Raw genomic sequence first — 57,671 nt, forward strand, 5'->3', positions numbered from 1 at the left:
CAGGCAATCTGGAATGAATTTTGGCTATGTTACTGAGAACGGAGTGAACAGTAACATATATTTTTGAGGAAAGAGGCTATTCAGACTTTTTACTTGCGTAACTCTGGCGGGAAACGTATAATAGGAAAAAGCAATACTCGAGGGTGAGGAAAAGAGGATGAAGATAACAGAAGAACTGTTAAATGAGATGAAAATTAAGGATGAGAACTTTTCTGACGGTCTGATCAAGCCGGACGGCGATTACGTAAGAATACCCAGAGGACATCTTCATGGAATGATGGAATTGCTTCCATGGACAGAGAACGAAATCTGGAAAATGATCCCGGATGATGATTCTCCGCTGTTCTGGCTGATTGAGAAAACAGGATGCGTTCTTACGGATTATAATAATTCTATTGGCATGAAGATGACACCTGCTCAGCAGACTGTGTTTGATATGATGCGAAAACATGGGGTTCTTACAGATGATTATTACGATCTGACGAAACAGAGGGAGAAAGTAAGAGAAGCCAGAGAACAAAAAGAGAACAGGAAACAATAGTTAAGTGTATATGAATATATGGGAGTGCAGCGATGGAAAAGCATGCTCATTAAAGTCATCCGATGCAGAAAAAACAATATACGATATTAAAAAGCAGCATATCAGAGTTATGGATCATAACCTGATATGCTGCTTTTAACGTGTCTGAAGAAAAATGAAATGTCAATCATAAAAACAAAACAAAAACAACCAGAACGGAAGAAAAAACAAATAAAAAACAACATAAAAGCTCAGGATATATGTGTTGATTTATGTTGACTTCGCGATAGCCATAAGGTATAATGAATCTATATGAAAACATGGAGGATATTGCTGTCAGAATGATACCGGAATGTATTGGGGTCTGGTATGGGTGCAGCTTTTATTCATGAGAAAGGAGTAACATGGAAAAATTTCAAACATCAGATATTCCCAAGTCTCCCAGAATTCAGAAACTGGTAGATGCATTGTATGAACATATGCCGGTGATCGAATCAGCCAGAGCAAAGCTGATCACAGAATCTTATAAGGAAACAGAAGGAGAACCGATCATCACACGCAGAGCAAAGGCTTTTGCGCATATTCTTCATAATATTCCGATCATTATCCGTGACAATGAACTGATTGTCGGAAGCAGTACGATTGCGCCGAGGGGATGTCAGACATTTCCGGAGTTCTCTTATGAGTGGCTGGAAGCTGAACTGGATACAGTTGCGACCAGAACTGCGGATCCTTTTGAGATTGCTGAGGAGACCAAAGCCGAACTTAAGGAGGCAGATAAGTACTGGAAAGGGAAAACAACCAGTGAACTTGCAACTTCCTATATGGCACCGGAAGCAATCAAGGCAATTGAACACAATATTTTTACACCTGGAAATTATTTTTACAATGGTGTAGGACATGTAACAGTTAAATACTGGGAAGTACTGGAAATCGGTTTTGAGGGAATCATGGAGAAGGCTCAGAAAGAGCTGGATGGATGCAGTGTCGGTGACGGTAATTATGCAAGAAAGTCTCACTTCCTTGAGGCAGTGATTTTAAGCTGTAAGGCGGTGATCGATTATGCAGGCAGATATGCAAAACTTGCGCAGGAAATGGCGGCACAGACAAGTGATCCGGTAAGAAAACAGGAACTTTTTGTTATCGCAGAGAACTGCAGCAGGGTACCGGCAAAGGGTGCACAGAATTTCTATGAGGCATGTCAGTCATTCTGGTTTGTACAGCAGCTTCTTCAGATGGAATCCAGTGGACATTCTATTTCACCGGGGCGCTTTGATCAGTATATGTATCCATATTATAAGAAGGATATGGAAGCAGGAACTATTACCCGAGAGTTCGCACAGGAATTGATGGATTGCATCTGGGTTAAATTAAATGACCTGAATAAATGTCGTGATGCGGCTTCAGCGGAAGGATTTGCAGGATACAGCCTTTTCCAGAATCTGATCGCGGGTGGTCAGAATAAAGAGGGAGAGGATGTAACTAACGATCTTTCTGTTATGTGTATTCAGGCATCCATGCATGTGCATCTTCCGGCTCCATCACTTTCTGTGAGAGTATGGAATGGTTCTCCGCATGAATTCCTGATAAAGGCAGCCGAGCTTACGAGAACAGGAATCGGACTTCCTGCATATTACAATGATGAGGTGATTATTCCGGCACTGCAGAACAGAGGCTTATCTCTGGAGGATGCCAGAGAGTACAATATCATCGGATGTGTGGAACCGCAGAAAGCCGGTAAGACAGAAGGGTGGCATGATGCCGCATTCTTTAATATGTGCAGACCTCTGGAACTTGTTTTTTCGAATGGTATGGATAAAGGTGAGATGGTGGGAATCCCTACCGGCGATGTCACTCAGATGAAGACCTTTGATGAATTCTTTGACGCATATAAGAAACAGATGGAATACTGCATTTCCCTGCTGGTGAATGCAGATAATGCTATTGATGTAGCTCATGCGGAACGCTGTCCGTTACCATTCCTTTCCTGTATGATAGATGACTGTCTGAAAGAAGGCAAGTCTGTCCAAGAAGGTGGAGCTGTTTACAACTTTACAGGTCCTCAGGGATTTGGAATCGCCAATATGGCAGATGGACTTTTTGCAATCCGCAAACTGGTCTATGAGGATAAGAAAGTATCTATGAAAGAACTTAAGGAAGCTCTTGCATGGAACTATGATAAAGGACTGGATGCGCAGTCCGCCGGTGATATGACAGAGATGATCATGAAGGCAATGCAGAAAGCAGGCAGAAATGTGGATGCTTCCACTGCAGAAGGACTTCTGAAAACTTTCATGGGAATGAAACCGGGTGAACAGAAGACACAGAGATTCAAAGAAATCCACGATATGATCGATGAAGTTCCGAAATTTGGAAATGATATTCCGGAAGTTGATTATTTTGCAAGAGAAGTTGCCTATACATATTCCAAACCGCTTCAGAAGTATAACAATCCAAGAGGCGGAAAGTTCCAGGCAGGTTTGTATCCTGTATCTGCAAATGTACCGCTGGGCGGACAGACAGGAGCGACGCCGGATGGAAGATATGCACACACACCTGTTGCAGACGGCGTTTCGCCATCTGCGGGCAAGGATGTAAAGGGACCTACGGCAGCGGCAACTTCCGTATCCAGACTGGATCATTTTATTGTATCCAACGGAACACTTTTTAATCAGAAATTTCACCCATCCGCACTTTCAGGAAGAGAGGGACTGGAGAAATTCGTTGCACTGATCCGCGGATACTTTGACCAGAAGGGAATGCACATGCAGTTTAATGTAGTTGACAGGCAGACACTGCTGGATGCACAGGAACATCCTGAGAAATATAAACATCTGGTAGTACGCGTGGCAGGCTACAGTGCACTGTTTACGACACTTTCCCGTTCCCTTCAGGATGATATCATCCGTCGTACAGAACAGGGCTTCTGATTCAGACGTTTTTTGCAGGAAGTAAAAGTGACAGGCAGAGGATGTATGGATAACAGAATAAGAAAGGAAAAGCATGGACTATTTGGATACAAAGGGCAGAGTGTTTGATGTCCAGAAATATTCTATTCATGATGGACCGGGTATAAGGACGATCGTATTTCTGAAAGGTTGTGTCCTGCGGTGCAAATGGTGCTGCAATCCGGAATCTCAGGAATATAAGATCCAGACAATGAAAGTGCAGGGAGAAGACAAGGTCATCGGACGTGATGTGACAGTCAGGGAGATGATTGAAGAAGTTGAGAAAGACAGGGTATACTATTACCGCTCGGGCGGAGGTATGACTCTTTCCGGCGGAGAATGTCTCTGTCAGCCGGAATTTGCAGGAGCACTTCTGAGAGCTGCCAAAGAGAGAGGGATTTCTACTGCGATCGAGAGTATGGCATGTGCAAAATGGGAGACGATTGAGACAATCTTACCGTATCTGGATACTTATTTAATGGATATTAAACATACAAATCCTGCGAAACATAAAGAATTTACAGGACGTTCTAATGAACTGATGATGGAAAATGCCAGAAAAGTGGCGCTTTCCGGTAAAACCAGGCTGGTAATCCGTGTACCGGTGATACCCACATTTAATGATACAGTGGAGGAAATCCAGGGGATTGCAAGGTTTGCAGACACACTTCCCGGAGTGGACAAGATTCATCTTCTTCCGTATCACAGACTTGGACAGGATAAATATGAGGGACTTGGCAGACCATATCTGATGGGAAATGTGGAACCACCGTCCAAAGAACATATGGAAACATTAAAAAAGGCAGTACATGCGGTCTGCGGTCTGGACTGTCAGATCGGTGGATGAGGTATTTTTTGCATCTGATACGATTATTGGAATAAAAAAAGAAAAAAACAAACAAAAACAACACGATAAAACCCGTAAAAACAACATAAAACAACGGAAATGTATTGACTTTTTATGACCGATAGTGTAAAATCACAGGTAGAAACGTCAAAAACTATATCAATGCCTTAAGGAGGAAAATGAGCATGGTAAACGAATATGAAATCAAAAAACAGATCTGCGACATCGGAAGAAGAATCTACAGCCGCAACATGGTAGCTGCAAACGATGGTAACATCTCTGTAAAACTGAACGACAACGAATTTCTTTGCACACCTACAGGTGTATCCAAAGGTTTTATGACACCGGAGTATATCTGTAAAGTAGACAGAGAAGGAAATGTGATCCAGGCTAACCCGGGATTCAAACCATCCTCTGAAATCAAAATGCATATGAGAGTTTATGAGAAGAGACCGGACGTAGGTTCTGTTGTGCATGCTCATCCGATTTATGCAACATCTTTTGCAATTGCAGGTATTCCGCTGACACAGCCGATCATGCCTGAAGCAGTTATCTCACTTGGATGCGTTCCGATCGCTGAATACGGTACACCATCTACAATGGAGATTCCGGATAATCTTGAGAAATACCTTCCATATTTCGATGCAGTTCTTCTTGAGAACCATGGAGCACTGACATGGAGCACAGACTTAAACGCAGCTTACATGAAGATGGAATCTGTTGAGTTCTACGCACAGCTTCTGTATCAGTCAAAAGTTCTTGGCGGACCTAAGGAATTTGATGAGAAGAACATTGAGAAACTTTATGAAATTCGTCGTAAATTCGGTATGGCTGGTAAACATCCGGCAAACCTCTGCCTGAACAAAGACGGCAAGAACTGTCATAACTGCGGTGGAGCATGTCAGGACGGAGAATTCAAGAAATTCCCTGGATATCAGTATGATTTCGTAGGTGGAGATTCAAAACCGGCAGAGAATAATGCTGCATCTGATGCACAGTTAGTTGCTGAGATTACAAAACAAGTAATGGCTCAGTTAGGAATGAAATAAGAGCATAGATAATCAAGGAGGACAGTCTCATGCCAATTAATGAGAATATGGTACAGGAAATTGTACAGGAAGTTATGGCAAAAATGCAGATAGCAGACGCTCCGACTGGCAAACATGGCATTTTTAAAGAAATGAATGATGCAATTGAAGCTGCCAAGAAATCACAGCTTATTGTAAAGAAAATGTCCATGGATCAGAGAGAAAAAATTATTACCTGCATTCGTAAGAAAATAAAAGAAAATGCAGAAGTAATGGCACGCATGGGTGTGGAAGAGACCGGTATGGGAAATGTAGGAGATAAGATTCTCAAACATCATCTCGTAGCTGATAAGACACCGGGAACAGAAGTTATTACAACAACTGCATGGTCAGGAGACAGAGGATTAACTCTTATTGAAATGGGACCTTTCGGTGTGATCGGTGCGATTACTCCATGTACCAATCCAAGTGAAACAATTTTATGTAATACAATGGGAATGCTTGCAGGAGGAAATACAGTTGTATTTAATCCTCATCCGGCAGCAATCAAGACTTCCATTTATGCGATCAATCTTCTGAATGAAGCATCATTAGAGTCCGGCGGACCGGATAATATTGCGGTTACTGTAGAGAAACCTACTCTTGAAACCAGCAATGTAATGATGAAACATAAAGACATCCCGCTTATTGCAGCAACCGGGGGACCTGGAGTTGTAACTGCAGTTCTTTCTTCCGGCAAACGTGGCATTGGTGCAGGTGCAGGAAACCCTCCGGCACTTGTTGATGAAACAGCTGACATCCGTAAAGCGGCAACAGACATTGTAAACGGATGTACATTTGATAACAATCTTCCATGTATCGCAGAGAAAGAGATCGTAGCAGTTTCTTCTATCGTAGATGAGTTGATGCATTATCTTGTAACTGAGAATGATTGTTATCTTGCATCTAAAGAAGAACAGGATAAACTTACAGAAGTAGTTCTGGCAGGCGGAAAACTGAACCGTAAATGTGTCGGACGTGACGCAAGAACACTTCTTTCCATGATCGGTGTCAATGCACCGGCAAATATCCGCTGTATCGTATTTGAAGGACCGAAGGAACATCCGCTGATCACAACAGAGCTTATGATGCCGATCCTTGGTGTAGTAAGAGCAAGAGATTTTGATGATGCAGTGGAACAGGCAGTATGGTTAGAACACGGAAATCGCCATTCTGCACATATTCATTCAAAGAATATTGATAATATTACAAAATATGCGAAAGCAATTGATACAGCAATCCTTGTAAAGAATGCACCATCCTATGCTGCATTAGGATTTGGCGGTGAAGGCTATTGTACATTTACAATCGCAAGCCGTACAGGTGAAGGTCTTACCTGCGCAAGTACATTTACCAAGAGAAGACGCTGCGTAATGGCAGACAGCCTTTGCATTCGTTAAAGATGATGAGTTAAGGAGAGAAAGAACATGGACATGAATAATGTAAATATAGAAGAAATCGTGAAACAGGTTCTCTCCGGCATGACAGGAAATGCACCGGCAGCAGCAACAGTTTCTGCACCGGCAGCAACAACTGGAATCCCGAAGACAGCCAGAGTAGCTGTATTAACTGAAAAGGAACATTTCGAACTGAAAGAATATCCGATTCCTCCGATTGGAGATGACGATATCCTGGTTAAAGTTGAAGGATGCGGTGTGTGTGGTACAGATGCACATGAATTTAAAAGAGATCCATTTGGCCTGATCCCGGTAGCACTTGGACATGAAGGTACAGGTGAAATCGTGGCTATGGGTAAGAATGTTAAAGTAGATACTGCAGGAAAACCTGTAAAGGTTGGCGATAAAGTCGTTACCTGTATGATCTTTAAAGATGATCCGGAAATCACAATGTTCGACCTGAACAAGAAGAACGTAGGTGGAGCTGACGTATATGGACTTCTTCCGGATGATGATGTACATCTTAACGGATGGTTCTCCGATTACATCTTCTTAAGAGGTGGAAATTTCGGAACTACATTCTTTAATGTAAGTGATCTGGATCTAGATTCCCGAATCCTCATCGAGCCATGTGCAGTACTTGTACATGCAGTTGAGAGAGCAAAAACAACCGGAATCCTTCGTTTCAACAGCAGAGTTGTAGTTCAGGGCTGCGGACCAATCGGTCTGATCTGCATTGCAGTACTTCGTACTATGGGCGTAGAACATATCTGCGCAGTAGACGGAAATGAGAAACGTCTTGAATTTGCGAAGAGAATGGGAGCAGATACAAGCGTTAACTTCATGAACTTCAAAGGAATCGAAGCACTGACAGAGGCTGTAAAAGAAGCACAGGGTGGACACCTTGCAGATTTTGCATTCCAGTGTACAGGAAATCCAAAAGCTCATGCAAATATTTATAAATTTATCCGTAACGGCGGCGGCCTTTGCGAACTTGGTTTCTTCATCAATGGTGGAGATGCTACAATTAACCCGCACTTTGATCTTTGCTCCAAAGAAATCAATCTGGTTGGTTCCTGGGTTTACACTCTCAGAGATTATGTTACAACATTTGATTTCCTTAAGAGAGCAAATGCAATCGGTCTTCCAATGTCTGAGTTAATTACAGACAAATTCCCGTTAGAGCAGATCAATGAAGCTCTTCAGACAAACCTGGCAATGACAGGACTTAAGATCGCAGTTGTAAACAAATAGTTACTGTTCACAGGTAATATCCCGCAAAGAGTATTGCTGTGAACGGAGTGAACAGTAGCAACAAATAATAAGCCTGGCAATAGAGGAGAAAAGAAATGGCAGAAGCTGTAGGAATTTTAGAGGTATTCGGGTTGGCGACAGCCTTTGTAGCAGGCGATGCCGGATGTAAGGCAGCAAATGTCCGCCTGGAGGTTTTTGATAAAAACAAACCAGCCAATGCTGACAGCCTGCCGGTACCGCTCCTTGTCTGCATTAAATTCAGAGGAAGTGTAACTGATGTTACAGCGGCTGTGGAAGCAGGCATGGAAGTTGCAAACAGAATGACTGGTGTGGTACAGCATTATGTGATCCCGAACCCGGAAGAGGGAACGGAAAAAATGCTGAAGATCAGTGCCCTGGATAAGGATTAGCAGTTGCATATCCATTGGGCATCAGTTAAAATATAATCAGATATTTATTTGTAGATTCAGGAGGAAGCAGAAATGGCACAGGAAGCATTAGGAATGGTAGAAACCAGAGGACTTACAGCAGCAATTGAAGCAGCTGATGCAATGACAAAAGCAGCTGAAGTAGCATTAGTAGGAACAGAGAAGATTGGATCCGGACTTGTAACAGTTATGGTACGCGGAGACGTAGGAGCTGTTAAGGCAGCAGTAGAAAGCGGAAGCGCAGCAGCATCCAGACTTGGCGAATTAGTTGCTACTCATGTAATTCCGAGACCTCATACAGACGTAGAGAAAATCCTTCCAAGCATCTGACCAGCAGATTGAGAAGTGTAAAAAAGGAGTTCGCTCATGAGTAAATCATATGGATTTATAGAAATCACTGGTGTCGTTGCAGCAATCGATGCACTGGACATCATGTGCAAAACTGCAGACGTTGAGCTGGCGTCATGGGAACGTAAGCTGGGCGGACGACTGGTTACTATTATAGTTGAAGGCGATGTATCTGCCGTTACAGAAGCAGTAAATGCAGCAGCGACAGGTGCGATCAAGAAACCGGTAAGTTATGCAGTAATTGCACGTCCCCACGAAGAAATCGTCAGAATGGTGGAATTAAGTGCAAGTCGCTGGAAGAACAATCAGGGGGATGAATAATGGCTGAAGAGAAGAAACCGGAAGCAGATAAAAATGCCCCTAAAAAGGCAGCCGCTCCAAGAAGAACGAAAGCAAAAACTTCTTCAAAACCGGAAGTAAAAGCTCAGACGGCAGATACGGCGGCAGAAACAGCAAATAAAACAGAATCCCAGAAAGAACAGATAAAGGAAACAGTATCTCATAAGGAGGAGAAAGTTATGACACAGGAAGCATTAGGAATGGTAGAAACCAGAGGACTTACAGCAGCAATCGAAGCAGCAGACCAGATGTGCAAGGCTGCTAACGTAGCATTAGTAGGAACAGAGAAGATCGGATCCGGACTTGTAACAGTTATGGTACGTGGAGATGTAGGAGCTGTTAAATCAGCAGTAGAAAGCGGAAGCGCAGCAGCATCCAGACTTGGTGAATTAGTTGCTACACACGTAATCCCAAGACCACATACAGATGTAGAGAAAATCCTGCCTGTATTAAAATAGTAATCCATCGTAACTGTCCGGTATCTGCACAGCAGACTGCCGGATGGTTATAATCCGTCATATTTGACAGAAAGCAGGTGTATTCTTGGAATCTAATAATATTGAACTGATTACCAGAATGGTCATTCAGGCAATCAATCAGAATGAAAAAAAAGGCGATGGATTCATGGTTCCCATCGGGGTTTCCGCAAGACACATTCACCTGACACAGGAACATGTAGAAGCATTGTTCGGACCCGGATATCAGCTTACGAAGAAGAAAGAGCTGATGGGAGGTCAGTTTGCTTCTAATGAAACAGTTACCATTGTGGGACTGAAACTTCGTGCCATTGAGAATGTAAGAATCCTTGGACCGGTGCGTAAAGCTTCACAGGTTGAGGTATCTGCGACAGATGCCATTAAGCTTGGAATGAATGTTCCGGTTCGCGAATCCGGAGACGTTGCAGGAAGTGCACCAATCGCAATCGTAGGTCCAAAAGGAGCCGTTTATCTGAAAGAGGGATGTATCGTGGCAATGCGCCATATACATATGTCTCCGAAAGATGCACAGGCTGCAGGTGTGAAGGACGGCGATATCGTATCAGTAAAGGCAGATAATGAGAGAGGAACCATCTTCAATCAGGTCAAGATCCGTGTAGACGACAGCTTTACACTGGAAATGCATATTGATACAGATGAAGCAAATGCAGCAAAGATTGCTACAGGCACTACCGTAACAATAATTAAATAATATCGGGGGCCAAAGGTCAAAAAGCCGTTCGTGCCTGCACGATAAGGTTTTTGAACAGAAACCCTTAAGCGTTAATTGGGGGCAGAAGTATTTGCCCCCAATATTATTATCAGAAACAATTTGGAGGCTCATATGATCGTAGGCAAAGTTGTAGGAAGTGTGGTATCCACACGAAAGAGTGAGAAGCTGATTGGAAGTAAATTTATGATTATCGAGCCTGTGCATCATATGAAAGGCGACCTGAGCCAGCTGGTTGCGATCGATATGATCGGAGCCGGAGTTGGTGAATATGTATTGGTGGCACAGGGAAGCGCAGCAAGAATAGGCTGCGGCGTAGAAACAGCACCGGTAGATGCCGCAATTGTCGGTATTATTGATGACGGTGCAGGATTGGAGTAACGCCATGGAAATCAAAGAATTACAGGATATTATACAGCAGAATGGTGTGGTAGGTGCCGGCGGAGCCGGATTCCCTACTTATATGAAGCTTACAGACAAGGCCAATACCATTCTTATGAACTGTGCAGAGTGTGAACCATTACTGAAATTACACAGACAGTTATTGGAAAAACACGCATATGAAATTATGAAAACATTCCATATGATCCAGGAGACGGTTGGTGCTTCTGAAGCAATTATTGGAATTAAGAAGTCTTATGTACAGACAATTCATGCATTAAATCAGCATATTGAAGAATTTCCTGGCATGAGGCTGCATCTTCTGGACGAAGTTTATCCGATGGGAGATGAGGTTGTACTTATTTATGAGGCAACCGGAAGAGTAGTACGGCCGGGAGGACTGCCAATCGAGCAGGGAGTAGCCGTATTTAACGTTGAAACTGTATACAATGTATATCGTGCTGTGGAAGAGAAGCAGCCGGTTACAGACAAATATGTATCTGTTGTTGCAGAAGTAAGTGATCCTGTTACAGTGAGAGTTCCCCTGGGATGTACGCTGGAGGAAGTGGTAGCACAGGCAGGCAGCACAACCGTGAAGGATCCTGTCTATTTCGTAGGCGGCCCGATGATGGGGCGTATCGGAAATGGTTCAGATCCGGTGACAAAGACAACAAATGCGATTTTGGTCCTTCCAAAAGACCATCTTATTGTAGCGAAGAAGCAGCGGACTTCTTCCATAGATTTAAAACGTGCAGCATCTATCTGCTGCCAGTGCAATACCTGTACAGATTTATGTCCGAGACATAATCTGGGACATCCGATCGATCCGGCGAAATTTATGAGGGCTGCATCAAATAATGATTTCAGAGACCTGAATCCATATATAGATGCTTCCTTCTGCAGTTCCTGCGGTGTATGTGAGATGTACTCATGTCCGCAGAGTCTTGCACCGAGAAGTCTTCTCGCAGATATGAAGGGCGGTCTGAGAAAAGCAGGTATCCGTCCTCCGCAGGGTGTACAGCCGAAACCGGTACAGGAATCCAGAGAATACCGTAAGGTTCCGGAAGAACGTCTGATGGCGCGACTTGGTCTTACGAGATATGACAAGGATGCTCCTCTGAAAGAAGAACTTGTACAGGTTAAGAAAGTAAGGATATTATTGAGCCAGCACATCGGAGCACCTGCACAGGCAGTGGTCAAAGCCGGTGATGAGGTAACAAGAGGGCAGATGATCGCACAGCCGGCACAGGGCTTAAGCGTTGGTATTCATGCTTCTGTCAGCGGTAAAGTAACAGAAGTAACAGACCGTTACATTATTATTGCAGTAAAGTAGAAAGGACGTGCACAAAATGAGTAAAGCAATCGGAATGATTGAATTTAAAACCACATCTACAGGCGTTACTGCAGCAGATGCTATGGTAAAAACATCTGAGGTAGAGATCGTCGAGGCACAGACCGTATGTCCTGGTAAATATATTGCAATTATTACCGGTGACTTAAGTGCGGTAAAGGCCGCCGTTGATACGGCAGTAACTACATATGAGGATAAATGCATTGACAGCTTTGTGCTGGGCAATCCGCATGAATCCATTTTCCCGGCAATTTACGGAACTACTCAGGTAGAAGATATCAGTGCGCTGGGAATTCTTGAAACTTATGATGCAGCTTCCATTATCGAAGCAGCAGACCAGGCAGCTAAGACTGCGATCGTAGATTTGATAGAACTTCGTATTGCCAAAGGTATGTGCGGAAAATCATATATGATGATCACCGGTGAAGTTTCTGCGGTAGAGGCTTCCATTGACAGGGCAAAAGAACTTGTAGCTGCCAAGGGTATGTACCTGGATTCTTCCGTTATCGCACATCCTGACAGAAGAATGATCGACAGTATTTTATAATATCCGGGGTAAGAAGTTTCTGACCCTGACACTCATAAAAAATTTCTCAAAAAAAGGGGGCAAAGATATGCTTGCACTGGAGAGAAGAAATCTGATTCTCGAAAAATTACAGGCAGAAAAGCGGGTGGTGGTCAGCGAGCTGAGCCAGCTTTATGATGTCTCTGAAGAGACCATACGCCGTGATCTGGATAAACTTGAAAAGGAAGGACTTGCGATAAAAAGTTATGGCGGTGCTGTGATCAATGAGGATGTAAGCATTGATTTGCCTTTTAATGTACGTAAGAACCAGAATGTTACAGGAAAGCAGAAAATGGCTGAACTTGCAGCTTCCCTTGTGAAAGACGGAGATCATATTTTCCTGGATGCGAGTACTACGGCAGTTTTTGTGGCGAAAGCATTAAAGGAAAAAGAACGTCTTACCGTAATTACCAATTCCATGGAAATACTTCTGGAGTTAGCTGATGTATCCGGGTGGAACATTATCTCCACCGGAGGCGTAATGAAAGAAGGATATCTGGCTTTTCTTGGATCAAAGACAGACGAATCCATACGTTCTTATTATGTAGATAAGGTTATCTTTTCGTGTAAGGCGCTGGATCTGGAATGGGGGATTATGGAATCGCAGGAAGCTTTTGGTTCTACCAAGAGAGCGATGATCGGTTCCGGACGAAAGAGAATTCTGGTTGTTGACAGTTCTAAATTTGATCAGACAGCGTTTTCCGTAGCTGGAAGCATGAAAGAAGTAGATATTATAGTGACGGACAAAGAACCGACAGAACGCTGGAAGAAGCACTTTGAGAAATTTAATGTAAAATGCCTATATCCTGTCTGACAAAGAAAATAGGAGTATGATACAATGAATACTTTTGAGATGAAAACCGCGATCCATTTTGGGGATAACGCATTAGACAGATTAAAAGAGATCCCGTATAAAAGGGTTCTCATTATAACAGATCCATTTGTGGTACAAAGTAAAATGATCAATCTGATCACTGCCCCTTTAAACAGTGCAGGTATTGAATACGATATTTTCCATGACGTTGTGCCGGATGCACCTGTGGACAAGATTGCAGAAGGGGTAAAGAAGTTCCTGGAATATCAGCCGGAAGCAGTTGTTGCAGTCGGTGGTGGTTCTGCGATTGATTCTTCCAAGGCAATCAGAGAATTTGCACTGAAGATCAACAATTATGGAAAAGTAGGTCTGATCGCAATTCCGACTACAAGTGGTACCGGATCAGAAGTTACTTCTTTTGCAGTAGTAAACGATACTGCAGCACATGTAAAATATCCGCTGATCTCAGAGAGCCTTACAGCAGATGAAGCAATTCTGGATGCAGAACTTGTAAGGAGTGTTCCGCCGGCCATCACAGCGGATACTGGTATGGACGTGTTTACACATGCGCTGGAATCATACGTAAGTACTGCACATAATGAATTCTCTTCTGCACTTGCGGAGAAAGCCATTGAAATTTGCGGAGTATTCCTGCTGAGAGCATATCTGGATGGCAGTGATATGCATGCGCGTAAAAAAATGCATGTAGCTTCCTGTCTGGCTGGTTTATCCTTTAATACAGCAGGTCTTGGAATCACTCACAGCATGGCTCATCAGCTGGGAGCAATGTTCCATATTCCGCATGGAAGGGCAAATGCTATGCTGCTTCCGCATATCGTAGAATTTAATTCTGATATCAATAAGCACAGTAAGAGCCAGAAAGAGTATCTTCCGGCTGTAAAGAGATACGCCAATGTTGCGCACATTCTCGGACTGAGCAATTATAATAAAGTAATGACGGTCCGTTCTCTGGTAAACTGGATTCAGTTTATGCAGAAAGAGATGAATATTCCGCTGACGATTCAGGAACTGGGAACAATTGCACCGGAAGAATATTTTGCAGCAATTGACAAGATGGCAGACGCAGCACTTGCAGATGCCTGCACAGTGAATAATCCGAGAGTTCCGACTAAAGAAGATATTATAAAGATTTATACGAAATTATGGTCATTCTGAAAATGAAGACAATAATTTCCGGCAGATGCTGACTGCCGCTGAAATCAGATACAGGAGATGGAGAAGAGATGAGTATTTATACAAAAAGAGGAGACAGAGGAATTACAGATATGGCTCATGCTGGTAATATTTCCAAATCTGATGACCGTATCCGCCTTATGGGTGAGGCTGATGAACTGAATAGTCATATTGAACTTGTAAAAAGTATGCTCCGTCAGTCAGAAATACTTCAGCTTCTTGAACGTATTCAAAAGAATCTTGATCTGATCGCAGCGGGAGTCAGTAACCCATATGATCGTGACTGTAAAGTCAGTGAAAAGGAAACAGCAGTGTTGGAGGCGGAAACAGATAAACTGGAAGCACTGTGCGAAAAGCCTGTTCCGGAGAAGCTTACAGGAAAGAGCCGACTGGCTGCAGAGATAGATATTGCACGTACTGTTGCCAGAAGAACAGAGCGCTGCCTTGCACAGGTCAGCGTGAAGTTTGGTGCAGATACAGAGAGTAAGAGATATCTTAACCGCCTTTCGGATTATCTGTATATTTTGGCGAGATATATAGAGTATTACTCTGATCTTTCAGTGGAACTGTCCGATGATCATGCGGGTGCATTGGCGAAAACGTCTGATAATAATACAGATGCATTGCCGGAACCGTCCGACAGTAATACAGATGTATTAAAAAAGACGGCAGATATCAATGAAGCCGTCATCCAGGAGGTTCTTAAACGAATGGGAATTCAGAGCAGGATAACATTGGATACAGCGAAGAAACTGATCGAGAGACTGGAGCAGGAAGCTGTGCGCAGAGGGCAGCGTGCGGTAATCGCGGTCTGCAATCCGGAAGGAAATCCGGTTGCGGTCCATGTGATGGATGGAGCATTCCTTGTAAGCTTCGATGTGGCAATGAAGAAAGCCTATACTGCAGTGGCAGTGAAGATGTCTACAATGGAACTTTCGAAGATTGCACAGCCAGGAGGAACCTTTTATGGCGTTGACAAGCTGGATGGTGGAAAAATCGTTATTTTCGGCGGTGGTATTCCGCTGAAGTCCGGAAATACAATTATCGGTGGACTTGGAATCAGCGGCGGTACAGGAGAAGAAGACCATAGTCTGGCAGAGTATGGTCAGTCTGTGTTAAATGAAATATTGTAAGATGGATGACAACTATTTGGCAGTCCGCTGTTGAAGGCACCAGACAGTTGCGAAGGAGTATTAAAAAGATCAGAACAGTTTTGAAGAGAGCTGTTCTGGTCTTTTTGCGATGTACTGATTTATCTTCGCTTATATTTCCCGGGAGTCATGCCTTTGTATTTCTTAAAAGTACGTATAAAATAACTCAGATCATTAAATCCGTTCCTGTAAGCAATTTCTGTGATTGAATCATCAGTAGCCGCCAGTTGTAAACAGGCTTCTTCAATTCTCTGTCTGTTCAGATAATCCACAGGAGTCTGATGGGTCATTTCCGAAAAGAACCTGCAGAAATATTTCGGTGACATAGAGACAGAAGCAGACAGTTCCTGAAGTGTGATAGGATTGGCATAATTTTTTTCGATAAATTCCAGAACCTGCTTCAACTGGAGAATACGTTTATAGTCTCTGCGCGTTCGGGTAGGATTTTCGATAAAGTAATGATTACTGAAAATCAAACCAAAAAAGTGGTAAAATTGTCCAAATACAGTCAGCTCATATCCGGTATCTTTTTCATACATGGCATCAAACAGAACAGAAATACAGTTCAGAATCTGTGGATGCTCATCTGAAAAATGTGGAAAAAGCATTGTTTCCTGATGCAGGATTTTCTGGATATATTCTCCGCATACAGGATTGTTTTTCAAAAAAGTGTTCATATCAAAAACAATGCACTGATATACACAATCATGGGGAATTCCTGAATGAAGGATTCCACTATGTACAAAAATGACATCATTCTTAACTGCTGTAAAACTTTTTTCGTCTAAAGTGACAGTAAGAGAACCTTCCAGAATACGAATTATTTCATATTCCACATGCCAGTGATAAGACATGACATATCTGGGATGTGTATGATCGATGTGATGAAACTCAAATGGAAACTCATAAGTGCCTCTTGGACGGTCTTCATTATGGTCTAAATCATGCAAAAGAACTTTCCTCCTTACAAAATTTACAGAAATTTTATGATTAAAACAGAAAAAGTGAATATTGTACTGTTTTTTGCTATTATAACACAAGTAATTTTCTGAATGCAATTATATAATAGATATCAGTAACAAAGTTGAGTGGTCAGGCTGCTGTGAACGGAGTGAACAGTGGTTATCGGGCTACTTGGCACAACAGGTGTAGAGGTTATTATTTTTGTTATATTTGCAGTCAGAAGATGCTGCGAAAAGTGAAAATGTAATCTTGGGGGTTAGAGCGTGTCTGAAAAATCATTCCCGCAATCTGCACGCCCCACTTTGCGGGATATTTCACCCGAATTCAGTTGCCGTAGCCCGCTACGGCGCCCTCATCCGGGCAAAATATCCCACAAATTGTGACGCACATCTTGCAGAAAGCCTTTTTCAGACACGCTCTAGCAGGAAATGATCCTGCGGGAATATTACAATAATTTATCAGGAGGTATTTTATTATGGCAAAGAGCAGATTAATTGGCAGCTATCCGGTAATTGGTATCAGACCTACTATCGATGGTCGTAGAGGAGCACTGGATGTTCGTGGATCTCTGGAAGATCAGACAATGAATATGGCGAAATCAGCTGCTAAATTATTTGAAGAGAATTTAAGATATTCCAACGGTGAACCGGTTAAAGTTGTAATCGCTGATACAACCATCGGACGTGTTGGCGAGAGCGCTGCATGTGCAGATAAATTCCGTAAAGAAGGCGTAGATATCACTCTTACAGTTACACCATGCTGGTGCTACGGCGCTGAGACAATGGATATGGATCCACAGACGATCAAAGCTGTATGGGGATTCAACGGAACAGAAAGACCTGGTGCTGTATACCTTGCATCTGTACTTGCAACACATGCACAGAAAGGACTTCCGGCATTCGGTATCTATGGACATGATGTTCAGGAAGCTGATGACACATCTATTCCGGAAGATGTTAAAGAAAAACTGTTAAGATTCGGCCGCGCAGCAGTTGCAGCAGCATCCATGAGAGGAAAATCCTATCTGCAGATCGGTTCTGTAACAATGGGTATCGGTGGATCTATCATTGATTCCGATTTCATCGAATCTTATCTTGGAATGAGAGTTGAGTCTGTTGATGAGGTAGAGATCATCCGTCGTATGACAGAGGGTATCTATGATCACGCAGAATTTGAGAAAGCTCTGAAATGGGCAAAAGAAACCTGTAAGATCGGCTGGGATAAGAACCCTGAAGAACTTCAGTTCTCAGCTGAAAAGAAAGAAGAGCAGTTCGAGTTTGTTGTTAAGATGGCAGTTATCATCAAAGAACTGATGAACGGCTGTGACAACCTTGATCCTAAATTCTCTGAAGAAGCAATCGGACACAATGCTCTGGCAGCCGGTTTCCAGGGACAGAGACAGTGGACAGATTTCTATCCGAACGGTGACTTTGCAGAAGCTATGCTGAACACCTCCTTTGACTGGAACGGAGCACGTGAACCATACATCCTGGCTACAGAGAACGATGTTCTTAACGGACTTGGAATGCTGTTCATGAAACTTCTTACAAACAGAGCACAGATTTTCGCTGACGTTCGTACATACTGGAGCCCGGAGGCTGTTAAGAAAGCTACAGGATATGACCTTGAGGGCGTAGCAAAAGAAGCCGGCGGTTTCCTTCACCTGATCAACTCCGGTGCTGCCTGCCTTGATGCTAACGGAGAAGCAAAAGAAGCTGATGGAACAGCTGTTATGAAACAGTGGTGGGATATCACAGAAGAAGACCAGAAAGCAATCATGGAAAACACAGAATGGTGTATGGCTGACAACGGATATTTCCGTGGAGGCGGATACTCCAGCCGTTATGAAACACGTGCCCAGATGCCTGCAACAATGATCCGTCTGAACCTTGTAAAAGGACTTGGACCGGTTCTGCAGATCGCTGAAGGATGGACAGTAGCTCTTCCTGAAGAAGTATCTGACAAGCTGTGGAAACGTACAGACTATACATGGCCATGTACATGGTTTGCTCCAAGATGCGATGGCAAAGAAGGACCGTTCAAGACAGCTTATGATGTAATGAACAACTGGGGTGCAAACCATGGAGCAATCTCCTACGGACACATTGGTGCAGATCTTATCACAATGTGCTCTATGCTGAGAATTCCTGTATCCATGCACAATGTTCCTGAGAAAGATATCTATCGTCCGGCAGCATGGAATGCATTTGGAATGGATAAAGAAGGTGCAGATTTCAGAGCATGCAAGAATTATGGACCTCTTTACAAATAATAAATAAAACCGATATGTAAGAATGTATATCGGCCGCCCGGAGTTGGAGATGATCTGACTTTGGGCGGCTGTTTGTATCAGGGGGAATCAAAAAAAACAAACTGATATCTGTGTGTACAGATACCAGCCTGTTGTATATATATGTATGTGTGATGTGTGTATAATGTGTAAAAATGATATGTGGCATGAATATGCCAAAATCCCGAGACATACAAGTCAAAATTCCATTGCCGCAGGCAATCTGGAATGAATTTTGGCTACGTTACTGTGAACAGTAATGAAAAGATAAAGCAAAATCAGTTGTTGATTACAACACCTTTCTGAAGCATTATATTTGCATACAGAGCTTTTTCGCTTGTGGAAATAATGCAATATGCAGTTTTGGCTTCTTCATAGAAAGCGAAACGTTCAATATTTCCAACCGCTTTATCGCCGCGCTCGTCATATTTGGCAACGATTTCTTTATATGTATCCCAGATTGGTGTTTCTACATTATCGCCAGGCATAACTTCCATGAGATTTACAGGATGCTCTACGTAAGTATCCAGTGGAAACAGTTTGAGGATCGCATCCAGGATTTCCGGTACACCATGTCCGTCACAGCGGATAGTGATGGCATTCTTTCCCATAGATTCAACAGGGAAGTTACCGTCTGCGATAACAAGACGATCGCTGTGTCCCATTTCACATAAAACTTTTAATAATTCCGGTGATAAAATTTCAGGAATTCCCTTTAACATAATTTGTATTCTCCTTTCAAAATTATGAAAATCATTGTAAACAGTTTAATGAAAAAAATCAGATTATTCAAGGCAATATTTTACGCAAAAAGAGTAAATTTTTATAGTTTACAGCGGAGGAAACAGTAATACACAGAGTTGTATGAAATGCACAAAAATATATTGAAAAAATTGAAAAAATAGTATAAATATGCTATTATCATTATAGCGAATCAAGCGGATATTTGAAATTTACTTTGCTGTTTGCTTATAACCGAATAGCTGCCTGGCAGAGGACTTACCTGATTCGGTAAAATAAGTAAAAGGATGCAGTAGTTTTAAGCCAAAATTCCATTGCCGCAGGCAATCTGGAATGAATTTTGGCTAAGTTAGTGTGAACGGAGTGAACAGTAACATTTTTATTTGGGTTATCAGGCAGAGGGATGATGCCTGATCTTATGGGGGATAAAATTTAATATGTACAAAATATTATTGGTAGACGACGAAATCCTGGTCAGGGATGCAATCAGGGAGAACATTGACTGGAAAAGCCTGGACTGTGAGCTTGTGGGGGATTGTGAGAATGGCAGACAGGCAGTGGAATTTGTGCAGAGCCACAAGGTGGATGTTGTATTGACAGATATCTGTATGCCTTATATGGATGGTATGGAACTGAGCGAGTTTCTTCATGATAATTATCCGGATATTCTTATTGTTATATTCAGCGGTTTTGGGGAATTTGAATATGCGAAGAAAGCAATCCGTTATAATGTAAGTGAATATATGCTCAAACCTGTCACAGCAATGGAACTGACAAAAGTGCTCCGGAATATGAAAGAAAAGCTGGATTCCAGAAAAAAAGAACAGAAAAAAATGGAATCCCTGTCGCAGACTTCAAAGGATTATCACAAGAATGTGGATGTCATCCGGTCGAAAGCACTGGAGACTCTTGTAAATTGTACCAGAGATGTACAGGTAAGTCTTCTGGAACTGAAAAAGCTGGGGATCAGCTTTGACTGTTCGAGCTACAGAGTAGCTGTTTTTGATATGGACACTTACTCAGAAATGTATCAGGTAGATATGCATAAACAGCAGGAAAGCGCATTGATGTCCTTTGTACTTTTTAATATAAGCAATGAAATTGTGACCAGAGAGAACGCAGGTGTTGCTTATCAGGAAGGCAGCAATCGGGTATGCATTATATTTACAGGATGCAGATCCAGAGAATTCGGAGACAAAATACATAGTATCTGTCAGGAAATCCAGCAGAAAGTAAAAGAAGTGATCGGGATTGAAACCTCTATAGGAATCGGAAGCTGGGTGAGATCACCTCAGGAACTGGTCTATTCCTATAAGCTTGCTGAGAAAGCCATTGGCTATCGGTATCTGCTGGGAGGCAGCCTCCTTTTGGATATGGAAGAAAAGAAAACGGACAACAGTATTAATCTTATAAAATCTCTGGAAACACTGACAGAAGAGATAAAGGTCGGAAACAGGCAGAAAGTGACAGAAATCCTGGAGCAGATCGAGCATGAGATCAAAGGGGCACTGGTGGAGAAAAGCTATGCCTGCATTTATCTTCAGCAGGTGATACGTGCCATCGGAAATACCTGCCAGTCCCTGAGTGATGATTCGGAAAAGATCATTGCTCAGAGAGAGAAGCTTCTGAAAGAAGTTTCTCAGGCAAAAACCTTTGATAAAGCAGTGACATTGGTGAAGGAGTATGCTGAAGGAGTATTTGAATCACTTCAGGATCTGAATAGTTCCAGCGGCCAGAGGCAGGGAATGATGGCTATGGATTATATCCGGAAAAATTATATGGATCCGGATCTGAGTCTGAACAGTATCTGTTCTTATCTGAATATCAGTACCAGCTATTTCAGCACTATTTTTAAGGAGATGACAGGGGAAACGTTTATCGAATCACTTACCAGGATAAGAATGGAGAAGGCCAGGGAACTTCTGGAGAATACAACGCTGAAGAATTATGAGATTGCGGAAAAAGTAGGATTTTCAGATCCACACTATTTCGGAATTTCATTTAAGAAGATGACAGGAAAAACACCTACCGAATATGCAAGGGAGAAACGCCGATGAAGATTTCTTCAAAATTTAAGAGTATTCAGAGTTCTATTTTCTGTGCGGTGTCGATCCTGGTATTAAGTGCTGTGCTGGTTGTGACAGTGGTATCTCTGAGATATACGAATTCATCTATTTATGAAAATTCTGTCATGTATACACAGACGATCATCAAACAGCTGAATCAGAATATAGATTCGTATATCAGTTATATGGATAATATTGCGTCAGTGATCGCGCAAAGTGGTGATGCTTATAAATATCTGTACAGTGAAAAAGGATATGGAGCCACAAAGGATGAAAATTACAGTGAATACAGACAGCGCCTTGTGGAACAGTTTAAAACGATCCTGAAGGGCAGGGCGGATATCAGAAATATCGGGATTGTCAGAGAGGATAAGAACTCTCCATCTCTGTTTGACAATGGATTATCTGTGAGAAATACATATGTAGATCTTAATACACAGCCATGGTATGCAGATGCAGTCGGAAAATATGACCGGTATAATCTGACATCTTCTCATGTGCAGAATGTGATAAAGGGAGAAAGACCATGGGTCATCACACTCAGCAGAGGAATCCGCAATTATATAGGAACAGAAGCAGAGGATGGAGTAGTTTTTCTGGATCTGAATTACAGTGCGATCAGTGAACTCTGTGCACAGAGCAGCATGGGAGATAAAGGATATGTTTTTATTCTTGATCAGAATGGAAATATCGTTTATCATCCACAACAGCAGCAGTTATATAATGAACTGCAGACAGAGAACATTTCACTTGTTATGAATGCAAAATCAGATATTGTTACTGTCGGAAAGGGAGATGACGAGAAAATTTATGCACTGTCCCATTCTGATATCACAGGATGGACTATTGTGGGATGCATGAATATGTCTGAACTTTTACGAAACAGCAGACAGACAAGAAGTATTTATGTGCTGGTAGCAGTGGGGCTGATCATAGTTGCTCTTCTGATATCCAGCCTGATTGCCAGAAATATTACGCTGCCGATCCAGAAGCTTCGTGATTCCATGAAAAGTGTGCAGAAAGGAAATTTTGATATTGAAGATATAGAGGTGATTTCCGACAATGAAATAGGAAGTCTTACCAGATCTTTTAATGTGATGACGCACAGGATACGGGAATTAATGGAGCAGAATGTAAAGGAGCAGGAGCAGAAGAGAAAAATAGAACTGAAAGCCCTGCAGTCGCAGATCAATCCACATTTTCTGTATAATACGCTGGATTCTATTATCTGGATGGCTGAAGGAAAGAAGAATGAGGAAGTGGTGATAATGACGGCTTCTCTGGCGCGACTGCTCAGACAGAGTATCAGCAATGAGGATGAGCTTGTAACAGTCGGACAGGAGATTGAATATGTCAGAAGTTACCTCACGATCCAGAAGATGCGCTACAAGGATAAGCTGGAATTTGAGATAAAGGCAGATCCATCCATTACACAGGTACCTATCATTCGTCTGGTATTGCAGCCGCTCGTGGAGAATGCAATTTATCATGGCTTAAAATATAAAGACAGTAAAGGACTGTTGACAGTACATGGATATATGAAAGGTGAGAATGCAGTAATCGATATTACGGACGATGGTGTGGGAATGGATGAGGAAACCCTGAAACATATTTATGATAAGCATAAGGTGAATTACCGTTCCAATGGAGTTGGGGTGTACAATGTGCAGCAGCGTCTGGTTTTATATTATGGAAAAGATTATGGCATTATCTATCACAGTGAAAAAGGAAAGGGAACCACAGCATCTGTTGTAATTCCCGGAATACAGGAGGAATCCCATGAAAAGTCATAAAAAAGAGATTATAACAGTTGCAATCCTTATGGCGGCAGCAGTGGTGATTTTTGCCGGAATCCTGAAACCGGAGGCGACACAGACGAAAAAATGCTCCCTCATTTATATTCCAAAGATCAGGGATAACACCAATGATTTCTGGACTTCGGTAATATCCGGCTGTAAGATGGCGGCAGAGGAATATGAATCTGACCTTGAAATCCTGGCTCCGGATAAAGAAGAGAATATAGAAGAACAGAATAAACTTCTGAAAAAGGCCATTGAGCAGAAACCGGATGCGATTCTGTTTTCTCCTTCCAGCATGGATGCATCAGATGAACTTCTGAAGGAAGCAAGAGAAAAAGGAATCCGTATTACCTATATTGATTCCTATACAAAAGAAGAATTGCAGGATCTCACAGTTGCCACAGATAATGTGAATGCGGGCAGGATGTTAGGAGAGTATGCCAGAAAATTAATCGATAAAGATTCAAAGATAGCCATTGTCAGCCATGTAAAAGGTGTTTCCACGGCTGTGGAGAGAGAACAGGGATTCAGGGAAGGTCTTGGTGACTATGCTGATAACATAGTAGATATTGTCTACTGTAACTCACTCTATGAGAAATCCTATGAACTGGCGCAGGAACTGATGAGGAAATATCCGGATCTGGAACTGATTGCAGGAATGAACGAATATTCTGCAGTTGGTGTGGGAAGAGCAGTCAGTGATGCAGGAGCGAAAGATAAGATCGCAGTAGTTGGTGTGGACTGTTCCCAGGAGGCCATCAATCTTATGGAAATGGGCGTTTATAAGGGAATTATTGTGCAGAAAGCATTCCGGATGGGGTATATCGGAGTGGAAGAAACCATTCATATGCTTAACGGGGATGCAGTAGAGAAGAATATTGATTCAGGATGCGAGCTGGTTACGCCGGAGAATATGTATAACAGTGATATTGAACGGCTGATCTTCCCGTTTAGCTGACTGACGCGTTGAAACGACTGCGTAATATAAGGATAAAAGAAGCAAAAAGGTTAAATATTTCTGGATGAAAAAAAGGAAATATTTAACCTTTTTTTGGAAGATATTTCATTACAATTATCCGACAGGTAAGGTAAGATATAGAAAACAAAGAGAGATACGAAATAACGTAAGGAGGGTGAAAAACTTGGAAAAGTTGAAACAAAATCCAATTGTGAAGAAACTCGGTCTGAACAGAATCCTGTTAGCATGTATTCTGGTTCTTATGTTCGTAGTCTTCAAAGTAGTTCTGGGAAGTAAGTTCCCTGTAGGTGACAGTATCAAATCTACTTTGAACTATGTATACTTCCTGGGCTTTCTGTCACTTGGAGTAACATTTGTAATTGCCACTGGAGGAATCGATTTCTCCATTGGACCGGTAATGTTCTGCTGTGCCCTGATCTCAGGTTACTGCATGACATCTTATCATGTACCTTGTGCAGCAGCAATGGTGATCTGTATCCTGATCGGATTTGCATTTGGCGTGTTTAATGGCTGGATGGTATCTTATATGTCAGTTCCGCCATTTATCATTTCCATGGCATCTATGAACATTGCAAAAGGTATTGCATCTGTATTTACAAAGACACAGTCCGTCAGCTGGCCGCTGGGAAGTGATCCTGTAAACGGATGGTTCAGAAATCTTATCTCCTATAAGGGATTCCCTGTAGGACTTGTGATTTTCCTGGCAGCAGCAGTGATCTGTGGAATTATTCTTTATAACACAAAACCGGGACGTTATATCCTTTGTCTTGGTTCTAACAGCGAAGCAGTAAGACTCAGCGGTGTTAATACAAAAAAATGGAGAATGCTTGCTTATGTGATCTGCGGTGTTCTTGTAGGAATCGGAGCAATTTTCTTTGTTGGCGCTTATACAACTGTTCAGCCTGGATACGGCGATCAGTACAACAATGAAGCGATTGCAGGCTGTGTAATGGGTGGTACATCCATGGTTGGCGGACTTGCTTCTATCGGCGGTACAGTCATCGGTGTATTTATCATTTCTCTTCTTCAGCAGGGTATCATGGCATTTGGTCTTGGTAAAGGTCAGCAGATGATCATCACAGGACTTATCGTAATTGTAGCAGTTTATGTCGACGTTTCTGCAAGACGCAGAAAGAACTGATCGGAAGGGAGGATGTAACAATGGGTGAAGTTATTTTGACTATGAAGGACATTGATAAGTCCTTTCCTGGAGTTCATGCTCTGGATCACGTTAATTTTGAAGTGAAACGCGGCGAAGTACATGCTCTTATGGGAGAAAACGGTGCCGGAAAGTCTACATTGATGAAAGTTCTTACCGGTATTTATCAGAAAGATTCAGGATCCATTACCTATAAAGGAAAGGAAACTGAATTCCATAACACAAGAGAAGCGCAGGATGCAGGTGTTGTAATCGTGCATCAGGAGCTGAACATGGTAGGTGATCTTACCGTAGCTCAGAATATTTTTATCGGACGTGAACCAAAGAAAGGGTTCAGCATTGATGATAAGAAAATGATCGAAGATTCCAAAAAACTCTTTCAGGAACTGAACATTGAAATCAATCCAAAAGAAAAGATGAACAATCTTACCGTCGGAAAACAGCAGATGTGTGAGATCGCAAAGGCTATTTCCCACAAAGCAGAGGTTATTATCTTTGATGAGCCGTCAGCAGCACTGACAGAGAAAGAGATTGCAGACTTATTCGAGATTATCCGTGATCTTCGTAAGAAAGGTCTTGGAATCGTTTATATTTCCCACCGTATGGATGAGATCAAAACGATCACTGACAGAGTAACAGTCATGCGAGATGGTGGTTATGTAGGAACGCTGATCACAGCAGACAGTACAAAAGAAGACATCATCAACATGATGGTTGGACGTGTCATTTATGAAGATCCTAAGGAACACAGCATGGTTGCACCGGATGCACCTGTTGTTCTTAAGGTAGAGAACCTGAATGCAGGTAAGATGGTTCAGAATGTAAGCTTTGAACTTCGCAAAGGTGAGATTCTTGGTTTCTCAGGACTGATGGGAGCCGGACGTACTGAGACAGCAAGAGCACTGTTTGGTGCTGACCCGAAACAGAGTGGAAAGATCTCTATAAGGGGAAAAGACGGACAGCTTCGCGAGGTAACTATCAACAGTCCTCAGGATGCAGTTAAATATGGTATTGGTTATCTGTCAGAGGACAGAAGAAGATATGGTTGTGTCGTACAGAAATCTGTAACAGAGAATACTACGCTGGCAACCATGGAAGAATTTACCAGTGGTATCTTCATTAATAAATCAAAAGAAAAAGAGGTTTCAGAGAAATACGTTAAAGAGCTGGCAACCAAAACTCCAAACTGCGAGCAGCTGGTAGTCAATCTTTCCGGTGGTAACCAGCAGAAGGTCGTTATCGCAAAATGGCTGACACGAGACAGTGAGATTCTTATTTTTGATGAGCCGACCAGAGGTATTGATGTTGGTGCCAAGAATGAAATTTACAAGTTAATGAACAGACTGGCTGCAGAAGGTAAATCTATTATCATGATTTCTTCTGAAATGACAGAAGTTCTCCGTATGAGTGACCGTATTATCGTTATGTGTGAAGGTAAGATTACAGGAAATATTGATATTTCCGAAGCTACACAGGAACACATTATGAATCATGCAACACGGAACATCAATTAAGGAGGAAAGTCATGACTAAGAAGAAAAAAAGTATTTTAAGTGATCAGAGATTTATTGTATTACTGGTTATTATTGTACTGTTTGCAATTTTCTCCTTTAAGAGCAGGGAGTTCAGACAGTATACCACAATCCTGAGTATGCTGGATTTCTCATATTATGATCTTCTGATGGCAATCGGTGTTACATTCCCTCTTATTACAGGAGGTGTAGACCTGTCAATCGGAACAGGTATGGTATGTTACGCATTGATCGCAGGATCTCTGGTAAGAAATAATAATCTTCCGGTTGTACTTGCAATGTTACTTTGCATTGTACTTGGAATTATTGTAGGAGCAGCAAATGGTGTGCTGATCGGTATTATGAACCTGCCGCCATTCCTTGCAACACTTTGTACCTGTATGATTACCCGAGGTGCAGGATCCCTGTGCAGTGCCACTCCCTGGCCGGGACTTACACAGGAGGGCGGATGGTTCCATTCAATCTTTAAGATTACAGTTGGAACAGGAAGAAGTGCTTCCCGTTATCCTATCGGTTTCTTATGGATGATCATTCTGGTCCTTGTAATGGAATATGTTCTGAATCATACAAAATTCGGTCGTTATACGATCGCGATCGGTTCCAATAAAGAAGCAGCAGCTCTTTCGGGAATCAACGTTAAATTCTATCATGTTATGGTATATGTAGTATGCGGACTCTTCACAGGTCTTGCAGCTATCGCATATGCGGCAGTTACACCAACTGTACAGCCTGGTACCGGTGCTGGACTTGAAATGGATGCCATCGGTGGAGTATTCGTAGGTGGTGTTGCAGCAACAGGTGGTTATGGATCAGTAATCGGTACTTTAGCCGGTATCTTCGTTATCATGCTTCTGAAAACCGGTCTTCCATATATCGGACTTCAGGCAAACTGGCAGCAGATCATTACAGGTGCAGTTCTTATCATTGCAGTACTGATCGATATCATGAAAGAAAAGAAAGCAGCAGCAAAATAATTTTCAAAACTGAATAAAGAAAAATGCATCTTACGACAGATGCAAAACAGCAGGATATGAAACAACGGAGGGCTTCCAGGGGATGTTCGGCGACAGTATTGTCATATGTGTATTTTGGGGAAGGCGGAACGAGAGAGGAAGCCTCCGGGGTATCATTTATAAAAAAACTATATTAAAAATGTATATTTAAAAGGAGGAAATTTTAAATGAAAGCAAAAAAAGTGATCGCATTAGTTATGTGTGCAGCAATGGTAGCAGGAATGTCCGCATCAAGCGTTATGGCAGCCGATATGCCGGAACAGTTCAAAGATCTGAAAGCTAATGAAGCTTATGATTTCCCGATGATGGTTAAATCTTTCCAGTCTACATACTGGGATGCAGCTCAGGAAGGTATGAAGAAAGCTGCTGATGAACTTGGTGTTACATACAAGGCACAGGGACCAAACAGTGAATCTGATATCGCTGACCAGGTTAACATGATCAACACAGCAATCGCTGCAAAGCCGGCAGGTTTAGGTCTTGCTGCATGCGATACTTCTTCCGTTCTTGATGCACTTCAGGAATGCGTTGACAAAGGAATCCCGGTAGTAACATTTGATACAGGTATCGCTGACGCTCCGGAAGGCTCTGTAGTATGTGAAGTTTGTACAGACAACGCACAGGCTGGTTCTGTTGCAGCTGAAAACATGTACAATGCGATCAAAGATGTTGTAGCTAATGCAGATGGACAGGTTATCATCGGTGAAGTTAACCAGGATGCTACAGGTCAGAATATTCAGCAGCGTGGCGGCGGATTTATTGACAAAATGATCGAACTGCTTCAGGCTGACGGAAAAACAGTTGCAGTTAAAGGTAACGAGTTCTATGTAAACGCAGCTAAAGGTGCAGATGCAAAAGAAGCAGACGCAGACGTTGTTATCCAGGTCGCTGTTCCTGCACAGACAACTGTAGAGCTTTGCTCAACAGAGGCTCAGGCAATCCTTTCTCAGGAAAACTGCATCGCTATCTTCGGTTCCAACCAGACAGCAGCAGAAGGTGTTCTTGCAGCTAATGCTAACCTGAACGTTCTTGGTTCTGACGCAGGAGCAGGCGATGTTATCGGTGTTGGTTTCGATGCTGGTTCTATCATTAAAGCCGCTGTACAGGATGGAACATTCATCGGTGCTGTTACACAGTCTCCTCTGATGATGGGTTACTATGCAATCTACGCTCTGACAGCAGCAGCTAACGGACAGGAACTTGAAGATGTTCCTACAGATGGATACTGGTATGATTCCACAAACATGGACAGCGAAGAAATCGCTCCTAACCTTTATGACTAATCGATAAGTAAATATCGAGAGGAAATGAATCCTTAGAATTAAGTATTAATTATTAATACAAATACAGACGCCGCACTGCCGTATGGCAAGTGCGGCGTTGTTGTTCAAACAATAAAACAATGATTGGAAATGATGATTTTATTAAGTTGTAAAGATACTTATTTCGACGATAGATTTCAAAATAGCAAATAAGGACACTTTTTCAGACAAACAAGGTTCTTATTTTGGGGGAGTAAGTTGAGATAAAATGAAATCATCAGATATGAAGAGCGTATAAATTCATATATTGAGGAGGTTTTGCAATGGCAGCATATTATTTAGCAGTAGATATCGGAGCATCCAGCGGACGTCATATCCTTGGACATATGGAAAACGGAAAAATGGTTCTGGAAGAAATTTATCGTTTTGAGAATGGAATGGTAAAGAAAGACGGAGAACTCTGCTGGGAATTTGACCGTCTTTTCAAAGAGGTAGTAAATGGTCTGAAGAAATGTAAAGAAATCGGCAAGATTCCGGTAAGTATGGGCGTGGACACATGGGGCGTTGACTTCGTACTTCTGGACAAAAATGACAATGTTCTTGGAAATACAGTAGGATATCGTGACCACCGTACAGAGGGAATGGATAAAGAAGTTTATAAGGCAATTTCCCTGAAAGATCTCTATGCAAGAACAGGTATCCAGAAAGCTGATTATAATACGATCTATCAGCTGATGGCAGTGAAAAAGAAACATCCGGAATATCTGGAACAGGCGGAGACACTTCTTCATGTGCCGGATTATTTCCATTTCCTTCTTACAGGACAGAAAACCTGTGAGTACACAGAAGCTACGACAGGACAGCTTGTAAGCCCGATTACTAAGGACTGGGATTATGAACTGATCGATATGCTCGGTTATCCGAGAAAAATGTTTCAGAAGCTGATCATGCCCGGAACAGGCATCGGACATTTGTCAGATAAGATCAGAGAAGAAGTGGGCTTTGATCTGGAAGTGGTTGCACCTGCAACACATGATACAGGATCCGCTGTACTGGCAGTTCCTGCAAATGACGATGATTTTATCTACATCAGCTCCGGAACATGGTCACTGATGGGAATTGAGAGAAAAGAAGCTGACTGCTCTGAGAAGAGCTGTGAGATGAACTTCACAAATGAAGGCGGTTATGCAGGCCGTTTCCGTTACCTGAAGAATATCATGGGACTCTGGATGATCCAGTCTGTGCGTCATGAAGTAAATGATGCATACAGCTTTGCAGAAATCTGCGCAATGGCAGAGGAAGCAAAGGATTTCCCGTCAAGAGTAGACGCAAATGATGAGTGTTTCCTTTCTCCTGACAATATGACAGAGGAAGTTAAGGATTACTGCCGCAGAACAGGACAGAAGGTTCCGGAAACTCTGGGAGAGATTGCAACAGTTATCTACACAAGTCTTGCGGAATGCTATGCAAAGACAGCAAAAGAGCTGGAAGAGATGACAGGCAGGACTTACAGCCGTATTCATATCGTGGGCGGCGGTTCCAACGCAGGATATCTCAATGAGCTGACTGCAAAGGCAACAAAGAAAGAAATCCATGCAGGTCCAGGAGAGGCAACTGCAATCGGAAATATCACAGCACAGATGCTGAAAGCAGAAGAGTTTAAAACCATTGAAGAGGCTCGTACTATCATTCATGAATCCTTTGGTGTAAAAGTTTATAAATAATAAAAAGGGAACAGGGCGTTGGCTCTGTTCCTTTTGTGTCTGCGATAATAAGAAAAAAATTTCAACCGGGAGGTTTTAATTTTATATATCTGAGAAGGTTGTCTGAAAAAAATGAATCGTATATAATGAGGTTAAAAGGTGTTTGGAAAATCATTCGTTACTGTGAACGGAGTGAACAGTAACTGTGGCTGTGAGAAAGGAGTCAACGGCGAGGGAATATGTTGACTATCATGGGGTTTCAAAGTATAATGATGGCTGGTGAATTGGGCGGAAATACAGGGTGATTCATCAGAGGTAAGTGATTGATTTTAATAGATAAAGGCAGGTTATATATGAATACAATTAGTGTGGAAGAGCTGGAGAAGATTGATTCTTCTAAGATTACGATCGTGGATGTGCGGCCGGCGGATCAGTACAGCAGGGGATCTTTTCCGGGGGCAGTGAATATTCCGCTGGATGAGTTTGAGGAAAGAATGGAGTCTGTGGACAGGGAGAAGATGGTGTATGTTCTCTGTCATACGGGGGACAGAAGCCGGGATTGTGTGGAGAAGCTGAGTGATGCAGGGTATGAGGCTGTGAATATTGAAGGTGGATATCGTGCGTATCTGAGACTTTCTCTGAGCCGTTTTATGGAGAATGATGCTAAGGAGCAGAAGGAACTGAAGACGAAAGAGATTGAGCACAGTATTATCAAGACGTTCAGAAAGACGGTCTGGAGACCGTTTACCAAGGCTTTGAATGAGTATCAGCTGATTCAGGAGGGAGATAAGATTGCTGTCTGTATTTCAGGTGGTAAGGACTCTATGTTGATGGCGAAGCTGCTTCAGGAGCTGAAGCGCCATGGGAAGATTCATTTTGAACTGGTGTTTCTGGTAATGAATCCGGGCTATAATGCGGATAACTGGAAGATTATTCAGGATAATGCAGAGCTTCTGGGAATTCCTCTTACGGTTTTTGAAAGTGATATTTTTGATACAGTGGCAGAAATTGAGAATAATCCCTGTTATCTTTGTGCGAGAATGAGACGTGGTTATCTGTATTCTCATGCCAAGGAGCTGGGATGTAATAAGATTGCGCTGGGACATCATTTTGATGATGTGATCGAGACAATCCTCATGGGTATGCTGTACAGTGGTAAGGTGGAGACTATGATGCCGAAGCTGCACAGTCAGAATTTTGAGGGAATGGAACTGATCCGTCCCATGTATCTGATCAAGGAATCTGCGATCAAGGCATGGAGAGATACTAATGGGTTGCACTTCATTCAGTGTGCATGCCGTTTCACCGAGAACTGTGTAAGCTGTGGGGGCGGACGTGGTTCCAAGCGTGATGAGATGAAAGAGTTGGTTGCACAGTTTAGAAATACAAGTAGTGTGATCGAGACGAATATCTTTAACAGTGTGCGGGATATTAATCTTCGTACTGTTATGGGATATCATAAAGATGGAGAATATTATAATTTCCTGGATGACTATGATCAGCGTGGAAATAAGGGCGTTGATAAGGATAAAGAATGATAACAGCAAAATCTTCATTTGTGGAAGAGAAATACGCTGCTCAGTATTATAGTGGGAACGGTTGTCTGTATGTTTCTGGTGCAGGTGGTGTTCTAAAAGGAGGAATCCATGACCTTACAGGAAATTCTTGAAAGTGTAAAAAGTGGTTCTGTATCTGTAGAAGAGGCAGAGAGAATCCTTAAGAAAGAAAGTTATGAAGAAATGGGATATGCGAAGCTGGATACAAGCCGCAAGGCAAGAACCGGTTTCGCAGAAGTAATCTACTGCAGTAATAAGGCAGATGAACATCTTCTGAATATTTTTGAAAGATTATACAGAGAAGACGGCGAGGTATTTGGAACCAGAGCTTCCCAACATCAGTATGAACTGGTGAAAGAGAAGTTTCCGGAAACAGAATATGATCCGATCTCACGCATCTTAAAGGTTGAAAAGAAAGATAAGAAGCGTATTGGTAAGATCGCCGTGTGTTCAGCAGGAACTGCAGATATTCCGGTTGCTGAGGAAGCTGCACAGACAGCGGAATATTTTGGTACAAATGTTGAACGGATTTATGATGTGGGAGTCAGCGGAATGCATCGTTTATTTTCCAGACTGGAGACAATCCAGAGTGCGAACTGTGTAATTGCAGTTGCGGGAATGGAGGGAGCTCTTGCCAGTGTGATGGGCGGTCTGGTGAGCAGACCGGTAATCGCAGTACCGACTTCTGTGGGTTATGGTGCAAGTATGCATGGTCTTTCGGCACTTCTTACCATGATCAATTCCTGTGCGAATGGGATTGCTGTGGTGAATATTGATAACGGCTACGGTGCCGGCTATCTGGCAACACAGATCAACCGTCTGGCAGCAGGTACAGATGAGAAAGGAAATTGATTATGGGGAAAACATTATATCTGGAATGTTATTCAGGGATAAGTGGTGATATGACGGTTGCGGCTCTTCTTGATCTGGGAGCTGACCGCTCAGTGCTGGACAGGGTGCTGAAGAGTCTTAAGGTATCAGGATTTGAGACAAAGATCAGCAGAGTTGTGAAGTCCGGAATAGATGCATGTGATTTTGATGTTGTGCTGGATAAAGAGCATGAAAATCATGACCATGATATGGAATATCTGCATGGACATCATCATGAAGGCCATGAGAGCAATCACGCCCATGGCACAGGAACAGCGCAAGACCATCACCATCACGAGCACCGTGGAATAAAAGAAATTACCTATATTATAGAGCATAGCGCAATGACTGAGAATGCAAAGAAGATCGCATTGCGTATATTTGAAATTCTTGCAGAGGCAGAGAGTAAAGCACACAATGTGCCTGTGGATCAGGTGCATTTTCATGAGGTGGGAGCAGTGGACTCTATTGTGGATATTGTGTCTGTGGCAGTCTGCCTGGATAATCTGGATGTTACAGAGGTGATCGTTCCTGTTCTCTGCGAGGGACGTGGAACTGTCCGTTGTCAGCATGGCATCCTGCCAATCCCGGTTCCGGCAGTTGCAAATATAGTAAGTGCCAATCATTTACATCTGAAAATGACAGAGGTAGAAGGTGAACTTGTAACGCCTACAGGTGCGGCGATAGTGGCAGCAGTAAAAACAAAGGATAAACTTCCGGAAACATTTGAAATCCAGAAGATTGGAATCGGTGCAGGTAAACGCCAGTATGAGTGTCCGGGAATCCTAAGGGCAATGATTATCTCACAGAGCGCAGAAATAGATGAAGAAAAGGCTCAGACAGAAGAATTCAAAAACGCGGAAATCGGAAATAATCCGAAAGCTGAAAATCAGGAAACCAAAGATACGATTATCAAGATGGAGACAAACATTGATGACTGCAGTGGAGAAGTTCTGGGATTTGTCATGGAACGTCTGATGAAAGCCGGTGCCAGAGATGTGCATTATGTGCCTGTTTTTATGAAAAAGAACAGACCTGCATGGGTTCTGAATGTGATCTGTAAGGAAGAAGATATGGAAACGCTTCAGAATATTATTTTTGAAGAAACTACTACGATTGGAATTCGTTATAGCAGAATGGAACGTACGATTCTTCCCAGAGAAACGAGAACCCTTCCGACTCCATGGGGAGAAGTTCTGGCAAAGGTATGCACTTTGAATGGAAAAGAGCAGCTTTATCCGGAATATGAGAGCGTTGCACAGTTGAGCAGAGAAAAAGAGATCCCATTTACAGAAATTTACCGTTATATTGTTTTGGCAAATAAAGACAAAGAATAACAATGTAAAAGAAAACAGTCACATACTTGAGTGAATATCTCAATATTCATCAGATGTATGTGACTGTTTCTTTTTATTTTTTATGAGGTGACATCTCGTTCAATTCTAACTGCTGTCTGGTAATTCCTGCAATTGAGGCAGGTAAATCTGATTGATTTGGTTAAATTACAGAGCACTTACTCCGTCATCATCATAACGGTCATATTCAGCTCCCTCATATCCGATCATGCGGATAGTAGAAGGATCGATATCCTTTACTGTCTGCGCAACATCAGCAACCGGGATTGCTTTTCCTTTGCGAATAAACAGTGGAACTTCATTCAGGGCAACTTCTACATAGTGATGTCCTTTTTCAAGAATCTCCTGAGAAATTGTTCCGTCAGGCAGGAATTTTACGAACATCATTTCTTCTGGCAGATATACATAGCGGCCTTTTGCATTCTGTGTATAAACAGGTGCGATCATGATTTCGTTTCCAAGGAGAAGCTGGTCCTCTACCTGAGTTGCGAATGCATCGTCTGTGTAGTCAAATGCCAGCGGACGGAACATCATGTCGTCGTTTAATGCTGCTTTCATGTATTCACTGTACAGATATGGAACAAGGCGATATCTGACACCGATCACATGGCGGAAGTCTTCGATATTTTCAAACTGGTAAGCTTCCTGTTCTCTGGTTCCCAGAGCGGAGTGGTTTCTCATAAGAGGTGTGAATACACCAAGTGCCAGCCAGCGCAGTACCAGGTCACGTGTGGTATCTGCACCGAAACCGCCCAGATCTGCACCTGTGTAAAGGAAACCGCACATATTCAGGGATGGAAGCATCTTTAAGTTCAGAAGGATGTGTGACCACCAGGATTTGTTGTCTCCCATCCAGATTCCACCGTATCTGTGCATTCCCACATAGGAGGAACGGGAGAACATCAGGAAACGTTTGCCAGGTGCGATTTTTTCAAATGCTTCACCTGCTGCACGGGTCATGTTATAGCCAAACAGGTTATGTACCTTGTCGTGGCGGATCTTCTGACCGTTTACATTGTGATAGAAGCGTTTGTAATCTTCCGGATTATTTGCAAGTCCTTTTACCTTTGCGCCAAGAACGAATCCAGATGTTTCTTCATTGTCCATGAAGTTGTCTTTGATGTATTCTTTTAATTCAGCAACGCCTTCCGGTGTGCAGAACATTGCAGGCTCGTTCATGTCATTCCAGAAACCGTCGATTCCTTTGGAAATGAGACGTTCATATTTCTGTCCGAACCATGCTCTGGCATCTGCGTTCAGGACATCCGGGAAATGAGTCCAGCCCGGCCATACAGCGGAAACGAAATCACTGCCGTCTTCACGTTTGCAGAAGTAGTTCTTCTCAACGCCTTCTTCATAAACATCATAGCCAGCCTCTACCTTGACACCTGCATCGATGATCGGGACAAGGTGGATGCCTTTTTCTTTCATTTCATTGACATAGGCTTCAAAGTCAGGGAAGTTTTCCTGATTGACTGTGAAATCTTTGTAGTCTTCCATGTAATCGATATCCATGTATACCATATCGATTGGAATATTGTTTTCGCGATATCCGTCAGCGGCTTTTCTGAAGTCGTCAGCAGTTGTATATCCCCAGCGGCTCTGACCGAAACCAAATGCGAATTTAGGCGGGATATAGCTTCTTCCGATGATTTTACGGAACTGTTTTACGATATCGTAAGGAGTTTCACCATCGATCACATACAGATAAAGGTCTGCATCCTCACAGGTGATCTTTAACTGGGAAGAGAGTGTGTAACCGATATCAAACTTCAGTTTTCCTGGATAATCAACGAAGAGACCGAAAGTCTGCTTTCCAGAGATTACGAGGAAGTTGTGTGCTCCGTAGAGGGAGATTTTATCTTCTGTATGGTTTGGCTGGTCGGAGCAGTTGCTTTCATAAACATATCCACGTTTGTTGATTCCGCGGTTTGATTCGCCCAGACCATAGACAACATCGTTGTCATCCATGTCATAAGTAAAAGAGAAGCCGTTCTCTGTGGAGATAGTTCCGTATGCAGGAGTTCCCTCAGAAGCCGGGATAGAAGTTACGATGGCATCGGTTTCAAATGGGGTCCCGTAAGTATATTTCTGAATCATTTTGTCATGTCCTCCTTAGGTTGAAAAGTGTTAAATTAATGACTGAAACGCTTAAGTGCTATTGGAAAATACACATATGTTTTCCTTGATTTCATATTTACAATAATAGAGGTTTGGGTGAGGAAATGCTACTGAAATTATGACAAATTTATACGTTATTTTGACTTTTGCTCAAACTGTGAAGCAGTGATATGGGTATGGCAAGCAGTGGAGCGGCTGATCGTATCTGTTTGCGCTGTTAACTTATTGTGCTTTAATGCTTTATCTTAATAGAATTTTTCTGTACATACGGTGAAAAAAGTGCTAAACTGTTATTATTACACGAAAGAAAGGTTTATTTAACATGCTTCAGACAATTGAATCCATCAATAACGTCGTAAATAATTTTATCTGGGGTGTCCCGGCTATGATCTGTATTATCGGCGTAGGGCTTTACCTGAGCCTGCGGACTGGTTTTGTCCAGATCCGCAAATTCCCGTATGCGCTTAAAACCACACTGGGAAGAATTTTTAAGAAAAAAGAGGCCTCTGACGGTTCCATGACACCTTTTCAGGCAGTCTGTACTGCGTTGGCAGGTACAGTAGGTACTGGAAATATCGCCGGTGTTGCCGGAGCTATCGCCATCGGCGGACCGGGAGCTGTATTCTGGATGTGGATTTCCGCGCTCCTTGGAATGTGCACGAAATTTACAGAGGTTACTCTGGCAGTACATTTCCGTGAGAGAAACAGACATGGGGATTATGTAGGCGGACCTATGTATTATATTAAGAACGGATTGGGAAAGAATTGGAGATTTCTTGCAGTTCTTTATTCTGCATTCGGTGTACTGACTGTATTTGGAACAGGTAATGCTACTCAGGTAAATACCATTACAACAGCAATTGATACAGCTCTTATTAACTTCAATGTGATTTCAGAGTCTTCCACAGGCAGACTGAATCTGATCCTTGGAATTGTGATCACGCTGCTGGTTGGTATGGTACTGCTGGGCGGTATCAAGCGAATCGGAAGTGTTTCCGAGAAGCTGGTGCCCTTTATGGCATTGTTTTATATTGTACTTGCATTGGGTGTTGTGATCTTAAATATCGGAAGAGTTCCGGCAGTTTTCCATGATATTGTTTATGGAGCCTTTAATCCGTCAGCAGTGACAGGAGGTGTGATCGGAAGCTTTTTCCTCAGTATGAAAAAGGGTGTTTCCAGAGGTATTTTCTCCAATGAAGCCGGACTTGGTACAGGGTCTATCGCTCATGCCTGTGCAGATACAAGCAAACCTGTAAAACAGGGTATGTTTGGTATCTTTGAGGTATTTGCAGATACGATCGTGATCTGTACTCTGACAGCACTTGTGATCCTTGTAAGCGGCGTGCCGGTAAATTACGGTGCAGCGGCAGGCGCAGAACTTACAATTTCCGGATTTACTGCTACATACGGAGGCTGGGTTTCTATCTTTACAGCAGTTGCCATGTGTTGCTTTGCGTTCTCAACGATTATCGGATGGGGACTTTACGGAGCACGCTGCATTGAATTCTTATTCTCTGCAAAAGTTATCCGCCCATTTATGATTGCCTATTCATTAGTGGCAATCCTTGGTGCAACTGTAAATCTGGGACTTCTCTGGAGCATTGCTGAGACATTCAACGGTCTCATGGCAATCCCCAACTTAATTGGTGTATTCCTGCTTTCAGGAACTGCCATTACACTTACAAAAGAGTATTTTGCACAGAAATGATAAAAACAGTCTGGAGAGTTTTCTTCAGGCTGTTTATTAGTTTACCTGATGCTTGATGTTAGGTTATTGTTCAGACCCTTGCATAGGGCATTAGTAAAAATGACGAATTTTAAATTTTTTTATTGATGTTATGTACTGTTTTTTATCCGTCATTTTTACTTTATCCACAACCACCCGGATTCGCTTTTTTGCGGCTTTTCCCTTATAATGTGTATATAGATTTCAACGATTTCAGGAGGGAAGTGAGTGGACATTGAACTTATTCTATTCACTTCCCTTTTGTATTTCATCAGGAGAAAGCAGGCATAGAATATTTTTACCATAAAAATGTGATGATCCAACTATGATCTGACAGAAAAATAACAGATTAAAATATAAATCAGCTGTTCTTTAAGTGAAAATGTTTTCAGTACTTCGTTCTTCCATACATCTTCAGGATAAACATCGCCCAGATAAGTATCCCGTCCACAGTACAGTCCATAAAGAAGCAGCCTTTTTCCCTCTCGGACAGCCTCCGGTTCCATGATTAGTCCCCAGCGAAGCTGATCCATCAGATGAAGATAAAGAGACACACATAAAACCAGATTGCTGTTTCTGTTTCGCGATAGAAGTATTCCTTCCAGCTCAGAAGCTTTCTTAAAACTAATATTGTATGCATGAAAAAGAATCTCATGCTCTGTATAAAAATCCCACAGAGTTCCCGGGGTGATTCCATATCTGCCAGTACGAACAAGAACCTGAAACTGTCTCGGACCACAGGCAGCTGTCTGTTTCATCAGGGCATGTTTTACTGCCATACGGACTGCCCTGCCAATCAGCTCTCCAAGCTTGGAATGTCCGGAGGCATCGGTAAGTGTCAGCTCTCCCTCCATAGCCGAGGCAATCACCATTCCGTCAGTACCAGAACCTGTCGCGATTTCTTCTGAATAACAGCTTCCAAGTAAGAGATGTGAAACGGCCGCTGCTTTTGCCTCCGAAGCAATCATCATTGAGCGGACCATGGCTGCCTCTGTAACATTCTGATTGATATAGATAAAAACATTGATCGTACCGGGTGGCAGCATCTCGTAAGCGCCGTTTCTTTCATAGTAAGAAGAAGGATCTCCCGGACACATTCCGTTTGAATCAATTCCCCCTGTAACAGCAGCAGTCACGGATAACTCCTGATAACAGATTTTCTCAACAGCACACAGTTCAGTCCATGCCGCTGTGCTGAGTGCGGTTGCTGTCTGCGGATCAATTCCCAGCTCTTTTGTATGAATGTTCAGGTCTTCCTCATAGGTGTTTCCAAGCATTTCACATTCATAGGCACCATTCATGCAGTTGATATTTAAAGCATGCGTGAGATGAGCAGTGATCCCGCCATTAAGAGGACTGGTGCTAAGAACCCTTGTTTTTCCCGGAAAAGAAAAAACAGTACATCCCTTCTTTTGAAAATAAGTAAAAGTATCATTCATAAACATTCCTCTTTTTTGTCTGTTCAATACAGATTTTGTTGTTATTAGGAAAAGTATTCTACTTTGAATCCTGACTGCTGGCAGTATCTGTCTACTTTAGAACCTTTATAACAGCGGATTGTAGCCGCTTTGTTGATGATCCATTCCCCGATAAATTCAGGATCATGGCGAATCTCCAGATACTGCAGGCGGTTACATCCATGAAAGATCCATTTTCCAAGGTATCTGACATTGGGCGGAATCACCACAGAGGTCAGATTACAGCACTTAAAAAAAGCACTCTCATCAAGAACTTCCAGCGAATCAGGCAGCTGCAGCGAATCCATTCCGCAGAAATAGAAAGCCTGCTTTCCGATAACCCTTAAATCCCCCCCCCGGAAAAGAAATACAACTCAGTTTCTTACATTTATAAAAAGCCCTGTCATCGATTTCTTCCAGAGAGGCAGGGAAAACAACTTCCGTAAGAGTAGCGCATTCTGAAAAGGCATTCGGACCGATAAATGTCAGTTTGCTGTTCGGGGCGAACTCCAGACTGTTCAGTTTTCGGCCATTGTTAAATGCATTTTTTGGAATACTGGTAAGGCTGGCGGGAATTTTGACTTTTTTCAGAGAAATGCAGTCTGAAAATACCCCTATGCCAAGTTTTTGCAGATGTTCAGGAAGCTCTATTCTGCTTAACCGGGAACATCCCTGAAAGGCTTTGTTTCCAATCTGTTCCATTTCATAGGGAAATACCACAGAACGAATATCAGGTCTGTTAAAAAAGGTTTCTGCTGAGATAGAGCGGCAGTTTTGTGGAAGTTCCATATTCTTCTCAATATACTGTCCGCAGTTACGACGCGTAAGTGTCAGAGAATTTGACATAAAAAAATACTCCTTTGCTGATAGACAATGTTGTTTTCTCTGCATGGGAGTAGTATGGACTATGATAAAAATAACAAGGTACCGATAACTGCCGGTGTTCTATATTCCTTAAAAGGAACAGAGAAAACATATGTAAGGATGATACTTCTGTAAAAAAGAGAACACTAAAGAAGATCACCCTTCCATTTCCTATTGCGTGTAGTTAATGGCGGCAGTTTATAGCAGGTATTCTGACTCACGCAGTAACGCCATGTCTCTCCTTCTCGCATAACGATGCAATGGATATGAGATATGGCTGCACGTATACAGCAGCACGACTGTTCAGGATTCTGACCTGATTCCCTCTTAGCTGAAAGTCCGACATTTCTATACCGTGACTGACAGAACTAAAAACCGGTAATTGTCAATGAATGTTCGATTAAATTGTATTATACACTTTTTTTGGAGAAAAGACAACAAATTTTTTGAGGGGGAGACAAAATCAGGGAGGGGACGCGCAGGGAAAGCGTTTCTTTTCTGTGCGCTGGTTATTGGATGTGTGGGGATTTGTATGATTTGCAGGTAATGTTTTTGGTTTTGAATAATTGCGCGTCGCATTCTCGTTACTTTAGGAAGAAAGTTATACCAGCCAGTGCAGTCCGCTGTCACCGGAAGTAGGGAAAAGATATGCAGAGCCGTCCAAACGGAAAGAGAGAGGGTTGTACAGAGAGGGAAACAGAACCTATAACGCAGATGCCGTAGGCGCATATAATATCCTGAGAAAATATCACTCCGTATCCGGAGTAAAAAAAGAACTGTCCGTAACCGGACTGAAAACACCGGAAATAATAAAAGTAGCTGTATAGCTCTAAAGAGCAAACAGTAGTGGTGCCATGGATGCACCCTGAAAAAAGGCGGTATCCCGCCTTAATTCAGATGCTCTGGTAACTCAGTTGCCGAGTAATTCACAACAGAGGTGTGGAAGATCATTCCTTTGATTTGTATATTCCGCATTGTGGAGATTCTGTAAAAGAGTGTTTTCTCAGACGTATTCCGGGGATAATAAGGGAAGTAATTATTTGTAATCGGGATATTGACAAATTATGGACAAAATGTTAAGATGGTTTCGTAAAAAACGAATAGCGTTTAGCGCACATGTACAGCTCATTACTACGGTAATGATTGAAGAATCGTTGGGTGAGAATCCCAAACAGGGCTTTCGTCCCTTGTAGTATATTCAGTCTGCAATTCACTGTATTCTTGTAGAAGTATTCATAAGGGATACTTTAATATAAAGGATAGGAGTGGATTCTTGGTTTGTACATTGATATTCCCTGCCGAATCCGGCAGGGATTTTTTTTGCACTTTGATAACAGAATATCGGAAGTAACGTTATCTCTTTATCTTTAGCTTTTGGAAATCCGGTGAGATACCGGTACGGTTTCATCCCCACTGTAATAAGGACGAACACTGCGAAACCATTGGAAAGATCCTTTCCGAGAAGGGCAGCAAGTAGGTTGGAACTTTAAGTCAGGAGACGGACTTTAGTAAAAATAAAAAACAAATATCTGTAGGCATAACGGAGGTTTATTTTTTATACCCTTTCTTATGGAAAACAGGTATCAAACGTGGTCTGAAAAGGCTGCGAAATGATATATTTTGCAGGATAACCTGCAAAAAAATAATACATTTAATTAAGGAGGAAACAAAATGAACATGAAAGTAAGAAAAAGCGTGATTGCATTCTTAATGGCAACAACAATGGTAGGAAGCACAGCAGTACCGGCTATGGCAGATACAGTAACTGCAAAAGTGTCTATAAAGACAACTGGTTTAACAGGAAAAAATAGTGCGTCACCAGACATTGTGCCAGAAAAAGTTGTTACAGTAACAAATTCCAACGGTTCTGTTACTGCACTAGATGTTCTGAAAGCAGTTTCGGGATCTGATACTGAAACAAAAGAGACTTTAAATGGTAAAACTTATCATTATCAAGGAGTTTTAAGTTGGTATGATGGTCAGTATGGAAATTATATTCCAGCTGTTAAAATGGAAAATCATGCTAATAGCGATTTAGGGAAAGTATTTGCAGATGATGGTACAGCAAATAAAACAGCAAACTCTCTTGCTAACGGAAGAGGAAAATATTTCAAATTATCAAATCTTAATACAACAGAAACAGAAAGCATGAAGGTTACAAAAAATTCAACCTGGAACAATATAGTACATAAAACAGATTGGCTTTCTGAGAAAGACTATAATAATTATTCAGGTTGGATGACTATTATTGATGGTAATACAGATAACTTAGGTGTTGATACTGTACTTTCCGACACTAAAGAACACACTGTATGCTTAGATTTTTCTATGATGATGGGATTAGATCTTGGATTTTCCAGTTATGTTCAGCAGGGAGATCAGTGGATTCAGGTTCCGGGTTGGAAATAAAGTAAATTTTAATAGCAAATAAAAAGATGAAGATACTAATGCTTTATAAAGTTTCACTTTATAAAGCATTAGTTCTTCGTCTTTTTCATATTATTTTAATTTTAGGGTGTAAATAGATATGAAGAAAAAGAAAAAAGAAAAAAAAATCTTATATCAGTTAATATTCTCAGCTTTTCTATTATTTAGTAATGCCTATCTTGTAAAAGCTAATTCAGATATATTATCACAAGATTCAACAGGGAAATACTGTATTAATACAGAACAAGATTATTATAATTTTATCGAAAATATACAAAATTATAATAATAAAACGGTTATACTATGTAATGACATTGACATTTCAGATGTTCCAGAAGCAACATCTAGTTTTGGCGGCATATTGAACGGAAAAGGACACACCATTACATATGCTTCAAAAGAAGCAAAAGAAAACATTGCTGTATTTCCTTTTCGTATAAATGACAATGGAATTGTAGAAAATATAAATGTACAAATTGATGAATCATATGCATATAATAGCGAAACAGATGAATTTCAAACTGTCTTTTCGCGATGTGATGGAATTGCAAAAGGAATAACAATTAAAGGAAACGTAACTTGTATTTATGACGATGAAGATACAGATGTTTATATAGGTGCAATCGAGGGAAACGGAACTTTAATGGATTCTTCCATAGCAATAACTTACGATTTGCAGAGTGAAAAAACAATCGAAGAAATAGCTGACGATATTGTTGATAATGATTTATCATTTGAATTTTGTCAATTAGGAACAATTAATACTGGAATAACTTACCAAAATTGTATAGGATATGGACAGTATTCGGAAGCAATAAAGTCATTAGCAGATGAACTGGAACCCAAAATAAAAGATAATACATGGGGATATCTATGTGTTTCATTTACACGAAAAAGTTTTTTTAGTACGTCAGCAAGTGCAACCAATTGTTATTATGATAAAGAAAATATGCCAGACATTAAAATCATGTCTGAATATATTACAAATAGAGATAATAATAAAGAGTTTCCTAATTATGCTGATTTTGGCAAAACTACGTCTGAAATGAAAAACCAGGGAACTTATGAAGGGTTTGACTTTAATAAAAAATGGACTATTTCCCCAGAAGATAATAATGGCTATCCATATTATAATCCACAAACCGAAGAAATAACTCTTAAAGTTCAGGCTTCCACTGAACCTAAAGTATGGAGTACAAGCGTACCCAGAGATTATAATCGTTTTGTTGATTATGCTAAAAATTATCATTTCCCATATCAAGTAGATATTATAAATGGTGAAAAAAAGAATATTTACGATGACGGTAATAATAATGTTGTAAATGTGATAGGTGTAAAATTTACAGATTTAACTGATGAACAACAATCTATTATTGAAAAATATGGTATAGAAGTAGTTTTGCCATCTGATGATGTAAAGAAAGATATAAAATCTGCTACAATTGATACGAGTTTTTTAGGCGAACGTCCATTAAGCGTAGAATGGATTAATATGCCTATTTTGAAATTTAAAGATGGAAAAGAAGCACAAGCAGAAGAAGATGGGTATAGTTTCAAAGTTGAAGTAGTTGACGGTACTGGTGAAGTTGTAGACAATGGAGCTAAGGGAAACTCAAGTAATCCAAGTAATTGGCCATCTTACTATGAAAAAGCTAAAAAGGCTTGTAACATTATTATGAACTATTGCCAAAATAAAAATGCCTTTGGATCTAAAGAATCCCCATCCTATGAAAATACAGATATTTGGGCCATTTTTACAGCAGCTAGATGCGGCTATATTCCATATGGAGATACAAATTATTTTGACAAATGGTTTGCAAATACCAAAGAGTATTTGCAGTTACTTAAAAATCAGGGAACTGATGTTTCTCAATGGAAGACAACAGAACTTTCAAAATTAATTTTAGCTATTGAAGCTATTGGATATGATCCAAGGGACATTTCGTCTGTAGACCTTCTTTCGGCAGTTGGATCAAGAAAAAGCACAGAACTTACTTATACAACTGTATATGCTATTAATGCAATAAAAGCAGGTGGGTATACCGCTGACACTTTTAAAGATACAGAACTTAACCAATGGGCACATGATACAGCAAAAGCTTTGTCAAATGCCGAAGACAAAATTTTTGCAAATGCCGACAATACCATGGGATGGCAGCCACTTATTTTCTGGTACAAAAAGCCTGGTTACGATGATGTAACAGAAGCTGTAGACAAGGCATTACATAAGCTTCCAGCAATTGCACAACGTTCAACAGGTTCATTCTGTACACCAGGATTTGAAACAGGATGTATGTCTTATGGAAACAACGCATGGAATGATGCACAGGCAATGCTTTTTGCAGGAACGTTTGGTGTAAATGTTTTAGATTCTTCCAGTGGATATACTAAGAATGGAAACAATATTCTTGATGCATTCTTTGATCTGGTAGATGTAGATGGTGTTTTTGACGGAAGTATTCATGGATTCACAAATTATGATGTTCCGCAGATTGCACGTGGTCTGGATGCATTTATCAGACAATATGAAAAAACATCCAGCTTCTGGGAATTTACAGACGTAACTGTTCCAACAAAAAAAGTTAACAACATGATCCTTGCCCTTAACGATGACAGTACGAAAAAGCAGATCAAAGAAGCGAGAGACGCTTACGAAGCATTAGACGAAACTCACAAGGCAATCTTTAACAAGGATACACTTAGAAAGCTTCTTGCAGCAGAGACTGGTTCAGGTAATTCTATTGAAAAAGCTATGGCAGCCATTGATGCGATCCCAGCAGCGGATAAGCTGACAATGGATGACAAGGCGGCTGTAGAGAAAGCAAGAACTCTTTATAATTCACTGAATGATGAAGAGAAATCTGTAATTACAAATTACTCTAAGCTGACTGAAGCAGAGGCTAAGATCAGAGAACTCGAGAAACAGCAGGAGCAGAAAGATAAGGATAAGAAAGCGGCAGAGAAGGTTATCGCTGATATTGATGCGCTTCCTTCTTCTTCTGAACTGACTCTTGATCCGTATGTTCTGCAGCTTCTTGACCGCGTACAGGCAGAGTACAATGCTCTTACGGATGCGCAGAAGGCTCTGGTTACGAATTACAGTACGTTACAGTATCTGAGAAATCTGATCCCTGATCTGAAGGCTGCGGCTGCAGTTGTTGATAAGATCAAGGCGATCGGTGAGGTTACTTCCGATAATTATCTGAAGAAACAGGCTCTTGTAGTGGAAGCCAGAACGGCTTATGATGCCCTGACAGCAGATCAGAAGAAGCGTGTGACAAACTATGCAGAGCTTGAAAAAGCGGAGTTGTTTATCAGCAGACAGAGTACGGATGAGAAGGTTGCTTATGTGATCTCCTTTATCGATGAACTGAATATCACTACTTCATCTTCAGGCGCTCTTTCTGACGGACCTCTGAGACTGACAGAGAAGAATAACAATGTTCCGACAGAGAAAATCTGGAATGACTGGAAGGCTTATGTGGTAAATGCAAGAGCATTGTATGATACGCTTGATGACCAGCAGAAAGCCCAGGTTACAAATACAGCTTCTCTGGAGAAAGCAGAAGGTTATATTTACCAGCTGAAAGCCGATGCGCTCAAGGCAATGCTTAAAGCACTCCCGGATGCGCAGACAGTACGAGGATATGAGGCACCTCAGCCGACTACAGTTCCATCAGCACAGGAGGCAGCTTCTGTTGAAGAGGAACAGGCGGTACCGGCACAGTCTGAGGAATCTGATTTCTCAGATGGAAGTGCGGACGCATTCAGCAGTGATGAAGTTGATGAGCAGGCAGCTGAGACAGTGGATATCCCTCAGGCAGAATCAGCTGAAGATACTGAAGATGTCCAGACAGATGTTGATTTCTCCTCTGATGAAGAAGTTCCGGCAGCAGGTGATACCTCTAAGCGTGAACTTACAGAAGCAGAGCTGAAACAGATTGCAGAAGCCAAGAATGCTTATGACAGATTAACAGAAACAGAAGAGAAGAAATTCAGAAGCGAGAACACCGCACTGGTTGAGAATATGGAGAAGCTTCTTGCCATGGCACTGACTTATGAGAAAGGCCAGAGTGCATATCAGCAGTTCTTCGCAGATGAAGCAGCACAGATTTATGCAACAGTAAAAGATCACCCGGTAGACAGAGATTCCTACGCAGATGTTAAGGCTTTCCTTGACCGTTATGCTAAGGATTATCAGGGACAGGAAGATGCCATGGCAGGCCTGAAAGTCAAAGTCGGCAGTCAGGAGATGACTTTTGCAGAGGTTATCGCAGCACTGACGGCACAGGCTGACAAGGCAGGTAAGGACATTTCAGATGCACAGCAGGCAGATGAGTGGATCAGCAATCTTCCGACTGCTGTTACCAAAGAGAACATTGCAAATGTAGAAGCAGAGCTTGCAGCACTTCAGAAGCTGATCGACGGCATGAGTGTGGAAGGCAAGTCCTATATGTGGAATGCGAAGCAGTTAGGGCTGATCAAGACGATCGTGGCAGATTACCACATTGAACTTGCGGGCAAACAGGGTGCATTTAAGGCAGATATGCCTGCAGATCTTCAGACAAAGGCAATCAACTATAAGACTGTCCAGATCAGCTGGAGCAGCGTGGATAACGCAGACGGATACATGGTATACCGCAGAACTGCAGACAGCGGATGGAAGAAGATCGCATCCCGGGTAACAGACATTTCCTATAAGGATCAGAAAGCAGTTACAGGAACAACCTATTATTATACTGTTAAGGCGTACTCTTACGCATGGGGCGAGATGACTGTAAGCAGCTATGACAAAGATGGTGTTGCAGGAAAAGCCAGACTTGGCAAAGTAAAGATTGCTACGGCAAATTCTGAAAGCTACAGTACGATCCGCGTAACATGGAATAAGGTTTCCGGTGCAAATGGATACAGAGTATACCGTTCCACTTCAAAGGATGGCAAGTATACAGCGATTGGTTCCACTGCAAAGAACAGCGCAGTTACATTCCTAGATAAGAAAGCAGTTACCGGTAAGACTTATTATTACAAAGTACGTGCTTACCGCAATGTAAGCGGAAAGAAAGTATACGGAAGCTATTCAGCAACAGAGAAAGCAAAGGCAGTACTTTCTGCTCCGACCCTGTCCGCAGGCTCAACTTCAAAGACAGCAGTGCTTGAATGGAGTAAGGTAAAGGGTGCCGATGGCTATCAGGTATATGCCAGCGATTCCCAAAATGGTACCTATACCCGCATAAAGATCACCAAAGGTACAGGTGCGACAGACGAGAGCCTCCTCACCGGAAAGACCCGTTACTATAAAGTACGTGCTTACAGAAAAGTAAACGGAAAAGCAGTTTATGGCTCTTTCTCAAAGATTAAAAAAGTAACTGTTAAATAATAAAATCAGTATGCAGTGTGTTATCAACACACTGCATACCCCAAAAGAAGGTAAGAGAATGAAAAAAGCATTTATAATTATAATTTTATGTATGATTTTGCAAATTTTTACAGTTACTGTATATGCAAATGATAGCAATGTAAATATTGTAAGCGCTGATAATTATGAATCACGGGAATTTAATCAATGGAAGCGCGCTAAGTATGATTTTTCATTTAATGTATCTACCGAAAAGAAAACTATAAAGGCATTATGTAGTGCTGTGTTAACTGCAACTGGAACAGCAATTGGATCTTGCGGAGGTGAAGGAGCAGCTATAGCAGGAAGTGCAATTGGAGCGGGAATTTCTTCTTATGCGAGTGATTGTATAGAGGAACATTACAGTAAATTCAAAAAAAAGGGATATGGTACTTCAATTACAGCTATGTATGGTTCAAAATTGCGCGTGATTATATCAATATATTCAGATTCAGCAAGAACAAAATTAGTTTCTGAATATAAAATGTCTACAGATTCCTATCCTGTATAATTTATATATATGAATAAAATAAAAATATTTTTGCTGACTATTTCATTAATGTTTTTGGCGAGCCTGGCAGCTATATTTATATCAAGAGAATTTATATTCCACAATAAAATTTCAGATTTGAGCTGCCTGTTAAACATATGGAAAGATACTTATGGATGGAATTTTCTGATAAATGTAATAATCGCTCTGATAATTGCTGCAAAATTTGGAAAGAATGATACAAAAAAATAAGGCAGATGTCCTTTCTACCTGCTATATGACAGGGGGAGAGTCATCTGTCATTTTGTAATTTCAGGAATTGCGGGTGCTATTTTACCCGGATGTAATTTTTTAGATTAAAAACGCGGAGGAAACAAATGAATAAACAATGGATGGCACTGCTTCTCAGTACAGGAATTGCTGTGACCGCATGTCCTGTACCCGCAGCCCAGATGCCACCGGCTGAGCAGATACACGGGGAGGCAGAAGAAACTTCTGTCCCTGTACAGCATGATGATTCTGACGACAGAGAAACTGCGAATGAATTCCAGTCTGACACCGAACCATCTCAGTCAGAGACAGACGATGGCGCGGCCGGAAATGAAGAAGAAAATAATGAAGCCGGTGAAGAAAAGCTGGATATACCAGCCATGATTTCCTGTATTCAGGAAGCAGCGGCGCTCGAAGAAATTGATCTGTCCTCAGAAACGGTCTCGAAGTTCTTTCTTGCCAGTGACACCTATGACAGTCTGACAGAAGAGGAGCAGGCAGAAATTGATGCCGGAGTCAAAGAGGCTCTTGAAACTGTCCGAAACCGTATTGCGGCACTGATTTCTTCTGACAGTGGAGTGACCGCCACGGGAAATCCCTGGTATGTGCAGACCCATGTGCAGGAGAACCCGGATCAGGAACAGACTATACAGGAGCTCTCCGAAGCATATCCGGGGACTCTTCCACAGCTTCTTTATGATATAAATATTTCCTATACGGATATCCGTACAGGAGAAAGCTATCAGCCAATGACGATGATCTCTCTGACATTTCCTGTCCCGGATGGATATGAGAGTCTGACGAAACCGAGGGTTCTTAGAAGTACCGGGGATTCGTTTATGGAACTGACCCCTCAGACGACAGAAGATAACCGCTTCTATCTGGACAGTGCCAGAACTTTAAACCATCTGATTATTGCTGACTTCCCCGCAGGACTTCAGGGAATCTCTCTTAACAGTAAATCCGTTAAGATCAACCGGGGGCAGAAATACACCCTGAAGGTGGTCCCGGTACCGGAATCGGTTACGGAAGAGTATACAGTGACATGGAAAAGCAGTGACACTTCTGTTGCGAAAGTAAGCAAAAAGGGAGTTGTCACAGCAGTAAAGAATGGCAAAGCTACGATTACCGCTTCTGTAACACAACATCCGGAAATGACGGCCTCCTGTAAGGTAACGGTCATGCAGGGAGCCAATGCCCTTAAGAAATCTGTTGGACAGGTTATGGCTGAGACCAGTACCTATATGCGTGCCACGGATACCAATCCTTCGGTGGGAAGTGAATGGTATGTGCTGGGGCTGGCAAGAGGAGGCCTGAGTCTGAAGGAGAAGTATTTTGCTACCTATTATAATCATACAGCAAACTATATTGAGGAGAAGAAGGGAATCCTTACCAATACATCTAAATATACAGAATATTCCAAGAGAATTCTGGTACTGACAGCAGAGGGAAAGGATGCCAGAAATGTAGGAGGTTACAATCTTTTTCAGTACATTTCTGATCTTAGCCTGGTAAAGGAACAGGGATTAAACGGTCCTATCTGGGCGCTTTTGGCAGTGAACTGTCATCCGGAATATTCTTTTCCTGATAATCCGTCTGCCAAAGAACAGAACTCAGAAGCTGCGCTGGTGAATTTCCTGCTGCAGAGTGAACTCCCGGGTGGCGGATGGACGCTGATGGGGAGTAATGCAGATTCTGATATCACCGGCATGACACTGCAGGCGCTGGCACCGTATTATCATAAATCAGGTTATGAGAATGTGACTGCTGCCATTGACAGAGGGCTGAATAAATTGTCGGAAATGCAGAACGACAGCGGTGGATATTCCACGATGGGTGTGGAGACAGAGGAGTCCTGTGCACAGATCATCACGGCTTTATGCAGCCTTGGGATTGACCCGGAGACGGATTCGCGTTTCATCAAGGGCGGCCACTGGACAATAGAGAATCTTCTTTCCTATCATATCGATGGAAGTGGATTTATGCATGTAAAGGCGGGTGCCGGAAATAACGGCGGGGCGGCAGCAGGCACTCTGGACGGGATGGCTACGGAGCAGGGATATTACGCACTGGTTGCCTACCAGCGCCTGAAGGATGGCAAGACGAGCCTTTATGATATGTCAGATGTGAGTATCAAAAAAGGTGGCAAGGGAGATGGTTCCGGTACCGGTCTGAAAGAACCCACGCCGATTCCTACCCCGACGCCGGTTCCTGCCACAACACCGTCAGGCGGCAATACGAAAACGCCGGGTGGATCCGGGAAATCTCTGGGTGGTAAGTCTTCCGGCAGCAAAAGCTCCACGGGTTCCGAAAGCTCAGGAAAGGATAGTGGCTCCGGTTCAAAGGATTCTAAAAACAGTAAATCAAAGAACAGTAAGTCATCAAAGGATAAGAATTCCGGCGGCTGGGATTTCGAAGCAGAGCCTTATACAGAGTCGGAAGAGACTTCACAGATGGATACCGGTGAGGATGGATATCAGGAAACTGCCGGGGAGAGTGGAACCGGAAGTCTGACCTCAAAGAAGAAAGAATATGGTATGATCTTTGGTTTTGCGGCAGGCGGTGCTCTGGCGGGAGGACTGGCAGGCAGCGGCATTAAGGCCGGAGTGAGGGCTCTTATTAAGAAGCGGAGGAAGAAGAAATGAGGATAAAGAAAAAGGGACTTGCCCTGTGGCTTGCACTGTTTCTGGGGGTAAGTTCGCTCTCAGGTTGTGGCGGCGGGGATGACGGCATGACACAGCTTTCCGAAAAAGGAGCTGAGATCTTAAACAGCACGGAGGAAGATTCTGATACAGATGTGGAACCTTTGAAGCAGAAAACAAAGCTTCCTGAGGACGGAATCATCACCCAGGCACAGATGGAAACGATCGCCGGAAAGGACGAAAAGTATTATTTTACCGGAAAAACGGACAGCGGGATCAGTTATAAATGGACTTACAATGGAAGCCAGATTCAGAATCCGGTGGAGCAAAAACTTCTGGTACAGTGCAGTGAAGATGGAACAGAAGAGGTAAAGAAGCTTGCCAATGATGCGCCTTATGCGTTGAAAGTCACACTGGAGAAGATGAATCTGGCAGCGCCTGCGAAGCTGACCCTGAATCTGAAAGAAAAATGGGACGCGGATAAGGTTCTTTACTGTCTGGAAGAAGATGGAAAGCTTTATCAGCTTGATACTGCAAAGATTACTACCAGAGAAACCGGAAAGAAAAAAACAGAGCGCACAACACTTACCTTTAACGTGACTAAGACAGGAGGAGATTTCTATCTGATCGGCGGTTCTACCACAGGTGAATCTACGGATGAATCCGATGACAAATCCAAGGGCACTGCTGATAATAAGGATACACAAAACGGTGAAAATTCCACTGGAAGTTCTGGCGGTCAGTCCAGCACAGATGGAAATACCAGTTCCGGACAGACAGACTCTTCCGGCGATGGAACAGGCAATACAGACACTTCCGGTGGCGATGACAGCTCAGATACAGCCATGACCTGTACTTTCTCTATCGAGTGTTCTACGATCCTGAATAACTGGGATGATCTGAAAGAGTCCAAGGCAGAATTTGTGCCTGCGGACGGCTGGATCCTGTATCCTTCGGAGGTGGAGTTCTATGAGGGGGAGACGGTATTTGATGTGCTGAAGCGTGTATGTAATCAGGCCGGTATTCAGATGGAGTCGGAGTGGACACCTATGTATAACAGTTATTATGTGTCCGGTATCAATAACCTGTATGAGTTTGACTGTGGCAAGGATTCCGGATGGATGTACTGTGTCAACGGCTGGTATCCGAATTATGGCTGCTCGAAATATACGCTGGAGGACGGCGATACGGTAGAATGGCGTTATACCTGCAATCTTGGCAGGGATGTGGGGGATCAGTATTATGACTGATGCTTTTTCCAGGTGCCATCCTGTTTTAAATTTCTTTTATTTTGCCGTGGTGCTGGGGTTTACCATGTTTATCCAGCACCCGGTTTACCTGGCAGTCTCTTTTGTGGCTGCCACAGCTTACTCCATGTGGCTTAACGGAGTAAAGAAGGTTCTGAAAATCAATTTTCTTCTGACGCTACCGAGTCTCCTTATCGTGGCACTCTTAAACCCGATGTTTAACCATTACGGAGTCACACCGCTTCTTTATATAGAAAGCAGCGGAAACTGGGTTACGCTGGAGGCAATGGTATATGGAATCGTTCTGGGATGTGTACTTTTTATTATGATTTTGTGGTTCTCCTGCTATAACCAGATCATGACAAGTGATAAATTTATCTATCTTTTTGGCAGGATTATCCCTGCGATGTCTCTGATGCTGTCTATGGCGCTTCGGTTTGTGCCTCACTTTATGGCCCAGCTGAAGGTGATCCGCAATGGACAGAAATGCGTGGGGATGGATGTGAGCAATGGCAAATGGTTTAAGAAGATCCGTTATGCGTTAAATATGGTGTCCATTCTTGTCACATGGGCACTGGAAAATGCGATTGAGACGGCTGATTCCATGAAAAGCCGTGGCTATGGGGTAAGAGGACGTACGGCTTTTTCTATTTACCGTTTTAACAGAAGGGATAAACTACTGGGAACTATGCTTGTCGGGCTTTGTGTGATTTTCGGATATGGATGTTACCGGGGAGCTGCTTTTGCACAGTACAATCCCAGAATCCTGCTTGCCGGTTTTACTGTTTTCGGAAGGGTTCCGAAGCAGTCGTGCAGTCCGCTGCTGGCTGCTGTCACATTTGTCAGCTTTGGTGTGTTCTGTTTTCTGCCGCTGATTCTGGATCTGTGTGAGGAATCTGCCATGAAGAAAAGCAGAAGCCACGTACAGGGAGAGATGGCAGTGACCTACAGAAAGATTTATGAAGATATGGAAGGAGAAGCGAGATGAAGATAATAGAAGTGAGAGATTTTTCCTTCCGTTATGCGAATGGCAGCAGGGAGTCACTGTCTCATGTGTCACTGGATGTGGAGGAGGGTACCTTTAATGTGCTGTGCGGTAAGAGTGGCTGTGGCAAGAGTACGCTGCTTCGCCAGCTGAAGTCGGATCTGGCTCCTTTTGGCAGCAGTTCCGGGAAAATCTGTTATTATGGGCGGGATTTGAAGGAAGTCGGCCACCGGCAGCAGAGCCAGGAAATTGGCTATGTACTGCAAAATCCCGAAAATCAGATCGTGACAGATAAGGTGTGGCATGAGCTTGCATTTGGTCTGGAAAGTCTGGGATATGATACGCCTACGATTCGTCTGAGAGTGGCAGAGATGGCAAGCTATTTCGGGATTCATCAGTGGTTTTATAAGAATGTCTCGGAGCTGTCCGGAGGGCAGAAGCAGCTTTTAAACCTGGCGGCGATCATGGCTATGCACCCGAAACTTCTGATTCTGGATGAGCCGACTTCTCAGCTTGATCCGATCGCGGCTTCTGATTTTCTGGAAACGGTGAGAAAGATTAACCGGGATATCGGCACTACCATAATTCTGACGGAGCACCGGCTGCAGGATGTCATTCCGTGGGCGGACAGGGTATATGTGATGGATAAGGGCAGTCTGCTCACGCAGGGGGCGCCACGGGAAATCGGTGAGTTTCTGAAGAGGGAACATCATGGAATGTTTCTGTCCATGCCGGTTCCCATGCAGGTCTATGCAGAGGTAGAAAATAATCTGCCATGTCCGCTGACTGTAAGAGAGGGAAGGAACTGGATCACACAGGTGATGGCAGCAGCTTCTGATACAGTTTCTGTTTGTGAAGAAAGTTATTTTTGTAAAAATAAACAAAAACTGCAAAAAAAGCTGAATACAGTCAGAGATAAACTGCTGCCTGGTTCCAAAAGCTCTATGCCACCGGCTATTGAGGTAAAGGATGTGTGGTTTCGTTATGAAAAAGACGGAAAGGATGTTGTGCAGGATCTGAACCTGGAAGTAAAGCAGGGAGAATTTTATGCGCTTGTCGGTGGAAACGGAACGGGGAAAAGTACGACCTTATCGCTGATCAGTCGTGTTCGTGCTCCCTACAGGGGCAAGATTTTCCTGAATGGGACTGATATCCGCAGGTATACGGATACCCAGCTTTACAGAGGGTATCTGGGCGTGCTGCCGCAGAATCCCCAGAGCATGTTTATCAAGAAGACAGTCAGGGAGGATCTGTATTCTATCATCGGTGGGGCAAAGGAGAAGAAATCTTCCGAATACACTGCCAATATGAGGAAGGCAGAGGCAATCGAGGGAATCGTAAGTCTGACCAGACTGGAAGGACTGCTTGACCGTCATCCGTATGATTTAAGCGGTGGAGAACAGCAGCGTCTTGCACTGGCTAAGGTTCTGCTGTTGCAGCCGAGGCTTCTTCTGATGGATGAACCAACGAAGGGGCTGGATGCAGAATATAAACAGGAACTGGGAGACATTTTAAAGAAGCTCAAAGCTCACGGGATCACTATCTTTATGATCTCGCATGATGTGGAGTTTGTCGCAGAATATGCAGACAGGGTCGGCCTGTTCTTTCAGGGAAATGTGGTGACGTGTAAGAGTGCAAGGGATTTCTTTGCGGGAAACAGCTTTTATACGACTGCTGCCAATCGCATGGCAAGGCATTATTTTCCTGATGCTGTTACCGGAAAGGAGGTGGCTGCGTGCTTGAAGGCAAGGCTTTAGACCAGTTTATGGACCGTTTCTTCGGGGATTCCTGTGCACAGAGCCTGCCCGGGGAAGAGGAATCCGGACAGGAATTAGAGGAATATGAACTGAAAGAGGATGGAATCATTATCCAGCCGATCCATAAAGGAAAGATTGAGAAGCGTACCTGGATTGGTCTGATTATGTTTCTGGCTTTTGTTCCGCTGGTGCTTTTTATCCTGGTTCATAAGTTTCATGGTAAGCATGATGTAGTGATCAGTCTTTTAATACTTGCCTATGCCACGATCCCGTTCTTTATGGTATTTGAGGGCCGGCATCCACAGGCAAGAGAGATTATGGTCATTGCCGTAATGGCGGCTCTTGGGGTCGCAGGCAGGAGTGCTTTCTTTATGATCGGAAGCTTTAAGCCGATTGCGGCCATCGTGATCATTACCGGGGTTTCCTTAGGTGGTGAGGCGGGGTTTCTGTGTGCCTGTCTGATCATGATGATCTCAAATATGTTTTTCGGGCAGGGACCGTGGACACCCTGGCAGATGTTTTCCTATGGAATGATCGGATATCTGGCAGGAATCCTTTTTCAGAAAGGGATTCTCAAAGCCAGGAAGGTGGATCTGTGTATTTACGGATTCTTAAGTGTGTTTCTGATCTTCGGCGGGATCATGAATCCGGCATCTATTCTGATGGCATACGGATACATCACAAAGAAGAGCCTGATTGCGTTTTATATCTCAGGTGCACCGGTAGATCTGGTGCAGGCAACTTCTACGGTAATCTTCCTGTGGATCCTAAGCAGGCCTCTGCTGGAGAAACTGGAGAGAGTAAAAAGAAAATACGGGCTGCTGCAGCGGCCCGAAAATAAGGAGGAAAATGAATATGACAAAGAATAAGCTATGGCAGGCCATTAAGGGGCTGACTCTTGCAGCCGGAATGGCAGTGGGGATTTTTGCGCTGGGACAGACCGATGTTCTGGCAGATACCCTGACGCTGACTGTGGAGAAGAACACGATCGGCCAGGGTATGATCCTGGATCCTGTACAGGTGGAATTTGCGAAAGGAGAAACCTGTGCAGATGTTCTGCTCCGCGGGTTAAGTGAGAACGGGATTACGCCGCTTTATGACACAAATACAAGTTATGGTTTCTACTTAAGGGGAATTGCCAACTGTGACAGTGGAAGCCTGAATCCACCGGCATGTATCCAGAAGGTTCTCT

Annotated in this window: 47 protein-coding genes, 2 pseudogenes and 2 riboswitches (1 of these 51 running past the window's edge); of the genes and pseudogenes, 42 read left to right on the forward strand and 7 right to left on the reverse strand. The window is 42.6% G+C overall.

Annotation, left to right across the window (positions count from 1 at the left end; genetic code table 11):
• Positions 1–157 precede the first annotated feature (157 nt).
• The 17 genes from LJE09_RS09055 (at position 158) to LJE09_RS09135 (ending at position 15,792) form a co-directional block, all read left to right on the forward strand.
• Positions 158–541, forward strand: a complete 384-nt coding sequence (locus tag LJE09_RS09055; protein WP_008705589.1) for a hypothetical protein — start codon at positions 158–160, stop codon at positions 539–541.
• A gap of 383 nt (positions 542–924) precedes the next feature.
• Positions 925–3,450, forward strand: a complete 2,526-nt coding sequence (locus tag LJE09_RS09060) for a glycyl radical protein (protein WP_055053733.1) — start codon at positions 925–927, stop codon at positions 3,448–3,450.
• Positions 3,451–3,523: 73 nt separating this feature from the next.
• Complete coding sequence (locus LJE09_RS09065) at positions 3,524–4,315, forward strand: glycyl-radical enzyme activating protein (protein ID WP_008705586.1); 792 nt, start codon at positions 3,524–3,526, stop codon at positions 4,313–4,315.
• Positions 4,316–4,500: 185 nt separating this feature from the next.
• The gene (locus LJE09_RS09070; protein ID WP_008705585.1) at positions 4,501–5,364 is read left to right on the forward strand and encodes a class II aldolase/adducin family protein; all 864 of its coding nucleotides are present in this window, start codon (positions 4,501–4,503) and stop codon (positions 5,362–5,364) included.
• Positions 5,365–5,393: 29 nt separating this feature from the next.
• Positions 5,394–6,782, forward strand: coding sequence for an aldehyde dehydrogenase family protein (locus tag LJE09_RS09075; RefSeq protein ID WP_008705584.1), 1,389 nt, complete (start codon positions 5,394–5,396; stop codon positions 6,780–6,782).
• Between the two features lie 27 nt (positions 6,783–6,809).
• A complete protein-coding gene (locus tag LJE09_RS09080) occupies positions 6,810–8,033 on the forward strand; it encodes a zinc-binding dehydrogenase (RefSeq protein WP_020993375.1) in 1,224 nt (407 codons plus the stop codon).
• A 95-nt stretch (positions 8,034–8,128) separates the two neighbouring features.
• Positions 8,129–8,443 (forward strand): BMC domain-containing protein, encoded by a 315-nt coding sequence (locus LJE09_RS09085; RefSeq protein WP_008705582.1) that lies wholly within the window; start codon positions 8,129–8,131, stop codon positions 8,441–8,443.
• A gap of 72 nt (positions 8,444–8,515) precedes the next feature.
• Positions 8,516–8,791 carry a BMC domain-containing protein gene (locus LJE09_RS09090; protein ID WP_008705581.1) on the forward strand — a complete coding sequence of 92 codons (276 nt, stop codon included), beginning with the start codon at positions 8,516–8,518 and terminating at the stop codon, positions 8,789–8,791.
• Between the two features lie 36 nt (positions 8,792–8,827).
• Positions 8,828–9,130 (forward strand): BMC domain-containing protein, encoded by a 303-nt coding sequence (locus LJE09_RS09095; RefSeq protein WP_008705580.1) that lies wholly within the window; start codon positions 8,828–8,830, stop codon positions 9,128–9,130.
• Between the two features lie 197 nt (positions 9,131–9,327).
• Entirely contained in the window at positions 9,328–9,606 is a 279-nt protein-coding gene (locus LJE09_RS09100; RefSeq protein ID WP_005427721.1) for a BMC domain-containing protein, read from the forward strand.
• Positions 9,607–9,724: 118 nt separating this feature from the next.
• Entirely contained in the window at positions 9,725–10,336 is a 612-nt protein-coding gene (locus tag LJE09_RS09105; protein WP_370792859.1) for a phosphate propanoyltransferase, read from the forward strand.
• Between the two features lie 132 nt (positions 10,337–10,468).
• Complete coding sequence (locus LJE09_RS09110; RefSeq protein WP_008705576.1) at positions 10,469–10,735, forward strand: EutN/CcmL family microcompartment protein; 267 nt, start codon at positions 10,469–10,471, stop codon at positions 10,733–10,735.
• 4 nt (positions 10,736–10,739) lie between these two features.
• Positions 10,740–12,068 (forward strand): 4Fe-4S dicluster domain-containing protein, encoded by a 1,329-nt coding sequence (locus LJE09_RS09115; RefSeq protein ID WP_022381347.1) that lies wholly within the window; start codon positions 10,740–10,742, stop codon positions 12,066–12,068.
• Positions 12,069–12,084: 16 nt separating this feature from the next.
• A complete protein-coding gene (locus LJE09_RS09120) occupies positions 12,085–12,633 on the forward strand; it encodes a BMC domain-containing protein (protein ID WP_008705571.1) in 549 nt (182 codons plus the stop codon).
• Positions 12,634–12,700: 67 nt separating this feature from the next.
• The gene (locus tag LJE09_RS09125; RefSeq protein ID WP_008705569.1) at positions 12,701–13,465 is read left to right on the forward strand and encodes a DeoR/GlpR family DNA-binding transcription regulator; all 765 of its coding nucleotides are present in this window, start codon (positions 12,701–12,703) and stop codon (positions 13,463–13,465) included.
• Positions 13,466–13,489: 24 nt separating this feature from the next.
• Entirely contained in the window at positions 13,490–14,641 is a 1,152-nt protein-coding gene (locus LJE09_RS09130; RefSeq protein WP_008705567.1) for a 1-propanol dehydrogenase PduQ, read from the forward strand.
• A 68-nt stretch (positions 14,642–14,709) separates the two neighbouring features.
• Positions 14,710–15,792 (forward strand): cob(I)yrinic acid a,c-diamide adenosyltransferase, encoded by a 1,083-nt coding sequence (locus LJE09_RS09135; protein ID WP_227311228.1) that lies wholly within the window; start codon positions 14,710–14,712, stop codon positions 15,790–15,792.
• Between the two features lie 119 nt (positions 15,793–15,911).
• On the opposite strand, the gene LJE09_RS09140 is transcribed toward LJE09_RS09135, so the two are convergent.
• Together LJE09_RS09140 and LJE09_RS18785 are read right to left on the reverse strand one after the other, a co-directional pair.
• A complete protein-coding gene (locus tag LJE09_RS09140) occupies positions 15,912–16,760 on the reverse strand; it encodes an AraC family transcriptional regulator (RefSeq protein ID WP_008705564.1) in 849 nt (282 codons plus the stop codon).
• A gap of 229 nt (positions 16,761–16,989) precedes the next feature.
• A pseudogene (locus tag LJE09_RS18785) lies at positions 16,990–17,142 on the reverse strand (DUF6783 domain-containing protein).
• Here LJE09_RS18785 and LJE09_RS18790 point away from each other — a divergent pair.
• Both LJE09_RS18790 and LJE09_RS09145 read left to right on the forward strand, forming a co-directional pair.
• Positions 17,101–17,205 (forward strand): annotated as a pseudogene (locus LJE09_RS18790) (DUF6783 domain-containing protein); the annotation flags it as partial. The pseudogenes LJE09_RS18785 and LJE09_RS18790 overlap by 42 nt on opposite strands.
• 43 nt (positions 17,206–17,248) lie before the next feature.
• Positions 17,249–19,045, forward strand: coding sequence for an L-fucose isomerase (locus LJE09_RS09145; RefSeq protein WP_022381348.1), 1,797 nt, complete (start codon positions 17,249–17,251; stop codon positions 19,043–19,045).
• Positions 19,046–19,341: 296 nt separating this feature from the next.
• Here LJE09_RS09145 and LJE09_RS09150 read toward each other — a convergent pair whose 3' ends face one another.
• Positions 19,342–19,785, reverse strand: coding sequence for an RbsD/FucU family protein (locus tag LJE09_RS09150; protein ID WP_008708382.1), 444 nt, complete (start codon positions 19,783–19,785; stop codon positions 19,342–19,344).
• Between the two features lie 456 nt (positions 19,786–20,241).
• Here LJE09_RS09150 and LJE09_RS09155 point away from each other — a divergent pair, with 456 nt between their 5' ends.
• From LJE09_RS09155 to larC, 12 genes are all read left to right on the forward strand, one after another.
• On the forward strand, positions 20,242–21,861 hold the full coding sequence (locus LJE09_RS09155; protein ID WP_227311230.1) for a response regulator: 1,620 nt from the start codon (positions 20,242–20,244) through the stop codon (positions 21,859–21,861).
• The gene (locus tag LJE09_RS09160) at positions 21,858–23,663 is read left to right on the forward strand and encodes a sensor histidine kinase (RefSeq protein ID WP_118614480.1); all 1,806 of its coding nucleotides are present in this window, start codon (positions 21,858–21,860) and stop codon (positions 23,661–23,663) included. Before LJE09_RS09155 ends, LJE09_RS09160 begins: the two co-directional genes overlap by 4 nt.
• Positions 23,650–24,627: a substrate-binding domain-containing protein gene (locus LJE09_RS09165; protein ID WP_227311231.1), complete on the forward strand. Its 978-nt coding sequence runs from the start codon at positions 23,650–23,652 to the stop codon at positions 24,625–24,627. The genes LJE09_RS09160 and LJE09_RS09165 overlap by 14 nt, the downstream gene beginning before the upstream one ends.
• 184 nt (positions 24,628–24,811) lie before the next feature.
• Complete coding sequence (locus LJE09_RS09170) at positions 24,812–25,789, forward strand: ABC transporter permease (RefSeq protein ID WP_008705559.1); 978 nt, start codon at positions 24,812–24,814, stop codon at positions 25,787–25,789.
• A gap of 20 nt (positions 25,790–25,809) precedes the next feature.
• Positions 25,810–27,321: a sugar ABC transporter ATP-binding protein gene (locus LJE09_RS09175; RefSeq protein ID WP_008705558.1), complete on the forward strand. Its 1,512-nt coding sequence runs from the start codon at positions 25,810–25,812 to the stop codon at positions 27,319–27,321.
• Positions 27,322–27,332: 11 nt separating this feature from the next.
• Complete coding sequence (locus tag LJE09_RS09180; RefSeq protein ID WP_008705556.1) at positions 27,333–28,313, forward strand: ABC transporter permease; 981 nt, start codon at positions 27,333–27,335, stop codon at positions 28,311–28,313.
• Between the two features lie 206 nt (positions 28,314–28,519).
• Positions 28,520–29,635: a substrate-binding domain-containing protein gene (locus tag LJE09_RS09185; RefSeq protein WP_118571276.1), complete on the forward strand. Its 1,116-nt coding sequence runs from the start codon at positions 28,520–28,522 to the stop codon at positions 29,633–29,635.
• A gap of 302 nt (positions 29,636–29,937) precedes the next feature.
• Complete coding sequence (rhaB, locus tag LJE09_RS09190) at positions 29,938–31,338, forward strand: rhamnulokinase (RefSeq protein WP_025580508.1); 1,401 nt, start codon at positions 29,938–29,940, stop codon at positions 31,336–31,338.
• Positions 31,339–31,670: 332 nt separating this feature from the next.
• Positions 31,671–32,855, forward strand: coding sequence for an ATP-binding protein (locus LJE09_RS09195; protein WP_055200689.1), 1,185 nt, complete (start codon positions 31,671–31,673; stop codon positions 32,853–32,855).
• Positions 32,852–32,986 (forward strand): hypothetical protein, encoded by a 135-nt coding sequence (locus tag LJE09_RS18210; RefSeq protein ID WP_306797807.1) that lies wholly within the window; start codon positions 32,852–32,854, stop codon positions 32,984–32,986. The genes LJE09_RS09195 and LJE09_RS18210 overlap by 4 nt, the downstream gene beginning before the upstream one ends.
• Complete coding sequence (gene larB, locus LJE09_RS09205) at positions 32,964–33,725, forward strand: nickel pincer cofactor biosynthesis protein LarB (RefSeq protein ID WP_020993373.1); 762 nt, start codon at positions 32,964–32,966, stop codon at positions 33,723–33,725. Before LJE09_RS18210 ends, larB begins: the two co-directional genes overlap by 23 nt.
• Before the next feature lie 2 nt (positions 33,726–33,727).
• Positions 33,728–35,080, forward strand: coding sequence for a nickel pincer cofactor biosynthesis protein LarC (gene larC, locus LJE09_RS09210; protein WP_227311233.1), 1,353 nt, complete (start codon positions 33,728–33,730; stop codon positions 35,078–35,080).
• A 165-nt stretch (positions 35,081–35,245) separates the two neighbouring features.
• Here larC and LJE09_RS09215 read toward each other — a convergent pair whose 3' ends face one another.
• Positions 35,246–37,198 (reverse strand): glycoside hydrolase family 31 protein, encoded by a 1,953-nt coding sequence (locus tag LJE09_RS09215; protein WP_227311234.1) that lies wholly within the window; start codon positions 37,196–37,198, stop codon positions 35,246–35,248.
• Positions 37,199–37,541: 343 nt separating this feature from the next.
• Here LJE09_RS09215 and LJE09_RS09220 point away from each other — a divergent pair, with 343 nt between their 5' ends.
• A complete protein-coding gene (locus tag LJE09_RS09220) occupies positions 37,542–38,927 on the forward strand; it encodes an alanine/glycine:cation symporter family protein (protein WP_055150890.1) in 1,386 nt (461 codons plus the stop codon).
• 341 nt (positions 38,928–39,268) lie between these two features.
• On the opposite strand, the gene LJE09_RS09225 is transcribed toward LJE09_RS09220, so the two are convergent.
• Genes LJE09_RS09225 through LJE09_RS09235 form a run of 3 tightly spaced genes read right to left on the reverse strand, consistent with a single transcriptional unit; the run spans position 39,269 to position 41,248 of the window.
• The gene (locus LJE09_RS09225) at positions 39,269–40,384 is read right to left on the reverse strand and encodes an adenosylcobinamide amidohydrolase (protein ID WP_025580994.1); all 1,116 of its coding nucleotides are present in this window, start codon (positions 40,382–40,384) and stop codon (positions 39,269–39,271) included.
• Positions 40,385–40,428: 44 nt separating this feature from the next.
• A complete protein-coding gene (locus tag LJE09_RS09230) occupies positions 40,429–40,710 on the reverse strand; it encodes a leucine-rich repeat protein (RefSeq protein WP_025580995.1) in 282 nt (93 codons plus the stop codon).
• Positions 40,688–41,248, reverse strand: a complete 561-nt coding sequence (locus LJE09_RS09235) for a leucine-rich repeat domain-containing protein (protein ID WP_161233740.1) — start codon at positions 41,246–41,248, stop codon at positions 40,688–40,690. The genes LJE09_RS09230 and LJE09_RS09235 overlap by 23 nt, the downstream gene beginning before the upstream one ends.
• 203 nt (positions 41,249–41,451) lie before the next feature.
• Positions 41,452–41,654, reverse strand: a riboswitch (cobalamin riboswitch).
• 292 nt (positions 41,655–41,946) lie between these two features.
• Here LJE09_RS09235 and LJE09_RS09240 point away from each other — a divergent pair.
• The 10 genes from LJE09_RS09240 to LJE09_RS09285 all read left to right on the forward strand — a co-directional run.
• Positions 41,947–42,093 (forward strand): hypothetical protein, encoded by a 147-nt coding sequence (locus LJE09_RS09240; protein ID WP_226852711.1) that lies wholly within the window; start codon positions 41,947–41,949, stop codon positions 42,091–42,093.
• A gap of 501 nt (positions 42,094–42,594) precedes the next feature.
• A riboswitch (cobalamin riboswitch) is annotated at positions 42,595–42,788 on the forward strand.
• Between the two features lie 149 nt (positions 42,789–42,937).
• Positions 42,938–43,675, forward strand: a complete 738-nt coding sequence (locus LJE09_RS09245; RefSeq protein ID WP_227311236.1) for a hypothetical protein — start codon at positions 42,938–42,940, stop codon at positions 43,673–43,675.
• Positions 43,676–44,054: 379 nt separating this feature from the next.
• A complete protein-coding gene (locus tag LJE09_RS09250; RefSeq protein ID WP_173700860.1) occupies positions 44,055–49,070 on the forward strand; it encodes a hypothetical protein in 5,016 nt (1,671 codons plus the stop codon).
• A 58-nt stretch (positions 49,071–49,128) separates the two neighbouring features.
• A complete protein-coding gene (locus tag LJE09_RS09255) occupies positions 49,129–49,599 on the forward strand; it encodes a hypothetical protein (RefSeq protein WP_025580297.1) in 471 nt (156 codons plus the stop codon).
• A 356-nt stretch (positions 49,600–49,955) separates the two neighbouring features.
• Positions 49,956–52,493 (forward strand): Ig-like domain-containing protein, encoded by a 2,538-nt coding sequence (locus LJE09_RS09260; protein WP_173700859.1) that lies wholly within the window; start codon positions 49,956–49,958, stop codon positions 52,491–52,493.
• On the forward strand, positions 52,490–53,740 hold the full coding sequence (locus LJE09_RS09265) for a DUF4430 domain-containing protein (RefSeq protein WP_025580293.1): 1,251 nt from the start codon (positions 52,490–52,492) through the stop codon (positions 53,738–53,740). The genes LJE09_RS09260 and LJE09_RS09265 overlap by 4 nt, the downstream gene beginning before the upstream one ends.
• The gene (locus LJE09_RS09270; protein WP_161233742.1) at positions 53,733–54,725 is read left to right on the forward strand and encodes an energy-coupling factor transporter transmembrane component T; all 993 of its coding nucleotides are present in this window, start codon (positions 53,733–53,735) and stop codon (positions 54,723–54,725) included. The genes LJE09_RS09265 and LJE09_RS09270 overlap by 8 nt, the downstream gene beginning before the upstream one ends.
• Positions 54,722–56,479 carry an ABC transporter ATP-binding protein gene (locus LJE09_RS09275; RefSeq protein WP_227311237.1) on the forward strand — a complete coding sequence of 586 codons (1,758 nt, stop codon included), beginning with the start codon at positions 54,722–54,724 and terminating at the stop codon, positions 56,477–56,479. The genes LJE09_RS09270 and LJE09_RS09275 overlap by 4 nt, the downstream gene beginning before the upstream one ends.
• On the forward strand, positions 56,458–57,348 hold the full coding sequence (locus LJE09_RS09280) for an ECF transporter S component (RefSeq protein ID WP_022380417.1): 891 nt from the start codon (positions 56,458–56,460) through the stop codon (positions 57,346–57,348). Before LJE09_RS09275 ends, LJE09_RS09280 begins: the two co-directional genes overlap by 22 nt.
• Positions 57,335–57,671, forward strand: partial view of an Ig-like domain-containing protein gene (locus LJE09_RS09285; RefSeq protein WP_227218506.1) — the start only. 1,799 nt of this gene lie beyond the right edge of the window; only the first 337 of its 2,136 coding nucleotides appear in the window; the start codon lies at positions 57,335–57,337; its stop codon lies beyond the right edge, outside the window. The genes LJE09_RS09280 and LJE09_RS09285 overlap by 14 nt, the downstream gene beginning before the upstream one ends.

Source organism: Blautia sp. DFI.3.45, assembly GCF_020593505.1.
Classification (GTDB): Bacteria; Bacillota; Clostridia; order Lachnospirales; family Lachnospiraceae; genus Blautia_A; species Blautia_A wexlerae.

What these genes read in the sequence shown, in the direction of transcription:
- LJE09_RS09055 (WP_008705589.1), top strand. Translation starts at nt 158, where the DNA reads ATGAAGATAACAGAAGAACTGTTAAATGAGATGAAAATTAAGGATGAG.
- LJE09_RS09060 (WP_055053733.1), top strand. Translation starts at nt 925, where the DNA reads ATGGAAAAATTTCAAACATCAGATATTCCCAAGTCTCCCAGAATTCAG.
- LJE09_RS09065 (WP_008705586.1), top strand. Translation starts at nt 3,524, where the DNA reads ATGGACTATTTGGATACAAAGGGCAGAGTGTTTGATGTCCAGAAATAT.
- LJE09_RS09070 (WP_008705585.1), top strand. Translation starts at nt 4,501, where the DNA reads ATGGTAAACGAATATGAAATCAAAAAACAGATCTGCGACATCGGAAGA.
- LJE09_RS09075 (WP_008705584.1), top strand. Translation starts at nt 5,394, where the DNA reads ATGCCAATTAATGAGAATATGGTACAGGAAATTGTACAGGAAGTTATG.
- LJE09_RS09080 (WP_020993375.1), top strand. Translation starts at nt 6,810, where the DNA reads ATGGACATGAATAATGTAAATATAGAAGAAATCGTGAAACAGGTTCTC.
- LJE09_RS09085 (WP_008705582.1), top strand. Translation starts at nt 8,129, where the DNA reads ATGGCAGAAGCTGTAGGAATTTTAGAGGTATTCGGGTTGGCGACAGCC.
- LJE09_RS09090 (WP_008705581.1), top strand. Translation starts at nt 8,516, where the DNA reads ATGGCACAGGAAGCATTAGGAATGGTAGAAACCAGAGGACTTACAGCA.
- LJE09_RS09095 (WP_008705580.1), top strand. Translation starts at nt 8,828, where the DNA reads ATGAGTAAATCATATGGATTTATAGAAATCACTGGTGTCGTTGCAGCA.
- LJE09_RS09100 (WP_005427721.1), top strand. Translation starts at nt 9,328, where the DNA reads ATGACACAGGAAGCATTAGGAATGGTAGAAACCAGAGGACTTACAGCA.
- LJE09_RS09105 (WP_370792859.1), top strand. Translation starts at nt 9,725, where the DNA reads ATGGTCATTCAGGCAATCAATCAGAATGAAAAAAAAGGCGATGGATTC.
- LJE09_RS09110 (WP_008705576.1), top strand. Translation starts at nt 10,469, where the DNA reads ATGATCGTAGGCAAAGTTGTAGGAAGTGTGGTATCCACACGAAAGAGT.
- LJE09_RS09115 (WP_022381347.1), top strand. Translation starts at nt 10,740, where the DNA reads ATGGAAATCAAAGAATTACAGGATATTATACAGCAGAATGGTGTGGTA.
- LJE09_RS09120 (WP_008705571.1), top strand. Translation starts at nt 12,085, where the DNA reads ATGAGTAAAGCAATCGGAATGATTGAATTTAAAACCACATCTACAGGC.
- LJE09_RS09125 (WP_008705569.1), top strand. Translation starts at nt 12,701, where the DNA reads ATGCTTGCACTGGAGAGAAGAAATCTGATTCTCGAAAAATTACAGGCA.
- LJE09_RS09130 (WP_008705567.1), top strand. Translation starts at nt 13,490, where the DNA reads ATGAATACTTTTGAGATGAAAACCGCGATCCATTTTGGGGATAACGCA.
- LJE09_RS09135 (WP_227311228.1), top strand. Translation starts at nt 14,710, where the DNA reads ATGAGTATTTATACAAAAAGAGGAGACAGAGGAATTACAGATATGGCT.
- LJE09_RS09145 (WP_022381348.1), top strand. Translation starts at nt 17,249, where the DNA reads ATGGCAAAGAGCAGATTAATTGGCAGCTATCCGGTAATTGGTATCAGA.
- LJE09_RS09150 (WP_008708382.1), bottom strand. Translation starts at nt 19,785, where the DNA reads ATGTTAAAGGGAATTCCTGAAATTTTATCACCGGAATTATTAAAAGTT.
- LJE09_RS09155 (WP_227311230.1), top strand. Translation starts at nt 20,242, where the DNA reads ATGTACAAAATATTATTGGTAGACGACGAAATCCTGGTCAGGGATGCA.
- LJE09_RS09160 (WP_118614480.1), top strand. Translation starts at nt 21,858, where the DNA reads ATGAAGATTTCTTCAAAATTTAAGAGTATTCAGAGTTCTATTTTCTGT.
- LJE09_RS09165 (WP_227311231.1), top strand. Translation starts at nt 23,650, where the DNA reads ATGAAAAGTCATAAAAAAGAGATTATAACAGTTGCAATCCTTATGGCG.
- LJE09_RS09175 (WP_008705558.1), top strand. Translation starts at nt 25,810, where the DNA reads ATGGGTGAAGTTATTTTGACTATGAAGGACATTGATAAGTCCTTTCCT.
- LJE09_RS09180 (WP_008705556.1), top strand. Translation starts at nt 27,333, where the DNA reads ATGACTAAGAAGAAAAAAAGTATTTTAAGTGATCAGAGATTTATTGTA.
- LJE09_RS09185 (WP_118571276.1), top strand. Translation starts at nt 28,520, where the DNA reads ATGAAAGCAAAAAAAGTGATCGCATTAGTTATGTGTGCAGCAATGGTA.
- rhaB (WP_025580508.1), top strand. Translation starts at nt 29,938, where the DNA reads ATGGCAGCATATTATTTAGCAGTAGATATCGGAGCATCCAGCGGACGT.
- LJE09_RS09195 (WP_055200689.1), top strand. Translation starts at nt 31,671, where the DNA reads ATGAATACAATTAGTGTGGAAGAGCTGGAGAAGATTGATTCTTCTAAG.
- LJE09_RS18210 (WP_306797807.1), top strand. Translation starts at nt 32,852, where the DNA reads ATGATAACAGCAAAATCTTCATTTGTGGAAGAGAAATACGCTGCTCAG.
- larB (WP_020993373.1), top strand. Translation starts at nt 32,964, where the DNA reads ATGACCTTACAGGAAATTCTTGAAAGTGTAAAAAGTGGTTCTGTATCT.
- larC (WP_227311233.1), top strand. Translation starts at nt 33,728, where the DNA reads ATGGGGAAAACATTATATCTGGAATGTTATTCAGGGATAAGTGGTGAT.
- LJE09_RS09215 (WP_227311234.1), bottom strand. Translation starts at nt 37,198, where the DNA reads ATGATTCAGAAATATACTTACGGGACCCCATTTGAAACCGATGCCATC.
- LJE09_RS09220 (WP_055150890.1), top strand. Translation starts at nt 37,542, where the DNA reads ATGCTTCAGACAATTGAATCCATCAATAACGTCGTAAATAATTTTATC.
- LJE09_RS09225 (WP_025580994.1), bottom strand. Translation starts at nt 40,384, where the DNA reads ATGAATGATACTTTTACTTATTTTCAAAAGAAGGGATGTACTGTTTTT.
- LJE09_RS09230 (WP_025580995.1), bottom strand. Translation starts at nt 40,710, where the DNA reads ATGGATTCGCTGCAGCTGCCTGATTCGCTGGAAGTTCTTGATGAGAGT.
- LJE09_RS09235 (WP_161233740.1), bottom strand. Translation starts at nt 41,248, where the DNA reads ATGTCAAATTCTCTGACACTTACGCGTCGTAACTGCGGACAGTATATT.
- LJE09_RS09245 (WP_227311236.1), top strand. Translation starts at nt 42,938, where the DNA reads ATGAACATGAAAGTAAGAAAAAGCGTGATTGCATTCTTAATGGCAACA.
- LJE09_RS09255 (WP_025580297.1), top strand. Translation starts at nt 49,129, where the DNA reads ATGAAAAAAGCATTTATAATTATAATTTTATGTATGATTTTGCAAATT.
- LJE09_RS09260 (WP_173700859.1), top strand. Translation starts at nt 49,956, where the DNA reads ATGAATAAACAATGGATGGCACTGCTTCTCAGTACAGGAATTGCTGTG.
- LJE09_RS09265 (WP_025580293.1), top strand. Translation starts at nt 52,490, where the DNA reads ATGAGGATAAAGAAAAAGGGACTTGCCCTGTGGCTTGCACTGTTTCTG.
- LJE09_RS09270 (WP_161233742.1), top strand. Translation starts at nt 53,733, where the DNA reads ATGACTGATGCTTTTTCCAGGTGCCATCCTGTTTTAAATTTCTTTTAT.
- LJE09_RS09275 (WP_227311237.1), top strand. Translation starts at nt 54,722, where the DNA reads ATGAAGATAATAGAAGTGAGAGATTTTTCCTTCCGTTATGCGAATGGC.